This is a genomic window from Providencia vermicola (assembly GCF_010748935.1).
Taxonomy (GTDB): Bacteria; Pseudomonadota; Gammaproteobacteria; order Enterobacterales; family Enterobacteriaceae; genus Providencia; species Providencia zhejiangensis.
This window is the reverse complement of record NZ_CP048796.1, coordinates 4,098,199-4,155,869: the sequence shown is the minus strand read 5'-3', so window position 1 is coordinate 4,155,869 and position 57,671 is coordinate 4,098,199. Positions and strand designations below refer to the sequence as shown.

50 protein-coding genes, 6 tRNA genes, 4 rRNA genes, 1 pseudogene and 1 riboswitch (1 of these 62 running past the window's edge) are annotated in these 57,671 nt (G+C 42.4%); of the genes and pseudogenes, 41 read left to right on the top strand and 20 right to left on the bottom strand.

The annotated features are described in order from the left end of the window. Nucleotides 1-3 precede the first annotated feature (3 nt). The 8 genes from G3341_RS18945 to G3341_RS18910 form a co-directional block, all read right to left on the bottom strand. Nucleotides 4-924, bottom strand: coding sequence for a 1,4-dihydroxy-2-naphthoate polyprenyltransferase (locus tag G3341_RS18945; RefSeq protein ID WP_154622268.1), 921 nt, complete (start codon nucleotides 922-924; stop codon nucleotides 4-6). Between the two features lie 229 nt (nucleotides 925-1,153). Continuing rightward, nucleotides 1,154-2,488, bottom strand: a complete 1,335-nt coding sequence (gene hslU, locus G3341_RS18940) for an HslU--HslV peptidase ATPase subunit (protein ID WP_154622267.1) — start codon at nucleotides 2,486-2,488, stop codon at nucleotides 1,154-1,156. Between the two features lie 11 nt (nucleotides 2,489-2,499). Beyond that, complete coding sequence (hslV, locus tag G3341_RS18935; protein ID WP_154622266.1) at nucleotides 2,500-3,030, bottom strand: ATP-dependent protease subunit HslV; 531 nt, start codon at nucleotides 3,028-3,030, stop codon at nucleotides 2,500-2,502. Between the two features lie 154 nt (nucleotides 3,031-3,184). Beyond that, nucleotides 3,185-4,003 carry a cell division protein FtsN gene (gene ftsN, locus G3341_RS18930; RefSeq protein ID WP_163863346.1) on the bottom strand — a complete coding sequence of 273 codons (819 nt, stop codon included), beginning with the start codon at nucleotides 4,001-4,003 and terminating at the stop codon, nucleotides 3,185-3,187. Nucleotides 4,004-4,201: 198 nt separating this feature from the next. Then, complete coding sequence (cytR, locus tag G3341_RS18925) at nucleotides 4,202-5,197, bottom strand: DNA-binding transcriptional regulator CytR (RefSeq protein ID WP_432279740.1); 996 nt, start codon at nucleotides 5,195-5,197, stop codon at nucleotides 4,202-4,204. A 652-nt stretch (nucleotides 5,198-5,849) separates the two neighbouring features. Next, entirely contained in the window at nucleotides 5,850-6,512 is a 663-nt protein-coding gene (locus tag G3341_RS18920) for a pentapeptide repeat-containing protein (protein ID WP_154635541.1), read from the bottom strand. Between the two features lie 12 nt (nucleotides 6,513-6,524). Then, on the bottom strand, nucleotides 6,525-6,848 hold the full coding sequence (locus G3341_RS18915; protein WP_154623349.1) for a hypothetical protein: 324 nt from the start codon (nucleotides 6,846-6,848) through the stop codon (nucleotides 6,525-6,527). Next, the gene (locus G3341_RS18910; protein ID WP_244316454.1) at nucleotides 6,799-7,362 is read right to left on the bottom strand and encodes an RHS repeat-associated core domain-containing protein; all 564 of its coding nucleotides are present in this window, start codon (nucleotides 7,360-7,362) and stop codon (nucleotides 6,799-6,801) included. Before G3341_RS18910 ends, G3341_RS18915 begins: the two co-directional genes overlap by 50 nt. Nucleotides 7,363-7,514: 152 nt before the next feature. Between G3341_RS18910 and G3341_RS18905 the strand changes: the two are divergent. After that, nucleotides 7,515-7,805 (top strand): annotated as a pseudogene (locus tag G3341_RS18905) (transposase); the annotation flags it as partial. A 52-nt stretch (nucleotides 7,806-7,857) separates the two neighbouring features. Here the strand turns inward: G3341_RS18905 and G3341_RS18900 are convergent. After that, entirely contained in the window at nucleotides 7,858-8,448 is a 591-nt protein-coding gene (locus G3341_RS18900) for a hypothetical protein (RefSeq protein ID WP_154635542.1), read from the bottom strand. An 86-nt stretch (nucleotides 8,449-8,534) separates the two neighbouring features. Further along, complete coding sequence (gene priA / locus G3341_RS18895; RefSeq protein ID WP_154622564.1) at nucleotides 8,535-10,733, bottom strand: primosomal protein N'; 2,199 nt, start codon at nucleotides 10,731-10,733, stop codon at nucleotides 8,535-8,537. A 217-nt stretch (nucleotides 10,734-10,950) separates the two neighbouring features. On the opposite strand from priA, the gene rpmE reads away from it, so the two are divergent. Then, nucleotides 10,951-11,166: a 50S ribosomal protein L31 gene (rpmE, locus tag G3341_RS18890; protein WP_154622565.1), complete on the top strand. Its 216-nt coding sequence runs from the start codon at nucleotides 10,951-10,953 to the stop codon at nucleotides 11,164-11,166. 131 nt (nucleotides 11,167-11,297) lie between these two features. Here the strand turns inward: rpmE and G3341_RS18885 are convergent, their stop codons facing one another. From G3341_RS18885 to metJ, 3 genes are all read right to left on the bottom strand, one after another. Further along, complete coding sequence (locus G3341_RS18885) at nucleotides 11,298-11,600, bottom strand: hypothetical protein (RefSeq protein WP_163863342.1); 303 nt, start codon at nucleotides 11,598-11,600, stop codon at nucleotides 11,298-11,300. Between the two features lie 224 nt (nucleotides 11,601-11,824). Then, a complete protein-coding gene (locus tag G3341_RS18880; RefSeq protein ID WP_163863340.1) occupies nucleotides 11,825-12,568 on the bottom strand; it encodes a hypothetical protein in 744 nt (247 codons plus the stop codon). Between the two features lie 182 nt (nucleotides 12,569-12,750). Further along, nucleotides 12,751-13,068 (bottom strand): met regulon transcriptional regulator MetJ, encoded by a 318-nt coding sequence (metJ, locus tag G3341_RS18875; protein WP_004924597.1) that lies wholly within the window; start codon nucleotides 13,066-13,068, stop codon nucleotides 12,751-12,753. A 310-nt stretch (nucleotides 13,069-13,378) separates the two neighbouring features. On the opposite strand from metJ, the gene metB reads away from it, so the two are divergent. From metB to G3341_RS18850, 5 genes are all read left to right on the top strand, one after another. Then, nucleotides 13,379-14,539, top strand: a complete 1,161-nt coding sequence (gene metB, locus G3341_RS18870; protein WP_163863338.1) for a cystathionine gamma-synthase — start codon at nucleotides 13,379-13,381, stop codon at nucleotides 14,537-14,539. Nucleotides 14,540-14,550: 11 nt separating this feature from the next. After that, complete coding sequence (locus G3341_RS18865; RefSeq protein WP_163863336.1) at nucleotides 14,551-16,992, top strand: bifunctional aspartate kinase/homoserine dehydrogenase II; 2,442 nt, start codon at nucleotides 14,551-14,553, stop codon at nucleotides 16,990-16,992. Nucleotides 16,993-17,397: 405 nt separating this feature from the next. Beyond that, nucleotides 17,398-20,037, top strand: a complete 2,640-nt coding sequence (ppc, locus tag G3341_RS18860; protein ID WP_154622559.1) for a phosphoenolpyruvate carboxylase — start codon at nucleotides 17,398-17,400, stop codon at nucleotides 20,035-20,037. 335 nt (nucleotides 20,038-20,372) lie between these two features. Further along, nucleotides 20,373-20,966, top strand: a complete 594-nt coding sequence (locus tag G3341_RS18855; RefSeq protein WP_163863334.1) for a LemA family protein — start codon at nucleotides 20,373-20,375, stop codon at nucleotides 20,964-20,966. Then, the gene (locus G3341_RS18850) at nucleotides 20,963-22,078 is read left to right on the top strand and encodes a TPM domain-containing protein (protein WP_163863332.1); all 1,116 of its coding nucleotides are present in this window, start codon (nucleotides 20,963-20,965) and stop codon (nucleotides 22,076-22,078) included. The genes G3341_RS18855 and G3341_RS18850 overlap by 4 nt, the downstream gene beginning before the upstream one ends. Before the next feature lie 52 nt (nucleotides 22,079-22,130). Here the strand turns inward: G3341_RS18850 and metF are convergent, their stop codons facing one another. After that, complete coding sequence (metF, locus tag G3341_RS18845) at nucleotides 22,131-23,015, bottom strand: methylenetetrahydrofolate reductase (RefSeq protein ID WP_154622556.1); 885 nt, start codon at nucleotides 23,013-23,015, stop codon at nucleotides 22,131-22,133. Nucleotides 23,016-23,243: 228 nt separating this feature from the next. Beyond that, nucleotides 23,244-24,398, bottom strand: coding sequence for an acetylornithine deacetylase (argE, locus tag G3341_RS18840; protein ID WP_163863330.1), 1,155 nt, complete (start codon nucleotides 24,396-24,398; stop codon nucleotides 23,244-23,246). Between the two features lie 102 nt (nucleotides 24,399-24,500). Here argE and argC point away from each other — a divergent pair, with 102 nt between their 5' ends. From argC to argH, 4 genes are all read left to right on the top strand, one after another. Further along, nucleotides 24,501-25,505, top strand: coding sequence for an N-acetyl-gamma-glutamyl-phosphate reductase (argC, locus tag G3341_RS18835; protein WP_163863328.1), 1,005 nt, complete (start codon nucleotides 24,501-24,503; stop codon nucleotides 25,503-25,505). Between the two features lie 37 nt (nucleotides 25,506-25,542). After that, nucleotides 25,543-26,319 carry an acetylglutamate kinase gene (gene argB, locus G3341_RS18830; protein ID WP_154622553.1) on the top strand — a complete coding sequence of 259 codons (777 nt, stop codon included), beginning with the start codon at nucleotides 25,543-25,545 and terminating at the stop codon, nucleotides 26,317-26,319. A 77-nt stretch (nucleotides 26,320-26,396) separates the two neighbouring features. Next, nucleotides 26,397-27,617, top strand: coding sequence for an argininosuccinate synthase (locus tag G3341_RS18825; protein WP_154622552.1), 1,221 nt, complete (start codon nucleotides 26,397-26,399; stop codon nucleotides 27,615-27,617). Between the two features lie 77 nt (nucleotides 27,618-27,694). Continuing rightward, complete coding sequence (gene argH / locus G3341_RS18820; protein ID WP_154622551.1) at nucleotides 27,695-29,071, top strand: argininosuccinate lyase; 1,377 nt, start codon at nucleotides 27,695-27,697, stop codon at nucleotides 29,069-29,071. A 74-nt stretch (nucleotides 29,072-29,145) separates the two neighbouring features. On the opposite strand, the gene G3341_RS18815 is transcribed toward argH, so the two are convergent. Together G3341_RS18815 and G3341_RS18810 are read right to left on the bottom strand one after the other, a co-directional pair. Further along, on the bottom strand, nucleotides 29,146-29,502 hold the full coding sequence (locus G3341_RS18815; protein ID WP_154622550.1) for a hypothetical protein: 357 nt from the start codon (nucleotides 29,500-29,502) through the stop codon (nucleotides 29,146-29,148). A gap of 60 nt (nucleotides 29,503-29,562) precedes the next feature. Further along, on the bottom strand, nucleotides 29,563-29,895 hold the full coding sequence (locus G3341_RS18810; protein ID WP_154622549.1) for a pilus assembly protein: 333 nt from the start codon (nucleotides 29,893-29,895) through the stop codon (nucleotides 29,563-29,565). A gap of 1,509 nt (nucleotides 29,896-31,404) precedes the next feature. Between G3341_RS18810 and oxyR the strand changes: the two genes are divergently transcribed. Next, entirely contained in the window at nucleotides 31,405-32,313 is a 909-nt protein-coding gene (gene oxyR, locus G3341_RS18805) for a DNA-binding transcriptional regulator OxyR (RefSeq protein ID WP_154624410.1), read from the top strand. 72 nt (nucleotides 32,314-32,385) lie between these two features. On the opposite strand, the gene sthA is transcribed toward oxyR, so the two are convergent. Next, nucleotides 32,386-33,783: a Si-specific NAD(P)(+) transhydrogenase gene (gene sthA, locus G3341_RS18800; protein ID WP_154624411.1), complete on the bottom strand. Its 1,398-nt coding sequence runs from the start codon at nucleotides 33,781-33,783 to the stop codon at nucleotides 32,386-32,388. A gap of 423 nt (nucleotides 33,784-34,206) precedes the next feature. Between sthA and fabR the strand changes: the two genes are divergently transcribed. Next, nucleotides 34,207-34,863, top strand: a complete 657-nt coding sequence (gene fabR, locus G3341_RS18795) for an HTH-type transcriptional repressor FabR (RefSeq protein ID WP_163863326.1) — start codon at nucleotides 34,207-34,209, stop codon at nucleotides 34,861-34,863. A 14-nt stretch (nucleotides 34,864-34,877) separates the two neighbouring features. Then, the gene (locus G3341_RS18790; protein WP_154624413.1) at nucleotides 34,878-35,267 is read left to right on the top strand and encodes a YijD family membrane protein; all 390 of its coding nucleotides are present in this window, start codon (nucleotides 34,878-34,880) and stop codon (nucleotides 35,265-35,267) included. 90 nt (nucleotides 35,268-35,357) lie between these two features. Here the strand turns inward: G3341_RS18790 and trmA are convergent, their stop codons facing one another. Then, nucleotides 35,358-36,443 carry a tRNA (uridine(54)-C5)-methyltransferase TrmA gene (gene trmA, locus G3341_RS18785; protein WP_230085892.1) on the bottom strand — a complete coding sequence of 362 codons (1,086 nt, stop codon included), beginning with the start codon at nucleotides 36,441-36,443 and terminating at the stop codon, nucleotides 35,358-35,360. A 182-nt stretch (nucleotides 36,444-36,625) separates the two neighbouring features. Beyond that, nucleotides 36,626-36,821, top strand: a riboswitch (cobalamin riboswitch). A 72-nt stretch (nucleotides 36,822-36,893) separates the two neighbouring features. On the opposite strand from trmA, the gene btuB reads away from it, so the two are divergent. The 11 genes from btuB (at nucleotide 36,894) to G3341_RS18730 (ending at nucleotide 48,804) form a co-directional block, all read left to right on the top strand. Beyond that, nucleotides 36,894-38,780, top strand: a complete 1,887-nt coding sequence (gene btuB / locus G3341_RS18780) for a TonB-dependent vitamin B12 receptor BtuB (protein ID WP_163863323.1) — start codon at nucleotides 36,894-36,896, stop codon at nucleotides 38,778-38,780. After that, complete coding sequence (gene murI, locus G3341_RS18775; protein ID WP_163863321.1) at nucleotides 38,725-39,591, top strand: glutamate racemase; 867 nt, start codon at nucleotides 38,725-38,727, stop codon at nucleotides 39,589-39,591. The genes btuB and murI overlap by 56 nt, the downstream gene beginning before the upstream one ends. Before the next feature lie 418 nt (nucleotides 39,592-40,009). Continuing rightward, a 16S ribosomal RNA gene (locus G3341_RS18770) occupies nucleotides 40,010-41,549 on the top strand. 133 nt (nucleotides 41,550-41,682) lie between these two features. Next, nucleotides 41,683-41,758 (top strand) — tRNA-Glu (locus G3341_RS18765). A gap of 333 nt (nucleotides 41,759-42,091) precedes the next feature. Next, nucleotides 42,092-44,997, top strand: a 23S ribosomal RNA gene (locus G3341_RS18760). 119 nt (nucleotides 44,998-45,116) lie between these two features. After that, nucleotides 45,117-45,232 (top strand): 5S ribosomal RNA (gene rrf / locus G3341_RS18755). Nucleotides 45,233-45,277: 45 nt separating this feature from the next. Beyond that, nucleotides 45,278-45,353, top strand: a tRNA-Thr gene (locus G3341_RS18750). A gap of 28 nt (nucleotides 45,354-45,381) precedes the next feature. Next, nucleotides 45,382-45,497 (top strand): 5S ribosomal RNA (rrf, locus tag G3341_RS18745). Together the 16S, 23S and 5S rRNA genes with 2 tRNA genes alongside form the textbook arrangement of a ribosomal RNA operon. Nucleotides 45,498-45,705: 208 nt before the next feature. Then, nucleotides 45,706-46,740 (top strand): UDP-N-acetylmuramate dehydrogenase, encoded by a 1,035-nt coding sequence (gene murB, locus G3341_RS18740; protein WP_154624963.1) that lies wholly within the window; start codon nucleotides 45,706-45,708, stop codon nucleotides 46,738-46,740. Then, nucleotides 46,737-47,714: a bifunctional biotin--[acetyl-CoA-carboxylase] ligase/biotin operon repressor BirA gene (gene birA, locus G3341_RS18735; protein ID WP_163863319.1), complete on the top strand. Its 978-nt coding sequence runs from the start codon at nucleotides 46,737-46,739 to the stop codon at nucleotides 47,712-47,714. Before murB ends, birA begins: the two co-directional genes overlap by 4 nt. Nucleotides 47,715-47,907: 193 nt before the next feature. Continuing rightward, nucleotides 47,908-48,804 carry a hypothetical protein gene (locus G3341_RS18730; protein WP_163863317.1) on the top strand — a complete coding sequence of 299 codons (897 nt, stop codon included), beginning with the start codon at nucleotides 47,908-47,910 and terminating at the stop codon, nucleotides 48,802-48,804. Nucleotides 48,805-48,885: 81 nt separating this feature from the next. Here the strand turns inward: G3341_RS18730 and coaA are convergent, their stop codons facing one another. After that, on the bottom strand, nucleotides 48,886-49,836 hold the full coding sequence (gene coaA / locus G3341_RS18725) for a type I pantothenate kinase (RefSeq protein WP_154624779.1): 951 nt from the start codon (nucleotides 49,834-49,836) through the stop codon (nucleotides 48,886-48,888). A 438-nt stretch (nucleotides 49,837-50,274) separates the two neighbouring features. On the opposite strand from coaA, the gene G3341_RS18720 reads away from it, so the two are divergent. The 16 genes from G3341_RS18720 to rpsC all read left to right on the top strand — a co-directional run. Further along, a tRNA-Thr gene (locus tag G3341_RS18720) sits at nucleotides 50,275-50,350 on the top strand. A 16-nt stretch (nucleotides 50,351-50,366) separates the two neighbouring features. Continuing rightward, nucleotides 50,367-50,451, top strand: a tRNA-Tyr gene (locus G3341_RS18715). 74 nt (nucleotides 50,452-50,525) lie between these two features. Next, nucleotides 50,526-50,600 (top strand) — tRNA-Gly (locus tag G3341_RS18710). Nucleotides 50,601-50,606: 6 nt separating this feature from the next. After that, nucleotides 50,607-50,682, top strand: a tRNA-Thr gene (locus G3341_RS18705). A 121-nt stretch (nucleotides 50,683-50,803) separates the two neighbouring features. Then, complete coding sequence (gene tuf / locus G3341_RS18700) at nucleotides 50,804-51,988, top strand: elongation factor Tu (protein WP_154624778.1); 1,185 nt, start codon at nucleotides 50,804-50,806, stop codon at nucleotides 51,986-51,988. A gap of 278 nt (nucleotides 51,989-52,266) precedes the next feature. Beyond that, nucleotides 52,267-53,010, top strand: a complete 744-nt coding sequence (locus tag G3341_RS18695) for an SDR family NAD(P)-dependent oxidoreductase (RefSeq protein ID WP_163863315.1) — start codon at nucleotides 52,267-52,269, stop codon at nucleotides 53,008-53,010. Nucleotides 53,011-53,100: 90 nt separating this feature from the next. Next, the gene (gene bfd / locus G3341_RS18690) at nucleotides 53,101-53,301 is read left to right on the top strand and encodes a bacterioferritin-associated ferredoxin (protein WP_154624959.1); all 201 of its coding nucleotides are present in this window, start codon (nucleotides 53,101-53,103) and stop codon (nucleotides 53,299-53,301) included. A 127-nt stretch (nucleotides 53,302-53,428) separates the two neighbouring features. After that, nucleotides 53,429-53,902 carry a bacterioferritin gene (gene bfr / locus G3341_RS18685; protein ID WP_154624958.1) on the top strand — a complete coding sequence of 158 codons (474 nt, stop codon included), beginning with the start codon at nucleotides 53,429-53,431 and terminating at the stop codon, nucleotides 53,900-53,902. A 352-nt stretch (nucleotides 53,903-54,254) separates the two neighbouring features. Then, entirely contained in the window at nucleotides 54,255-54,566 is a 312-nt protein-coding gene (rpsJ, locus tag G3341_RS18680; RefSeq protein ID WP_001181005.1) for a 30S ribosomal protein S10, read from the top strand. Between the two features lie 32 nt (nucleotides 54,567-54,598). Continuing rightward, the gene (gene rplC, locus G3341_RS18675) at nucleotides 54,599-55,228 is read left to right on the top strand and encodes a 50S ribosomal protein L3 (RefSeq protein WP_154624957.1); all 630 of its coding nucleotides are present in this window, start codon (nucleotides 54,599-54,601) and stop codon (nucleotides 55,226-55,228) included. A 16-nt stretch (nucleotides 55,229-55,244) separates the two neighbouring features. Continuing rightward, the gene (gene rplD, locus G3341_RS18670; RefSeq protein ID WP_004926458.1) at nucleotides 55,245-55,850 is read left to right on the top strand and encodes a 50S ribosomal protein L4; all 606 of its coding nucleotides are present in this window, start codon (nucleotides 55,245-55,247) and stop codon (nucleotides 55,848-55,850) included. Continuing rightward, on the top strand, nucleotides 55,847-56,149 hold the full coding sequence (gene rplW / locus G3341_RS18665) for a 50S ribosomal protein L23 (protein WP_004926456.1): 303 nt from the start codon (nucleotides 55,847-55,849) through the stop codon (nucleotides 56,147-56,149). Before rplD ends, rplW begins: the two co-directional genes overlap by 4 nt. Before the next feature lie 19 nt (nucleotides 56,150-56,168). Next, nucleotides 56,169-56,993 carry a 50S ribosomal protein L2 gene (gene rplB / locus G3341_RS18660; RefSeq protein WP_070928794.1) on the top strand — a complete coding sequence of 275 codons (825 nt, stop codon included), beginning with the start codon at nucleotides 56,169-56,171 and terminating at the stop codon, nucleotides 56,991-56,993. Nucleotides 56,994-57,007: 14 nt separating this feature from the next. Continuing rightward, entirely contained in the window at nucleotides 57,008-57,286 is a 279-nt protein-coding gene (gene rpsS / locus G3341_RS18655) for a 30S ribosomal protein S19 (RefSeq protein ID WP_004265426.1), read from the top strand. 15 nt (nucleotides 57,287-57,301) lie between these two features. After that, the gene (gene rplV / locus G3341_RS18650; protein WP_004265430.1) at nucleotides 57,302-57,634 is read left to right on the top strand and encodes a 50S ribosomal protein L22; all 333 of its coding nucleotides are present in this window, start codon (nucleotides 57,302-57,304) and stop codon (nucleotides 57,632-57,634) included. Between the two features lie 17 nt (nucleotides 57,635-57,651). Beyond that, on the top strand, nucleotides 57,652-57,671 hold the beginning of the coding sequence (gene rpsC, locus G3341_RS18645; RefSeq protein ID WP_004926451.1) for a 30S ribosomal protein S3. 682 nt of this gene lie beyond the right edge of the window; 20 of the gene's 702 nt are visible here — the first part of the coding sequence; the start codon lies at nucleotides 57,652-57,654; its stop codon lies beyond the right edge, outside the window.

Genomic DNA, 57,671 nt, shown 5'->3' with positions numbered 1-57,671 from the left:
CAATTATTTACTCAATACTACACCGATAGAAAAGAGAACGTTAGTGAATAGTGCTGCTTTCACCATGTTTTCTAGCATCGGACGCATGCCTTCGGGTGTCGGATCACTGAGTACACGGCGAATATGATTCATCAACATAGGCACCGCCAGTAAAAATAACCAGCCGGCCCAACCGTGCAGATACAGTAAATTAAAGAAAGCTAGGCATAAAATCGCGATAATAATGATAGCTGCGTGATAGATCCTCGCACCTTGAGGGCCTAAACGTACCGCGAGGGTATTTTTGCCCGCTTTAATATCATTTTCGATATCGCGCATATTGTTAATATTGAGCACTGCAACTGAAAGTAATCCACATGCCGTTGCAGGTAAGAACGTGATCATATTAAAGCTGTTGGATTGCAAATAATATGTGCCAATAACACTGAGCCAGCCGAAGAAAATAAGAACAGAAATATCCCCTAAGCCTAGGTAACCATAAGGTTTTTTACCAACGGTATAGGTGATTGCCGCAACAATTGCAACTAACCCTAACACTAAGAAGCCGATAGCGTCTTCTGGTTTTTCACAAGCGACTATAATTAACAGCAGCCCTGAAATACAGGCAGCGATAATATTAATTTTGAGCGCTTTTTTCATATCTGCTTGGGTGATGACCCCTTTTTGCATGCCACGCAGAGGGCCTATACGTTCGGCAGTGTCAGAGCCTTTCACGGCATCGCCGTAATCATTAGCAAGGTTAGACAATATTTGCAGTAAACCTGCTGTAATGAGTGCTAAAAGGGCAACTGGCCACTTAAACGTGCCCATTAAATAGGTTAACGCAGAGCCAGTGATAATCGCAATCACCCCTAGAGGCAGGGTTTTAGGGCGTAAACTTTCTAGCCAGGCCTGCTTACGGCTAATAGAAGTAGATGAGCTCATTCAATAATTTCACAGGTTTGTTATGTTCAATATCATTAATAAGCCCTCACATGACATACCTTATGACTCTCGTTTCATGAGAGCGTCCTCATGGACAGCATAGGTCATGGTTTTGTGAGAAGCTGAATATTTGCTGCTTAATCTCATATTATAAAGTACAACGATGAATCACCGTTGTACTTTATTAGATGCATATTAAGGATACATGAAAACCTGATAATTAATAAGCTTATAAAATAAATCTACTCAGATCTTCATCAGCCACTAATTCATCTAGGTGTTGTCTGACGTATGCCGCGTCAATGTGAATGGTTTGACCGTTACGTTCACTCGCATCATAGGAGATATCCTCCATTAGACGCTCTAAAACAGTATGTAAGCGACGAGCACCAATATTTTCAGTCGACTCATTCACTTGCCATGCGGCTTCTGCAATGCGGCGAATACCATCTTCTGTGAACTCAATTGTGACACCTTCTGTTGCCATTAAGGCTTTGTATTGTTCAGTCAGCGAGGCATTTGGCTCCGTCAGAATACGTACAAAGTCTTCTGTCGTCAGTGCTTGTAGTTCAACTCGAATTGGCAAACGACCCTGTAATTCAGGGATCAGGTCAGAAGGGCTAGAGACTTGGAATGCCCCAGAAGCGATAAACAGAATATGATCTGTTTTGACCATGCCATGCTTAGTTGAAACAGTACACCCTTCGATCAATGGCAGTAAGTCACGCTGGACACCTTCACGGGAAACATCAGGGCCGGAGCTTTGTCCACCTCGTTTACAGATTTTATCGAACTCATCGATAAATACGATGCCGTGTTGCTCAACCGCTTCGATAGCCTGCTCTTTCAACTCTTCAGGGTTGACTAACTTGGCTGCTTCTTCTTCAACCAAAAGTTTAAAAGCTTCTTTTATCGTCATCTTACGTGCTTTTTGTTTTTGGCCCGCAAGGTTTTGAAACATAGATTGCAGCTGATTAGTCATCTCTTCCATACCTGGAGGAGCCATGATTTCAACGCCCATTGGCGCGGCAGCAACTTCAATTTCAATTTCTTTATCGTCTAACTGGCCTTCACGTAGTTTTTTACGGAAAGATTGACGCGCTGGTGAGTGCCCATCAACAGGCTCTGATTGGCCCCAGTTATTTTTTGCTGGTGGAATCAAGACATCGAGAATACGCTCTTCGGCTAATTCTTCTGCACGATACCGATTTTTTTCGATAGATTGCTGACGTACCATTTTGACAGCAGAGTCTGCGAGGTCACGGATGATAGAGTCTACTTCTTTACCAACATAGCCAACTTCAGTGAATTTTGTTGCTTCAACTTTGATGAAGGGGGCATTAGCAAGCTTTGCCAGACGGCGTGCAATTTCCGTTTTACCAACACCAGTTGGTCCAATCATTAAAATATTTTTTGGCGTGACTTCATGGCGCAACGTTTCATTCAGTTGCATACGACGCCAACGGTTACGCAGGGCGATTGCGACAGAACGTTTTGCCTTATTTTGACCAATAATATGGTTATCAAGTTCGCTAACTATTTCGCGTGGAGTCATTTCGGACATACAGGCAATCCTTATGATTTTGAAGAAATTTCTTCAAAGTTGACATTGTGGTTGGTATAGATACAGATATCACCGGCGATAGACAGTGCTTTTTCAGCAATTTCACGAGCACTTAAGTCGGTATTTTCAAGTAATGCGCGTGCAGCGGCTTGTGCATATGAGCCACCTGAACCTATAGCAATTAAATCATTCTCTGGCTGAACGACATCACCATTCCCTGTAATAATGAGGGAGGTATGTTCATCAGCAACAGCAAGTAGCGCTTCGAGTTTGCGTAGCATGCGGTCAGTACGCCAATCTTTTGCTAGCTCAACAGCAGCTTTAGTTAAATGGCCTTGATGTAGCTCAAGCTTGCGCTCAAACAACTCAAAAAGAGTGAATGCGTCAGCAGTGCCACCGGCAAATCCGGCAATAACTTTGTCGTTATATAAGCGACGAACTTTGCGGACATTGCCTTTCATGACGGTATTACCCATCGTCGCCTGCCCATCTCCACCAATTACGACCTGGCCATTACGGCGAACACTTACGATTGTTGTCATGAGTTAGCCCCTGGTTTTATGACGAAAAAATGCGGCGTATTAATTTTCCCAATTACCGACCTTCTTAAATCGGTAACTGGAAATAAACAAAATGCTGTAATAGCCGCTCTTGATAGTACGTTACAACAGTACATGGGGGAGGGGATTATATTTTTCAACCCCCAGAGGCACGAAGAATACAACCAGAAACACCGACGCTACTTGCTCGATCGCGCATTTTTTCTGCTGTTGCCTTAGAATAAGGGCCAAGCACAATACGATGCCAACCACCACCAACAGTGATTCTGCTCTCGATTCCTGAGAATGCGAGAGTGGCTCGGACAGATTCAGCCTGCTCGGCAGTACGGAAAGAGCCACATTGTACGAGCATATTTTGTAAATTATTGGCTGGCTTACTTTCAGATTGTGCAGGTGACGACTGCGCTGGTTGTGTAGAACGCGTCTCTGTTTTTGTCTCAGGCGGCGTTGTAGGCTTGTGCCGCACGGGTGGACTCACCGGCTGAGTTGGCTCATTGATGATCACTTGTGAGCGCGGTACAGGCTGCCCGTTATAAGGAACCTCCTGTAAATTGGTTACAGGACCACGTCTATCTGAATCAATTTGCTCCAAGAGCTGACGCTGTTCAGGTGTCAGATCGGATGGACGCATAATATTGCCATTCTGGCTGTTTGGTTGCTGAATATTTGGCGTATCAACACCACGTCGTTCCAGCTCTTTAATATAGCGCCAGCGCTCCTCGGGTTTTGGCGGCAGAGTATTGGTCGGCGCTGACGGTGGATTAGCCCCCACATTCTGCGGCGACTCTTTTTTATTTTGAGTGATATAGAAAAGGCCACCAACAAATAAAACCACAATGCCGACGGCAACGACCAATGTCGTTATCGGCAGTCCTTGTGCTTTCTTTGATTTACCTTTACTGGTTTTTCGGCGGGCTGGTGACCGCCCACGAGCTACATAATCTTTTTGTGCCACGCTGTTAATTCACTAGTTTATTGAGTGTCTGTGATTATTCAGTTTTATACTTGCATATCTCAAGCTGTAGTTGATTCGTTAGGCTGATTGACAATAATGGCCTATTGTTGCAGGCATTTCACTATTGTTCGGATCACCACTTAAGCTGCACCTTGAATAAGTTAGAACATACATGTTACTTAACCTGAACGACTTTGCCTAGCTTTTAGGCGCTTTTGCACTCTCTCTGATGATTAAATCAGAATCTAGGAGGCGAGAACCCGGAGTGACACTATTACCCTGTAGTTGTTCAAGCAGCAATAACATAGCATGTCGACCAATTTCATCTCGGGGATGGTTAATGGTTGTTAATGCCGGCAGTGTATACTTGGCTTGTTCTAAATTATCAAACCCGACGATAGATAAATCGTCAGGTAGCGTTAAACCTAATTTTTTAGCCTGCCACATGGCGCCGATTGCCATAATATCGCTATGACAAAAAATAGCGGTAGGAGGTTCCGGTAGCGATAGCAGAGTTTTGACTGCTTCAGCGCCACTTTCATGGGTAAAATCGCCTCGAACAATATAATATTCCCGCAATTTTTCGCCGGTACGTAGCATCGCTTTTTTATAACCTTCTAAACGATATTGGCTGTGAGGCATATGCTCAGGCCCTGCAATACATGCAATGCGCTTATGACCTAATTTTTGTAAATAATGGGTGGCATTAAAGGCTGATGTTAGGTTATCGATATGAACAGTCGGTAATTTTAATTCAGGCGAGAATTCGTTAGCCATAACGATTGGCGGTAAATTTTTTTGTTCTTCTGCGGATACATCAAACGGTAAGTTCGACCCTAACAGTACCATCCCATCGATTTGCTTTGTGATGATTAGATTAATAAAAGCGCTTTCTTGCTTTTGCTGATGTTTGCAGTCACCAATCAGTACAAAATAGCCTTCTTGTGCGGCAACTTTTTCAAGTCCACAAATAACATCACTAAAAAAAGGGTCGCTAATATCAGGCACTATCGCCAAGATCGTTTTCGATTCGTTACGTTTGTAGCTTCTCGCTAGGCTGTGTGGATAATAGCCCACGTCCATCACTGCTTGCTCGACTTTTTGACGAGTTTGTAATGAGACCTTTTCAGGCGTCATTAATGTTCTAGAGACAGTCGCCGTTGATACGCCCGCTGCTTTAGCAACATCTTTCATGGTTGCAGTAGCATTTTGTTGTTTTTGTTCCACAACGCCTTCCTTACGTTTAGTTAATCGATTGCTTTTTTGAATGGCGCAAAGACGTCATCGCTTCAAGTAACGAGTTATTCTAATTGGTTTAACAATAATATCTGTTACCTAGTTTACATAAAAACTGTGACTCACGTCATTTTTTAGAGCTGGTTCGCAAATATTGAAAATAGTTAGCATAAAGTTTCTGAATAAAAAGGAGGGATAATATCTGGTGAGTCAGTTTGTATGATTGCAGGTGATCGCAGGAAAAAAGTGCGGCTATTTGCATATCAAAAGAGGCTGGGAACGGTCGAGCCATGTCGAGTGTGATTCAACGGTCATTGCAATAACATAAGCAGCACTTCAAACGGGTAGGCTTTGCTTACTGTTAAACTCACAGGTAGGGCGGGCTTGATGTTGTAAATTCCCCCGAACACTCTATTGGCCTTGCTAAACGATATTACCTTTATTCTTGGTAAGAACCTCTGACACGCCATTCAACCCATCGTGAGTATTTTAGAAAATCTATAAAATCAATGAATTTTACTTACTGGAAATAAGTGTTTTTACGCAAGTAAACACAATAATCTACATGTCGAATACATAATCAGAATTTATCTATGATGTTTAGAATATTTTATAAAAATTTTAAATTATCAGACACAGAGCAGCTCATGATCTGAAGCTCAGAAGGTTTAGTCTTAACAAATGTACTACCTGAGATATTTGAGGAAGACATAATTGCATTATCAAATATACAGTCTTCAAAATAGCAGTTGTAAAAATTACATTTTTTTAAACTCGCATTAGTGAAATCACATTTGATAAATTTTTTACCATTGGCTAAAACATCTTTCATGTCGGAGTTAATAAACTGACAGGAAAAAAAATCAGCATTTAATTTTGATGACTCAAATTTTGCTCCACTGAAATTACATTTTGTAAATTTTTCAGCCAAGTTAGCAGGCATCTGTGAACCAATAAAGTTGCAATCTTCAAGTATTGAACTAATAAATCCAGTTACTCCTCTTGATGGTCCGTAATTATCTTTATTACCACTTATTACCCGTGAATAAGAAAAATCAATATTTGAGATATAGTGGTAATGAATAGGCTCTCTAAAAACAAATCCTCTAAAATCTAGTTTATTATTATCGGTGGACCCAAAAGGAGCCATATTCCAACGAGCATTAATAATATTTTTGTCTCGCCAATCTTCCTTTTTAAACATGGCGTTTATCTTAAAGTTCAGCTCATCAGTCCATCTCTCTACCATTTCTTTTTTTAATTTATTATTCATATAAAATAACCTCTATTGATAAAGAATATTAATCAACCAATCCGTAACATCGTCAATATTATATTTACTCATTTTAGATGCTTGCCCCGAAGTAGTTATATCAAATACAGCTACTTTTCCGTTTGGTAGTTCGAAATGATAATCTGGGCGTAAGCTCCCCCACCATGAACCTGTTTTATTTCTGATAATACCTTCAAGATATCTATTGTTAACGGTTAATTTGTCCGTTATTTGCTGAATAGCATTCCCGCTAGCAACATTTTTTAACCACTGGGGTATATGTTGATTATTTGCCCAATTTTGATATATCTTTCCCCATGCAGTAACCGCGGTCAAGATATTTACTTGCTCTCTGCACTGCGTAATCAAGTTCTCTCGCTGCTCGATCAACTTTTTGATTTCCGCCTAACCCTTTTCCATCTGAAGTTTTTCCAGAACACGCCCAACCCCACGGGTCCACCCATGTCAGTGGATTCGGTGCATACTGGTACAGATTGAACCCACCCGCTAACCCGATGGGGTCTTGCTGGGTAAAGCGGCCTAAATCTGGGGCGTAGTACCGGAAGGTATTATAGTGCAGGCCGGTTTCTTTGTCGAAATATTGCCCTTGAAAACACAGGTTTTGTTCACTGTTAAACTCACCGGTAGGGCGGGCCTGACGCTGTAAATACCCCCAAACACCATACTGACCTTGCCAAACGAGATGACAGTCACTGTTGGTGAGCGCCTCCGGCAATCCGTTTAAGCCACTGTGCGTGTAATAGATGGCGCACCGTGGATTGACGGGGGTATCCGTGCACTCAATACGGGCTAAAGAGGTATAACTGTGGTCATTGTACGCATGGTACACCGTGGTGTGCGGTTTGGTGCCTAAATGCTGGGTTAATTACCCTAAAAGGTCATACTGATCGCTGTTATAGTACCCGTACCCTGAAGTAGAAATATAGCGTTGAAGCTCCTTTTGGGCTGGATTTGTTCAATAATTGCCTGTTATCAATTGTTATTAGCAAAAGTTGGTATGCGCATTGGGAAAACGTAAATACATTTTTTGTTTACCCTGATGATATCCGCAAAACTATTTATACCACGAATGCCATCGAGTCACTAAATAGCGTTATTCGTCATGCGATTAAGAAACATAAGGTATTCCCCAGCGATGATTGAGTGCGTAAAGTGATTTACTTAGCGATTGAATCAGCTTCTAAAAAATGGAGCATACCAATTCAAAACTGGAAACAGGCAATGAACCGTTTTATTATTACGTTTGGTGACCGCCTAGACGGTTACCTTTAATGAAAGGCAAATACACAGAATTATTTACAGGGTCTAATACCTCGGCAGTTTCTTATTTAAGAGATAATAGTTCAAAATCAAGAAAAGTATGATCAAATTTTACCGATAATAATTTTTCTTTAAAACTTTCAGATATCACGATATTAAACGCACTATTCCATTCATACAAACGAAAGGCATCTAAGTTTTTAGGTATCTTACTTTTATAAATAACAGGTTCAATAAAAAAACGCCCACGCTTTGACTCCCATGTTTCTGGAATATATCCCACAGGCCAGTGATCAACTTTAGAATGTTCCCAATCAACACAATCAATGTAATTAAATACATGCATCAATATATATTTTAAATGACTATCTCTATTAATAATTGGTATTGGCTGGACGCCGTTAACGTCAAAATCATCTGTACAAAAAATACTGTCATTAAATGCTAAGAATCTAGAGCCTGTTGAGGTAACTGGGGGAATCTTACCCTGACTTAATATATCGAAATATAAAACACCATTAAATCTCCCTTGGATAGCTGATAGTTTTACATCATTTAATTCATTTCCTTTATCATCTAAAAAAAATGGGCTTGGGTTCATATAACCTTTCCACTTTTTACTTGCAGGATTTATACCCAACTTATAATAATTCATTATTTATTAACCTTCGTCAATATATCATTAAGCCAAGAGCCTGGAGTGATAGCGTCAACTCTCAGTTTTTCTATATTTACTATCACCTAACAGTCAGTGGGATCCACGTCAATATTCCATTTCACTTTGCGGCTTTCTGGTTGGCTCTGCAATTCAGGCAAAATTTGTGCGACAAATTGCTGCAAATAACCTCGTGATGGGTGTTGTAATAATAATTGCCAGCGAAAGCGACCACCTCGCTTAGCTTGGATCGATGGGGTAGGGCCTAAAATCCATAAACGGGGATCACTTTGCGGGTGTTCAGTAATATATTGGCGAACGTTTTGTAAAAATTGCCGAGCATCCTGATTATTGTGATCTTCTGAACGCAATAAAATATGGCTAGAAAACGGTGGTAGCATAGCGATGCGCCGCTCTTCCATCGCTTCTTGAGTAAATGCCTCATAGCCATTTTCTAATAGCGTCAGTAATAGTGGGTGCTCGGGGTGATGTGTTTGCAAAAATACTTCACCTTGTTTACCCGCGCGGCCTGCTCGTCCAGAAACTTGAACATAGAGTTGAGCAAATCGCTCGGCGGCTCTAAAGTCACTTGAAAACAGGGCGCCATCCACATCCAATAAAGCGACCAGCGTGACATCGGGAAAATGATGGCCTTTTGCCAACATTTGTGTGCCAATCAAAATTCGTGCTCCACCAGCATGTACTTCATTTAAATGCTGTTCAAGTTCCCCTTTACGGCTGGTGGTATCACGGTCAATACGCGTGACAGGTATGTCAGGGAATAATTCATTGATGCCTTCTTCCAATTGCTCTGTTCCCATACCAACAGGCACAAGGTGCGTTGAGCCGCAGTGTGGGCATTGGCGAGGCACGGGACGTTGGCTATCACAATGATGGCAGCGTAGCTGACGGAAATTTTGGTGTAAGGTGTAATAGTGATCGCAGCGTTGGCATTCCGCTATCCAGCCACATTCATGGCAGAGCAATGCGGGTGAGTAGCCTCGGCGATTTAAAAACAAAATAACCTGATTATTTTGCGCTAAATGCTGCTGAATATGCTTAATCAATAAATGGGATAAACCAAATTTAAGCGGTTGACCTTTTAAATCAATCAGATGTTGTGTCGCTGGACGCGCATTACCTGCTCGTAATGTTAAATTGAGTTGGCGATACTTTTTTTGCTGAACATTGGATAACGTTTCTAAAGAAGGCGTTGCTGTTCCCATGATAATCGGGATATTTTCTTTTTTAGCGCGGAAGACGGCGAGATCGCGCGCATGGTAACGCCAGCCATCCTGCTGTTTGTAAGAGTTGTCGTGCTCTTCATCAATAATAATGATGCCTAAACGAGCGAAAGGGGTAAACAGAGCGGAACGAGTTCCTATCACAATAGCGTTACTGCCTTGCTTCGCACGTAGCCACACGGCAAGGCGCTCACTATCATTTAATCCTGAATGGAGTACGTCCACGGGAGCATTAAATCGCTCTCGAAAACGGCTAATTGTTTGTGGGGTTAAGCCAATTTCAGGAACTAAAACCAGTGCTTGTTTACCTTGAGCGAGAATGTTTTCGAGTACACTGAGATAAACCTCCGTTTTACCTGAACCAGTAATGCCGGCAAGAAGCCAAGGTGAAAAATGGTCATCTTCGGCACGAATAGCCCCAACAGCGGTAGCCTGTTCACTGTTTAAGCGTAGGCGTTCACCACTGACAGCAAATTGTGATTGCCATTTTTCAGTGATAGGTTGAACTGGATATAGCTCAATATATTCTTTCTTTTTCAGTGATTGTAATGCGCTTTCACTTAATTCTAATTCAGCGACTTGGTGACGATATACGGAGCGGCGGCGTAACAATGCTAACGCTTGTTGCTGTTTTGGTGAACGTTTTAATTCATTAAGGTCAAGTGCGCTGCCTTGTGGTGTTATCTGCCATTGCCAAATAGGTGAAAACTCCGCTGCCTTACCCTGTCGTAATAGAATGGGCAGTGCATGAAACAACACTTCGCCAATGGGGTAGTGATAATATTGTGCAGACCATAGTAATAGCTGCCATAAGTCATCAGGGAATAGCGTTTCTTTATCGAGAACAAGCTCAATGGTTTTTAACTGATCTTCAGATAGTTCACTTGTATGGCTGTGATTGACCACCACGCCGAGCGCTTGGCGCTTTCCAAAAGGCACCATGACACGGCCACCTATGGGGGGAATGGGCATGTTGTCGGCTAAGCGATAGTCAAATGCACGATTTAAAGGAACAGGTAAAGCCACCTGAACGACGATCATAACTGGAGTTCCGTCTAGTTTTTATGCAATAATAGTTTAATTATTTTGTTAGAGTACCATAAAAACTACGTGGTTTTCATTGCGCGATAAACAGATTTTCTGTATGATCCGCCGCCTTTGGTATCTAATTTTGCCAATAAATCATTTTAATCAACACGACGTGTGGTGTCCGGCGTTAGGGCTGGAATGGCGACACGGCCTTAATAGAGGTTTTCCCATGAAAAAAGGTATTCACCCTAAATACGAAGAAGTTACTGCAACCTGCTCTTGCGGTAATGTTATGAAAATTAATTCAACAGCAGGTCACTCGCTGAACCTGGACGTTTGTGGTAGCTGCCACCCATTCTACACTGGTAAACAGCGTGACGTTGCTACTGGTGGTCGTGTTGATCGCTTTAACCAACGTTTCAGCATCCCAGGTTCTAAGAAGTAATCAAACCTGTGAAATGCGAAGAAAGGGAAACTTAGTTTCCCTTTTTTTATGCGCGTAATATGGCTGAAAATCATTTAACGCCTTCCAGTCATTGGGTTCTTACTTGTGATAGGAGATCGACATTGACACTGTCATATTGTCGTCCGTTTGTTGCCAACCGACACGGGGCATATTGTTGAGTTCTGAGTGACGTTAATATTGAGTCCAGCAACTGTGTAAGGGTTAACAGTACGCTCATCATCTTTATCATAGGCATACGCATCAATATAAGGGATGTAACCCGTAAACGCATCACGGTCACTGTTGAGTTTAATCTCTGTAGCCACTTCTTCATCCACTGAGAACATCTCATGAATATCATGTTTGATATCCATTCCTAATTGCAGAACGGTGAGTTTGTTATCGATACGGCCATTCTGCTGTAAATTCAGCATGTTTGGTTTTGGTATAGCGGTTACGGCGGCTATTTTTATAGGATAAAGTGACTTCAGGCATTCGCTGAGTTTGAGGCGTTACGGGAATACCATAACCAATACTGAGTTTTTTCTGCGTTTAAGAACGGGTCGTTAATGTCAATATGGGGATTATTAATCGGTTGATGGTACGCAAAATTAGCGTATGGGGTGATACGCTAATTGCGTGATGTCGCGACTAATACTTACTTACGGCAGGGAGCCGGTGCGTATTGTGTATTAGCTGGGAACGGATTAGCTTCACATGCAGGTAAGGTTTCCTGTACTTCAAAAAAAGCGAGGCCAATCACGCCAATATTTCGAGCATCACCTTGTACGTTTTGATTCACGTAGGATGATTCAGGCGCTGCAAAACGAAATGCGGCAACGTGCTGACTATTCTTGCGAAAGCCTTCGATTGTCAGTTTCTTTCCTGGTCGAATTAAATAGCCTCTATTTCGGTAAGCGCCTGCTTGTCCATTGAGGACATCAAGGCCATCAACAGTAGTGACCACCTCATAGGTTCTATTTTTATCATTGTTAGTGATTTGTAGCGTATAACGCATCCCCTCCGTTGCTGGCAGTTTATATCCCTTTTGGGAATGGCGGTACATTGGCATGGCGCGTTTATTTTCATCGAGTATTTGGATCTCGAGAGGAGATGCGGCGATATAAGTTTGTGTTGCAATATGCTTTGGTACCGCTTCACCTTGATAATAAATAGTGGCGGCATCATAAGGTGCCTCTGTGAGGCGGCTGGCTGTCACACCCTGTACGGCAGAGTGAATATCTTCCCCCCACTGTGTGCCTAACGTTTTTGCGGTTGACGTCGGTTGGGGTTCCTGTGTTGCCGTAGAATTGATTGCTTGGCGTGGGTAAGAAGAGCATCCCGCTGTGAACAGCAAAACACTACTGAGTAGAGCAAATGAAGCCTGAGCGTATAAACCCATGGAGATTAACCTTTGTGCCTTTATAGTTGATAGAGGAAAAACTCACTACAAGTATAAATAAACACAAAAAAGAGGGACTGGGGGGAGTCTGAAATATAAATAAATAGGAATAATCGCCCCTTATCCTACCGATTAAAAACCTTAATCTGCAATCAAGGTAAGTAGGATAAGGGGAAAGAGAATTAATATTCCCAAGTTTCTGGGTCAATACCAAGTTCGCGCATGATCTCTTTTGCTGCTTCAGGGATTTCATCACTACGCTCTTTACGCAAATCTTCATCATTTGGCAGAGGCTGTCCCGTGAAGGCGTGTAAGAAAGCTTCACACAGCAACTCACTGTTGGTTGCATGACGCAAGTTATTGATCTGTCTGCGAGTACGCTCATCAGTTAAAATTTTCAGTACCTTTAATGGGATCGATACTGTGATTTTTTTTACTTGCTCACTTTTTTTGCCATGTTCAGCATACGGACTGATATATTCACCGTTCCATTCAGCCATGAGTTACCTTGGTTAGTTTCATTGATAATAAAAAATAATATGCCCGTAATCTTTCCAAGAACAAGATATTTGTGTTCTTGAATGTAAAACCAGCATAGTCAGTTAGAATCTGCATAAAATATAATAATTTCTTTTGAAAATTATTATGTTAATTCATTTTGTACAAATTACAAACAATTTACGCATAATCTTTAGGGATGATTATTTCATTAGTTAGTATAAACGTAAAGAAGTTTGGACGTCTAGATATATTGACGTCCATACATCTAATGGGTATTATTTGACTTACCGTCAATCAGGAGAAGCGTTTATGTCCCTTAAACCGTCGACTATCGCCATTCATAATGGATTAAATGAAGATACGCAGTTTGGTTGCGTTGTTCCCCCTATTTACCTGTCGAGCACTTATAACTTCACAGGATTCAATGAGCCGAGAGTTCATGATTATTCACGTCGAGGAAATCCAGGACGTGATATTGTGCAAAGAACCATCGCACAGCTTGAAGGCGGTAGTGGTGCGGTAATGACTAACAGTGGAATGTCCGCATTACATCTTTTATGTACGGTGTTTTTACAGCCTGGTGACTTACTGGTCGCCCCTCATGATTGTTATGGTGGAAGTTATCGTCTCTTCAATAGCCAGCATCAACGAGGCGCTTATCAAGTACAGTTTGTTAATCAAAACAATCAAGATGAGCTACTTGCTTCACTGAAGAAAAAACCTAAATTGGTCCTGATCGAAACACCAAGTAACCCGCTACTGACTATTTATGATATTGAGCATATTGCGCGTTTAGCGCATGAAGTGGGGGCTTTCGTTGTTGTCGATAACACGTTTTTAAGCCCTGTTTTACAACAACCTATCGCGTTAGGGGCAGATTTTGTGGTGCATTCCTGTACAAAATATCTTAATGGGCATTCAGATATTATTGCGGGTGCAGTGATTGCCAAAGAGGAAAAATGGGCTTTAGAATTAGCGTGGTGGGCGAATAATATTGGTGTCACGGGTGGCGCATTTGATAGTTATCTGTTGTTAAGAGGGATACGAACGTTGTCTCCACGCATTAAGCAGCAACAAAGTAATGCGCTGGAAATCGTCAATTATCTTACAGCTCAACCATGGGTGAAAAAGTTATACTACCCAGCGTTACAAGACCATGCTGGTCATGAAATCGCGGTGAAACAGCAAAAAGGCTTTGGTGCGATGCTGAGCTTCGAGTTTAATGGCGATGAACAACAGTTGTGCCGTTTTTTGAGTGCATTAACATTGTTTACATTGGCGGAGTCATTAGGCGGTGTTGAAACATTGATCTCGCATACCGCAACGATGACCCATGCAGGGATGTCGGCAGAAGCACGTGCCGCCGCCGGTATTACCGATAGTCTACTCAGAATTTCTGTTGGGATCGAAGATAGTGAAGATTTGATCGCAGACTTAGAGAATGCATTTAGAGTTGCAGCGCAACGTTAGTGGAGTATTTGATGAGCGTACTGACAGCAGTTGAGGCGGGTCCATATCACCGCCAGTTACATAAATTTGGGGGGAGTAGTTTAGCCGATGTAAAATGTTACCAGCGAGTTGCTAACATTATGGCGAATTATAGTCAGCCTGGTGACTTAATGGTCGTTTCCGCCGCTGGCAGTACAACTAACCAGTTAATTAGCTGGTTGAAACTGAGTCAAAGTGATCGTATTTCTGCTCATCAAGTTCAGCAATACTTGCGTCGTTATCAGCAAGAGTTGATCAATGGGTTATTGTCTGAAGAAAAAGCGGCTCAACTAAATCATCAATTTGTTGAAGACCTAGAGCGTTTAAGTACGTTATTAGATAAACCTATTAATGATGCCTCTTATGCTGAGGTTGTCGGGCATGGTGAAATTTGGTCAGCGCGGCTCATGTCAGCCGTATTACAGGAAGCTGGCATGCAAAGCGAATGGCTGGATGCTCGTGCTTTTTTACGGGCAGAAAGAGCCGCTCAACCTCAGGTTGAAGAGTCGCAATCACGCCAATTATTGCAACAAATTTTAGTGCAGTATCCTAAGCATCGTCTCGTTGTAACCGGTTTTATTTCGCGTAACCAAGCGGGAGAAACCGTGCTATTAGGCCGTAATGGTAGCGATTACTCCGCCACGCAAGTCGGTGCACTAGCTAACACCGAAAAAGTGACAATTTGGAGTGATGTTGCGGGGGTTTATAGTGCGGATCCACGCAAAATTAAAGATGCTTGTTTATTACCATTATTACGGCTTGATGAAGCCAGTGAATTAGCTCGTCTTGCCGCCCCAGTCTTACACACACGGACACTACAGCCCGTTTCTGTCAGTAATATTGATTTGCAGTTGAGGTGTAGCTACCAGCCAGAGCAAGGGTCAACAAAAATTGAACGTGTTTTGGCCTCTGGCACAGGCGCTAAGATTGTAACCAGTCATGATGACGTCTGTTTGATTGAGTTGCGCATTGCACAAGGGCGTGATTTTAATCAGATATATAAAGATATTGATCTATTATTAAAGCGAACTCAATTACGCCCGTTGGCGCATGGCATTCACCCCGATAGAAACCTATTACAATTTTGCTATACCGCTGAAATTGTTGAAAGTGCGTTGGATGTGTTAGAAGAAGCGGCATTGCCGGGCACATTATCTCTTCGGGAAGGCTTTTCGCTGGTGGCACTCGTTGGTGCTGGTGTCTGTAAGAACCCACTGCATAGTCATCGTTTCTATGAAGAGTTAAAAGAACAACCAGTTGAATTTGTTTGGCATTCAGAAGAAGGTATCAGTTTAGTCGCGGTCTTGCGTTCAAATCAGACTGACCATGTTATTCAAGGCATGCATCAAAGCCTCTTTCGTGCTGAAAAACGTATAGGGTTGGTATTGTTTGGTAAAGGTAATATTGGTGCGCGTTGGTTGGAGCTGTTTGCCACAGAACAACCCAATATTTCAGCACGCAGTGATTTTGATTTTGTGTTGGCCGGCGTTGTCGATAGTCGCCGTAGCTTACTGAATTATCAAGGAATTGATCCTAGCCGTGCGTTAGCGTTTTTCGACGATGAAGCGGTTGAGCATGAAGATGATAATCTCTTTTTATGGATGCGCGCACATCCATACGATGATTTAGTGGTGCTTGATGTGACCGCCAGCCAAGCGTTAGCAGATAGTTATGTGGATTTCGCTAGCTATGGCTTCCATGTGATCAGCGCAAATAAAATTGCCGGCGCTGCACCAACACAACAGTATCGTCAGATCCGTGATGCATTCAGTAAGACTGGCCGTCATTGGTTATACAATGCGACGGTGGGAGCCGGTCTACCAATCAACCATACCGTACGCGATCTTAAAGAGAGCGGCGATGCAATTTTAGCGATTAGTGGTATTTTTTCAGGTACGTTGTCATGGCTGTTTTTACAGTTTGATGGTTCAGTGCCTTTTAGCGAGCTAGTCGAACAAGCATGGCAGCAAGGGCTGACGGAACCGGATCCTCGCATTGACCTTTCAGGTGAGGATGTTATGCGTAAATTGATTATTTTAGCACGCGAGGCGGGCTATGAAATTGAACCGAGTGATGTGCGTGTTGAATCCTTGGTGCCAGCGCAGGCAGAAGAGGGGTCTTTAGACGAGTTCTTTGAAAATAGTGCGGTCATTAATGAACAAATGCAGCAGCGTTTAGAAGCCGCTAAAGAAATGGGAATGGTATTGCGCTATGTTGCACGATTTGATGCGGTGAAAGGTCGCGCTCGTGTTGGTGTTGAAGCCGTTAAGCCTGAACATCCACTCTCTTCTCTGCTACCAGGGGATAATGTGTTCGCGATAGAAAGTCGCTGGTATCGTGATAATCCATTAGTTATACGTGGCCCTGGTGCCGGCCGTGATGTGACTGCTGGAGCTATTCAATCAGACCTTAATCGGCTTTCACAATTGCTTTAATCAGTTTGATAGTTAGGCATCGCGATGGTGCCTACTATCACTATCCGTGATTTCCCTTATTTTTCTTCTCCTATTTTTCACCTTTTTGTTCTGATGATTTAATTCTTAAGCAATATTCATGTCTTGAAAGTGCTGAATCGACGATATATTGCGCTGAAACAATACTTAAATAAGAAAAACTAATAAGAATAAGGCTGTAATTAAATTTCAGAAAAATCCCCCAAAGTGCTTTTTTTCTGATATCTATATAGAGACAAGGGTAAAATTTGGCGGCTGTATCACAAAACAACAACTCTATCGCAGCCGATTGAAATTTAGTTACAGGAAATTAGGTCGCAGTCTGTTAACCGTCAACCAACCTGAGGCGGTGTTGCATTCTGCCAGAAGCACAAGGTCAGGAGTCTCATGAATCAGCAATATTCCGCAATGCGCAGTAATGTCAGTATGCTGGGTAAACTACTTGGCGACACAATCAAAGAAGCGTTAGGTGAGGATATCCTCGATAAAGTTGAATCTATCCGTAAGTTATCAAAGTCATCACGCGCGGGTAATGAAGTACAACGCCAAAAACTATTGATGACGCTACAAAACCTCTCTAATGACGAGCTATTGCCAGTTGCAAGGGCGTTTAACCAATTTCTGAATCTGACGAATGTTGCTGAACAGTATCACAGCATCTCTCCACATGGTGAAGCAGCGAGTAATCCTGTTGCACTTAAAAAACTTTTTAGTCGCTTAAAAGAGAAACATTTTACCGATGCTGATCTCTGTCAGGCAGTCAATCAGCTGTCGATCGAACTGGTATTAACGGCGCATCCGACTGAGATCGCACGCCGTACCTTGATCCATAAATTGGTTGAGGTTAATAACTGTTTATCGCAACTCGATCATGATGATCTGGCTGATTATGAACGCAATAATATTATGCGTCGTTTACGCCAGTTGGTCGCTCAATCATGGCATACAGATGAAATCCGTAAAATACGCCCAACGCCGATTGATGAAGCAAAATGGGGATTTGCCGTAGTTGAAAATTCATTGTGGGAAGCAGTTCCGGCTTTCTTACGTGAATTTAACGAACAACTTGAAGATTCAATTGGTGCTGAACTTCCTGTCGAAGCAAACCCAATTCGTTTTACTTCTTGGATGGGGGGAGATCGCGACGGTAACCCGAATGTCACCGCTGAAGTGACTCGTCATGTCTTATTGCTTAGTCGCTGGAAAGCTGCCGATTTATTTTTGAAAGATATTCAAGTGCTCGTTTCTGAATTGTCCATGACAGAAGCGACGCCAGAGCTACGGGCGTTAGCGGGAGGGGATGATATTGATGAGCCATACCGTCAAATTGCAAAAAATTTACGAGGCCAGCTTTTCTCCACATTAGAATATTTAGAGCGCCGCGTAAAAGGCGAGCAGGTATTACCTCCTGCTGATTTACTGACGGATAATGCGCAATTGTGGGAGCCTTTATACGCTTGTTATCAGTCACTGATGGCGTGTGGGATGAGCATTATTGCTAATGGACAATTACTGGATACCTTACGCCGTATCCGTAGTTTCGGCCTGCAACTGGTGCGTATTGATGTTCGCCAAGAAAGTACGCGTCATACAGAAGCACTTTCTGAACTGACTCAATACCTTGGTTTAGGTGATTATGCCGCGTGGTCTGAAGACGAAAAACAAGCGTTTCTTTTGTCTGAACTACAATCACGTCGCCCACTGATCCCACGTAACTGGCAACCTAGCCCAGAAACAGAAGAAGTCTTCGAAACGTGCCGCGTTATTGCCGAATCGAAAAATGATTCTATTGCCGCCTATGTTATTTCTATGGCGAAAGTACCTTCTGACGTTTTAGCCGTTAAATTACTGCTAAAAGAAGCTGGCGCATCTATTCGCCTGCCTGTCGCACCGCTTTTTGAAACACTTGAAGACTTAAATAATGCTGAAAGCGTGATGAAAAAATTATTGAGTATCGAGTGGTACCGTGAGCTGATTGATGATCGTCAAATGGTCATGATTGGTTATTCAGATTCGGCAAAAGATGCGGGAGTCATGGCTGCTTCATGGGCGCAATATCGAGCACAAGATGCGTTAATTAAGCTATGTGATAAAGAAGGGGTAACCTTGACGCTATTTCACGGCCGAGGTGGTACTATCGGTCGTGGCGGTGCACCTGCACACTCAGCTCTCTTATCTCAACCACCGGGTAGTTTGAAAGGCGGCTTACGTGTTACCGAACAAGGTGAAATGATCCGCTTTAAATTTGGTTTGCCGCAAGTGGCGATCAGTAGTCTTGCTCTGTATGCGAGTGCCATTTTAGAAGCCAACTTGTTGCCACCTCCTGAGCCGAAACAAGAGTGGAAATCCGTGATGGATACGCTCTCTGATGTTTCGTGCGCCATGTATCGTGATTATGTACGTGAACAACCTGACTTTGTGCCATATTTCCGTGCTGCAACGCCTGAACTCGAATTAGGCAAATTGCCATTGGGCTCACGTCCAGCAAAACGCCGTCCAACTGGGGGTGTCGAAACATTACGTGCCATTCCATGGATTTTTGCATGGACCCAAAACCGCCTTATGTTGCCTGCATGGCTAGGTGCTGGTGCTGCCTTGAAATACGTGATTGAGGAAGACGGTAAACAAGCCATATTAGATGAGATGTGGCAACAATGGCCGTTCTTTAACACCCGCATCGCCATGTTGGAGATGGTTTACGCCAAGGCTGACTTGTGGCTGGCGGAATATTACGACCATCGCTTGGTCGAAGAACGTTTATGGCCGCTGGGGCTAAAATTACGTGAGCAGCTTTCTGAAGATATTAAGAGTGTGCTCGCGGTATCGAAGGATGAAGCTTTAATGGCGGACTTACCTTGGATTGCTGAGTCGATCGCATTACGTAACGTGTATACAGATCCACTCAACGTATTACAAGCGGAGCTATTACACCGTTCTCGCCAACAAGAACAACCCGACCCACGTGTTGAACAAGCGCTGATGGTGACGATTGCGGGTGTCGCTGCGGGGATGCGCAATACTGGCTAGGTAATATACCGGTCAGATCAGTTCGCTGATTTGGCCGATATCACATCCTTTATTAAAACAGTAAGAAGGTTGCCAAATTGATAATGGCGCCTTCTTTTTTTATTGATTTTTTCTGTATTGCCTTTGACGCAGTGGTATCACTTATCTTATTGAGAATAACCACAGGAACTTTGTTGATATTTATGTTAAGTTGCTAAAATAGACATGAGTTATGGACTGAATTGCATGACTTCATTCATGTATCAAACGACTAATGGAATGATGGATGTCGGTCAGATTTAATTTATTCCGGTTGTATTCAACAACGGATATCCGAAGGATAGAGTGTCATAACAATGCGTAAACTGATTATTTCTATTTTAGCGCTTATTATTATTATTTCGGTCATTGTCATTACCAACTACAACAGTATTCAACAAAATGATGAAGCTGTTGATGCTGCCGCATCCGAAGTTATTAACCAATATCAACGTCGTGCTGACCTTATTCCGAATTTAATTAATGTGGTAAAAGGTTATTCTGGTTATGAAGAAAAAATACTGATAGACGTTGTGCAATTAAGGGCGAAAGTTGGGGCAATTAACATTGATGCCAGTGCGTTATCAGACCCTGCTATTTTAGCGGAGTATCAAAAAGCACAAGCACAATTAGGGCAATCATTATCCCATTTATTAGCCATATCGGAAAGTTATCCAGACCTTAAAGCAAGCCCATTATATCAAGACTTAATGACACAACTGGAAGGTGCTGAAAATCGTATTGCAGTTGCAAGAGGTCGTTATATTGAAGCAGTCCGCCAATACAATACACAAATTCGCAAGTTCCCTAATAACTTGATTGCAAGTTATTTTGGTGACTCTGCAAAAGCAAATTTTAACGTAGAAAACGAACAGGCGATAAAAACAGTACCGACGGTGGATTTTAATTGAAATATCGGCATGTCATCTGGCTATTATTATTCTGTGTATTGAGCAGCGGAACTTGGGCGACACAACACATTCCACTTCCTGCATTGGGAAGTGATAGGGTACTCGACCATGCAGGTCTATTAAGTGAGTCACAGTATCAAACGTTAAATAACCAGCTATTAAACTTTGAAAAGCAGCGTGGTGATGGAACGCAATTTGTTGTTTATATTGTTCCAACGACAGCACCTGAAACAATAGAGCAATTTTCATTACGCGCGTTTAATCGTTGGGGACTCGGAAAAAAAGGCAAAAATAATGGTATATTGCTTGTTGTATCGCTAGACGACCGCAATGTCCGTTTTGAAGTTGGGTATGGTTATGAAGGCGTGATGACCGATGCCCTCTCTGGGCGTATCATTCGCCAAAGTATTATTCCTAATTTTAAACATGAACATTATTACACAGGGATCCAAAATAGCGTATCCCGTGTGATAAATGTGATCAATGAAGCCGTAGGCTATCAAATGGGCGGCTCTTATGGTGGATTTGTGCTACCAAAGAGTATCGAGAACTATAAACTCTTCTATTTCATATCATTTATTACCGCTTATTTTACGGCGCTCTTCTATGGTACTAAACAACGTCGACTATATATTGAAAAGAAAATCTATCGTATCGCGTATGCGGATAAATCCAAACGGGCACGAGCAAATCAACAGCTACAGTTAGCTAAGCTAAAAAAGTATCATCAATATAAATACTACTTTCCTTCACTATTTAGTACGTTGTTGATAACGACTCTCTATTATTTAGCACTCATGTTATTAACGACCTTGTTAGAAGGAAGATTTGACCTAATTTTACTTCTCTTGATGGCCCTATTTTGTGTTGTAGGGAGCATGTTTGCGACATCAATACTTTTGGTCGTGATACATACCATTTTGCCTGCTTACCGACAGCAACAACAGGAATGGAATGATATTTGCCGACCTTATTATTCCTCTTCTTTTAGCTCATCGGATTTTTCGAGTTCATCGAGCTCGTCAAGCTCCTCGAGTTCATCGAGTGATCATGACAGTGGCGGAGGCGGTGGTGGGTTGAGTGGCGGCGGTGGTGCCTCAGGGCATTGGTAATAGCATAAGAGAGATGAAGGTCGCAAAGTGCGGCCTTCATACTCTATAGCGGCTATGGTCTTACTCCAAGCGTGTGGCAAATCGCATACGTCAGTTCAGAGCGGTTTAAGGTGTAAAAATGGAAATCTTTCACGCCTTCACGGCTTAAAATCTTCACCATATCCATGGCAATTGAGGCGCCAACTAAATTACGGCTTTCAGGATCGTTATCTAACCCTTCAAACATTTTATTCATCCATGATGGGATACGCACATTGGTCAGCTTGGCAAAACGTTCCAATTGACGGAAGTTTGAGACAGGGAGAATTCCCGGTACAATTTCAACATCAATCCCTGTTGCGACGCAGCGGTCACGAAAACGTAAATAGCTCTCTACATCAAAGAAAAATTGCGTAATAGCCCGATTCGCTCCCGCATCAATTTTCTTTTTTAAGCTAATCAAATCAGCTTGGGCGCTTTTAGCTTCAGGGTGCACTTCTGGGTAAGCGGCGACTGAAATATCAAAATCTGCTTCTGTTTTAAGAAGCTCAACTAAATCAGCCGCATACATATCTGGTTTACGGCTATTATCCGGCAAGTCACCACGTAATGCCACGATTTGGCGAATACCGTTATTCCAGTAATCACGCGCGATTTCTTTGAGTTCCTCACGGGATGCATCAATACAAGTCAAATGAGGCGCTGCAATTAAGCCGGTTTTGTCTTTAATATCTTTAATAATGCTATGGGTTCTATCACGCTCACCTGAATTTGCACCATAAGTTACAGAGACAAATTTGGGTTTAAGGTTTTTCAGTCTATCAATGGATTTCCACAGGGTTTGTTCCATCTCTTCAGTGCGTGGCGGAAAAAACTCAAAGGAGACATTAATTTGCCCATCTAGCTCAGCGAGACTTTGATTTAGCGCTTCGCGCTGATTTGCGTGAAAGAAACTCATACCCTGTCCTCATGACTTTGTAATGACGAAACGAAAATTGTATCGATAATTGATTATATCCATTTGTGCGTCTATACGTTTAGACGTCTAAATAGAGATTACCGGATATGCTGATACTGAGTCAACACTTAAATGAAATAGAGGTGTGAGGGTTTTTCAGGGGGAATAGGAAAAAAATTCATGTAAGAAAATGCGCAATAACCAAAGATTATTGCGCAGAACGCATTTTTATTCAGTTAAACAGAAGTGCTCAATTAACTGGCTAATGAGTTGTCGAGTGGGTTCGATGAATTTCATATCAATAAATTCATCGGGTTGATGCGCTTGTTCAATAGAGCCGGGGCCCAGTACCAACGTTGGACACAATTCTTGAATAAATGGCGCTTCAGTACAGTAATTTACGGTATCCGCTTTTTGACCAAGGAGCTGTTCAATCACTGCAACCATTTTATGATCGGTTGGGCACTCATAACCGGGGATCGGTGGGTGGAGAGATTCAATGGCTAACCGTCCCGGCCATTGTTTTTTCACCGGCTCTAAGGATTCATTTAATAATTCATCGAGATCTTGTAAAGTCAGCCCAGGTAATGGGCGAATATCCATGTGCAATTCACAGCAACCACAAATTCGGTTAGCTGCATCTCCACCATGAATATGACCAAAATTCATGGTTGGATAAGGGATGACAAAAGCTGGATTGTGATAGCGCTCTTTCAGCGTATTACGCAGTGTCATGAGATGTGAAATAGATTCATGCATCAATTCAATTGCGTTAATGCCTCGGGCAGGGTCACTCGAATGGCCTGATTGGCCAGTAATACGGATCGCATTGGAAAGATGGCCTTTATGTGCTCGTATCGGTTGTAGTGAGGTTGGCTCACCAATAATCGCAAAATCAGGACGTAGCTGTGTACTGGCCGCAAAATAACGCGCCCCAGCCATTGATGTTTCTTCATCTGCCGTTGCAAGGATATGCAGTGGGCGAGTCAGTTTATTGATATCAATATCACGCAACGCATCAACGATAAAAGCAAAAAAGCCTTTCATATCCGCAGTGCCGAGGCCATATAACTTGCCGTCTTGTTCTGTCAGGGTAAATGGATCTTTGCTCCATCGACCTTCATCAAACGGCACGGTATCCGTGTGGCCACATAGCATCAAGCCACCACTTCCTTCACCAATCGTCGCGAGTAGGTTGTATTTGTCGCGGGTATCTGGCACTGGTTGTATATTCACCGTAAACCCGAGTGTTTCTAGCCACCCACCAAGCAGTTCGACCAGAGCTTTATTACTCTGATCGAGTTGCGAATCAGTGGCACTGATAGAGGGAGTGGCAATTAATTGACGATAAATCTCAATAAATGCAGGTAATTTAATATTCACTGTTGACAGCCTTTATCCATAATAGTATCAATATTCATGCACTTTATTTGAATAAAAATACACATTAAACTGTTTGGGTCACGAGCACAAGGTAGAAAGCATATGTTGAACACACTCATTATCGGAGCCAGTGGTTATACTGGAGCAGAATTAGCGGCTTATCTGCAACGTCATCCTGAAATAAATCTTCAGGGATTGATGGTGTCAGCTCAAAGTGCTGATGCAGGTAAATGCTTTTCTGATCTACATCCCCAGTATAAGGGTATTATCGATATTCCTGTCTTACCATTAACGGATGTTGCGGCTGCGGCACAAGGTATTGATGTCGTTTTTCTTGCCACTGCTCATGAAGTTAGCCATGACATCGCCCCTCAGTTTTTAGAGGCAGGCTGTGTCGTCTTTGATTTATCGGGTGCTTATCGTGTTCAAGATGCCGCTTTCTACCCAAAATATTACGGATTCGAACATACAAACAGTCAATGGTTAAATCAAGCGGTTTACGGCCTTGCTGAGTGGCAAGCCGACAAAATTCGTCAAGCACAACTCATCGCTGTGCCGGGATGCTATCCAACGGTTTCTCAATTAGCGTTGAAACCGTTGATTGAAGCGAAACTACTTGATGACCAAATGTGGCCAGTGATTAACGCGACGAGTGGGGTCTCGGGCGCGGGTCGTAAAGCTTCTATGACAAATAGTTTTTGTGAAGTGAGTTTACAGCCATACGGTATTTTCACGCATCGTCATCAACCTGAAATCGCAACGCATTTGGGACGTGAAGTCATTTTTACACCGCACTTGGGGAATTTTTCTCGCGGTATTTTGGCTACGATTACTTGTAAGGTAAACGCTGGTGTGACGACCGAACAGATTCAACAAGTCTTCAAAGATGCCTATCACAACAAACCGCTAGTGCGTTTGTATGAAAAAGGTGTTCCAGCACTGAAAGCTGTCGTTGGCACACCATTTTGCGATATTGGCTTTGTATTAAAAGGCGAGCACCTAATCTTAGTCGGAACGGAAGACAACTTATTAAAAGGTGCAGCGGCACAAGCGGTACAGTGCATGAATATTCGTTTCGGTTTTAATGAAACGCAATCATTACTTTAGTGATATCACGGTCAACGAACTTATTAAGGATTAACCCATGCAACCATTAGTGATCAAATTGGGTGGTGTATTACTGGATAGCGAAGAAGCGCTTGAAAGATTATTTACTGCATTACAAACCTATCGTCAGTCTCATCAACGACCTTTAGTGATTGTACATGGTGGTGGTTGTCTGGTTGATGAACTTATGCAAAAGCTCCAATTACCGGTGGTGAAGAAACAAGGACTCCGTGTCACACCTGCTGATCAGATTGATATTATCACTGGTGCATTAGCAGGCACTGCCAACAAAACACTATTGGCGTGGGCGACTAAATACCAGTTACAAGCGGTTGGACTATCATTAGGTGATGGACAAAGTGCAACAGTCAGCCAGTTAAATGATGAGCTTGGTCATGTTGGGGATGCGAAACCCGGTGATCCTAAATTGTTACAGTTACTATTGGGGGCAGGTTATTTACCTATCATAAGCTCGATCGGTGTGACTGAACAGGGTTTATTGATGAATGTGAATGCTGACCAAGCAGCAACGGCTATCGCACAAGCTTTGAATGCCGACTTAGTCCTATTATCAGATGTTAGCGGCATCCTCGATGGGAAAGGGCAAAAAATTGATGAAATGACCACAGCAAAAGCGCAGAAGCTCATTGAACAAGGCATTATCACAGATGGCATGATCGTCAAAGTGAACGCGGCATTAGACGCAGCAAAAACGTTGCAACGCCCAGTAGACATTGCAAGTTGGCGTCATGCAGAGCAACTCCCCGCACTATTTAATGGCACAGCCATCGGTACGCGGATTTTAGCATCATAAAATGGGTGCGTTCGGGGGGCTTTGCCAACCAATAACACATGAACTCTTTAATTAAGCGAAATCGGGATAGGTAAGTTATGAAAAAGGGCATCAAAAAAATCGTATTGGCATATTCAGGCGGTTTAGATACATCAGCCATTATTCCATGGTTGAAAGAAAACTATGATGACTGCGAAGTGGTTGCCTTTGTGGCAGATGTAGGTCAAGACAGAGAAGATCTGGTGGGTGTGGAGCAAAAAGCACTGCAATCAGGTGCATCTGAATGTTATGTGGTGGATCTGCGCGAAGAATTTATCAAAGAATATATCTACCCAGTATTAAAAACGGGTGCGTTATATGAAGGAAGCTACCTATTAGGCACGTCGATGGCACGTCCTATTATTGCTAAAGCACAAGTTGAAATCGCATTAAAAGTTGGGGCCGATGCCGTTGCGCATGGCGCAACCGGTAAAGGAAATGACCAAGTGCGTTTTGAAAGCACATACACCGCGCTGGCACCTCAGTTAAAAGTTGTTGCGCCGTGGCGTGAGTGGAATTTACGTTCCCGTGAAGCGCTACTGGACTACCTGAAAGAACGTAATATTCCAACAACGGCAAGTTTAGAGAAAATTTATAGCCGCGATGAAAACGCATGGCATATTTCGACTGAGGGTGGCGTATTAGAAAGTACTTGGAATGCAGCCAACCAAGACTGCTGGGTGTGGACTGTGGATCCAAAAGATGCCCCAGATGAAGCGGAACTCGTCACTGTTGGCGTTAAACAAGGGGAAGTGGTTTCTGTTAATGGCCAAGCTTTATCTCCACTCGGTTGCCTTGAAGCATTAAACGTCTTAGGTGCGAAACACGGTGTGGGTCGTATTGATATCGTTGAAAACCGTTTAGTAGGCATGAAGTCTCGTGGTTGTTATGAAACCCCCGGAGGCACCATTATGATGGCAGCTCTACGTGGTATTGAGCAACTTGTTTTGGATCGCGATAGCTTCAAATGGCGTGAGCAGCTAGGCCTAGAAATGTCTTATGTGGTCTATGATGGGCGTTGGTTCGCTCCTTTACGTCAATCACTGCAAGCGGCAGCAGAATCTTTAGCGCAGGATGTCACCGGTGAAGTTGTTTTGAAACTGTATAAAGGGCAAGTGACGGCTATTCAGAAAAAAGCTGATAACAGCCTGTATTCAGAAGAGTTTGCAACTTTTGGTGAAGATGAAGTCTATGATCACAGCCATGCTGGTGGCTTTATCCGTTTATATTCTCTTTCTTCACGTATTCGTGCACTCAAAGAGCAGAACAAAGCGAAATAGTTTTATTGAAATACTCCGCCGACAGCCATTGGCTGTCGGGGATAACATTTATTTTATCAATCAGATAGGGAACAGTTATGGCACTTTGGGGTGGACGTTTTAGTCAAGAAGCCGATCAACGGTTTAAACAATTTAATGATTCATTGCGTTTTGATTACCGCTTGGCGCAACAAGACATTATTGGTTCGGTTGCCTGGTCAAAAGCGTTAGTCACAGTCGGGGTGTTATCAGAAGCAGAACAACAATCCCTTGAACAGGCATTGAAGGCGCTATTGAAAGAAGTACAAGATAACCCCGAAAGCATTTTGCAAAGTGATGCAGAAGATATTCATAGCTGGGTTGAAGGAAAACTGATTGATAAAGTAGGTGATTTAGGTAAAAAACTGCATACGGGTCGTAGCCGTAACGACCAAGTCGCGACGGATTTGAAATTATGGTGTAAAGACCAAATAGCACAACTATTAGAAGCGGTGATTGAGCTACAAAAAGCCTTAGTTATCACTGCTGAAAATAATCAAAATGCAGTGATGCCTGGTTACACCCACTTACAACGTGCACAACCCGTTACTTTCGCACACTGGTGTTTAGCATACAGTGAAATGCTGGCTCGGGATGAAAGCCGCCTCAAAGATACATTAAAACGTTTAGATGTTAGCCCATTAGGCTGTGGTGCATTGGCAGGTACGGCTTACGATATTGACCGTGAACAACTGGCTTCTTGGCTGGGGTTTGCATCTGCAACACGTAATAGTCTTGATACGGTGTCAGATAGGGATCATGTTTTAGAACTGTTATCTGATGCAAGCATTGGTATGGTTCACTTATCCCGTTTTGCGGAAGATTTAATTTTCTTCAATAGCGGTGAAGCTGGTTTTGTTGAACTTTCTGACAAAGTTACCTCCGGTTCATCATTAATGCCTCAAAAGAAAAACCCAGACGCACTTGAGTTAATTCGTGGTAAGTGTGGTCGTGTGCAAGGGGCATTAACTGGGATGATGATGACACTTAAAGGATTGCCATTAGCTTATAATAAAGATATGCAAGAAGATAAAGAGGGCCTGTTTGATGCTCTTGATACGTGGCTAGACTGTATGCATATGGCTGCATTGGTGTTAGATGGTATTCAAATCCGTCGTCATCGTTGTGAAGACGCAGCAAAACAAGGCTATGCCAATGCGACAGAACTCGCAGACTACCTTGTTGCTAAAGGCGTTCCATTCCGTGAAGCACATCATATTGTGGGCGAAGCCGTTGTGGCGGCAATTAGCCAAGGAAAAGCGTTGGAAGAAATGACATTAAGTGATTTACAAAAATTCAGTGATACTATCCAACTCGATGTATATCAAATCTTATCGTTACAATCATGCTTAGATAAGCGTTTAGCCAAAGGTGGGGTTGCAAAGAGCCAAGTGAGTCAGGCAATCATCGAAGCTAAATTACGTTTAGGGCTGTAAGAGATGGTTGGGTGTTGAGTAGAAACATAAAAAAAGCGGGGTAGTTATTCTACCCCGAGGTCAGTCGTTGCTACTTAAATATACTTAATTGTTAAAAGGCCTAATTGACTTTGCTTATCAACCCAATGATAGGTATAAACGCCTCTACCATTATTCATGGTTCCCCAGTCTTTAGACTGCGCTATTTTTTTGATATCCAATTTTTCTTCTACCATATCCGCCTTGTCATTTAAGCAATTAAATATTAATTGTTGTTGGTTGCTTACACTGTTCATACAAGGTGGATGGACAATAGAGCCAGTAAAATGAATAACCCCACTGTGCGTTCTTTGTTTTACTTCCGTATCTGCAACGCTAAATACAGGAGTCATTAAGAGTACTGTTAATAGAGCGAAAAGATTTTTGTTTAAAGTTGAAGATAATGTTTTCATGATTTTTTTCCTTGCTGATCTGTAGTTTATAATTAACTGTTTGTTTTTATTTGTTTTTTGTTAAAGGTACTGCACTGAAATCATGGCAAGATTTCTTTCTTTATTCGTCCATTTGAATTGATATATGCCGCGATTATCAGTTGTTTGCTTCCATTCAGATGTTTTGCTTTGTCGTGAGTAATGAATATTTGATTTTTTAGTTTTATTTTCTTTGCTATTAAAACAATTCAATTGAACGTTGTTGTTATTAAAATCATAGCTGCAAGGCGGTTGTACAATAGCTGCTTTAAATGTAATGGTGGTATTGTTTGTCTTTGCTTGTGCATTCTCTGTTAATAGTACTGTAGCGAGTAATACAAGTGACATTGATGATATGACGACTTTTTTCATCATGGCTTTCATCCTCTAGATATATTTAAGTGTGGTTTGCGTATATTAATTACCACCAATTTTTGATGAGCGAATTATATAGATATCAACTCGATTTAGGTGTTAATTTTAAAAAGCAAATGTGAGTAAATATATTTAAAATGAGTTGGCTTTATTTATGCACAGCATTGCCTTATGTATAATGTGTCAGAATTAAACTCTGTAAAATATCATCAATTGTTGGTATTTGGTGTTATATGCCACTGCCTGTCTTTATTTTGTTGGTTTTATCTTTCGCAGTGTGAAAAAAGTCATTATCTAACTTGATGTAAAATATAAAGTAAATCATGGGAATTTTTATTGATTTTTTAATTAAAATTAATAAATCAATAAACAAAATCGACATAATGTATCTAAATGTTTCACTGGGTAAGTGAATTATTAATTATCTTTTTTAATCCTTATTGTGTTTTACCTTAATATATTTGTAAGTCTTTAAAATGTTTTTATTTTACTTAATTATCTGTTGTTAATATTGATGGCTGATTTTATGTAATAATAAATTTATATCTTTAACACTCAATCGGCGTATTACAGGGCCAATAAGAGTACATTAGTTGTTTATACCTATCGGTGTGCTTTGCTTATTAACTCTCTAATGATAGTTAGGTAATGCCATTCTTAATTTTTTGGTGGCTATTGTGCTTCTCATCGTGAAAGCCATAATTCTCTTCATATCTATATGAGTGATTCTTTTTAGTTATCAAGATCGTTGTTATGAATGCTGACAGGACTTGCCACCAATGAAACGCGGTGGTTCCAACGATAAGTACAGTGTTTAACAAGTCGCTAAGCGTTTTGCTAATTGAGTACAGGAATGTGAATGGATTAATACGGTTTACGATAGGATTTAAGCTTTTCATAGCGTTTCTCCTTTGGCTGTACCTGTAATAGGTTTTAAGCATTCCAGAAAATCGCTATTCCATTAACGTCTATTTCCTTTTTGTTGTTCCTTCTTATTTACCTAAATATAGCCTCCATTTTGGAATGCAATTTATTTTTTCACTAATAATATGTTGCTAATTATTAGTGAAAAACTTCAAAGTTAATCACGGCATCGATAATTTTTGGGGTATAAATATTATTTATATTTCTTAGTTAAGTGATTAATTTTTTATGGTGGGTTTTGAGTTTTCTTTAGCAGGGGGGCACAGAGCTAAAAAATATATTTATAAATAATATGTTAATAAACGTGAACTAATATTACTATTTATTTCATTAATAATGGTATTTAATTTCATCAAAACGATGAAAATTAATGATATTTGAAATGTTCTATTGGGTTATTTTATGAGAGATTCAATGTAATATTTAGTTATATTTGGTTTCATTTAGACATGTTTATGCTGAGTACACAGGATACCTAAAGCAGTAAAGATGAAGAAATACTGAGCATCTCAATGGTAATTGATAGTTAAAAGCATTAGATTTCTGCTATACTGATTGGCAATCTATATTAAGAAGGGCTGCAAAATGAACATTCGCGATCTGGAATATCTAGTAGCATTAGCTGAACACAAACACTTTCGTCGAGCCGCGGACTCTTGTCACGTGAGTCAACCAACACTGAGTGGCCAAATACGTAAGTTAGAAGAAGAACTCGGTGTTATGTTACTGGAACGAACCAGTCGTAAAGTGTTATTTACTCAACAGGGGTTGCTGCTTGTTGAACAAGCGAGAACGATTTTACGCGAAATTAAAGTATTACAAGAAATGGCGGCTCTACAAGGTGAAAGTATGTCGGGACCTTTACATATAGGGTTAATTCCGACAATTGCTCCTTATCTTCTACCTCTGATTATTCCCGAATTGCATAAACTGTTTCCTAAACTTGAGATCTATTTACACGAAGCGCAAACGCAACAATTACTCGCGCAGCTCGATAGTGGGAAATTAGATTGTGCAATTTTGGCTCAAGTAAAAGAAACAGATCCGTTTATTGTGGTTCCTTTATTTGAAGAACCGATGAAGTTAGCTATTTATGAAGGTCATTCATGGCGTGATCGCGACACTATTGATATGAGTGAATTAGCAGGTGAAAAGCTATTGATGCTTGAAGACGGCCATTGCTTACGTGATCAAGCCATGGGCTTTTGTTTCCAAGCTGGCGCAAAAGAAGATACACATTTTCGTGCTACCAGTTTAGAAACTTTGCGGAATATGGTCGCGGCGGGAAGTGGAATTACATTATTACCTGATTTGGCGGTACCGAGTGAAACATGTCGTGATGGGGTGTGCTACTTAAATTGTATTCATCCAGAACCAAAGCGTACTGTGGTATTAGTTTATCGTCCAGGATCACCATTACGTGGACGCTATGAGCAACTTGCTGAAGCTATTTATAATTTAATGAGTAGTTATTACAGCCAAAAGGCGCGTTAAAGTGACATAGAATCTATTTTACTTGCGAGTAGTGATTGCCGTGTGATTTTCGGCAATCACTAACGTCACTGCTTAAAATAAACGGTTTAACCCATTTAATGCTGCGACACGAAATGCTTCTGCCATCGTAGGGTAGTTGAATGTAGTATTCACAAAATACTCGATCGTATTTCCTTCCCCTTTTTGCTCCATGATAGCTTGACCGATATGAATAATTTCAGCGGCTCTTTCACCGAAACAGTGGATACCCAAGATCTGCAATGTTTCACGATGAAATAGAATTTTCAAGCTGCCAACATTCATACCCGCAATTTGCGCGCGAGCCAAATGCTTAAATTGAGCGCGTCCGACTTCGTATGGAATTTTCATCGCTGTTAATTGCTGTTCTGTTTTACCAACAGAACTAATTTCAGGGATGGTATAAATACCAGTAGGAATATCTTCAACTAGATGGGCATTTCCTAGATCTTCGGCAATAGCTCGAGCGGCAATACGACCTTGGTCATAAGCAGCGGATGCCAAGCTTGGGTAACCAATAACATCGCCAACAGCATAAATACGTTCATTAGATGTACGATATGCGCTATCGACTTTAACGAGTCCTCGGCCATCAGCTTCAATACCAACATTAGCTAAGCCAAGCTTGTCTGTATTACCTGTCCGCCCGTTAGCGTAAAGTAAACAGTCAGCTTTGACTTTTTTGCCTGACTTAAGATGAACAATAACCCCATCATCGACGCCTTCAATTTTTTCATATTCTTCGTTATGACGAATAACGATACCGCTATTCCAGAAGTGATAAGAAAGGGCATCTGACATTTCTTGGTCTAAGAATGCCAGTAAATGATCGCGAGTATTAATTAAATCAACTTTAACACCTAATCCGCGGAAGATAGATGCATATTCACAACCAATCACGCCAGCACCATAAATAATCACATGACGCGGCTCATGGGTGAGATTTAGGATGGTATCACTGTTGTAAATACGGGAGTGATTAAAATCAACATCGGATGGACAATAAGGGCGAGAGCCTGTCGCTATCACAATATTATCTGCGCTGAGAACATCGCAGCTTCCATCCGCATAGCGCACACTAACATGGCGCTCATCAATAAAGGTTGCTTCGCCAGAAAACATTGTGCAGCCATTACGCTCATAAAAACCTTGACGCATACGTGTTTGTTGGCTAATGACACTTTCAGCATGCTTAAGGATTTCAGAGAAAGAGGAGCGTAAAGAGCGAGAATTATCACTGTAGAGAGGATTTTGGTTGAATTCGATAATTCGACTAACGGCATGACGGAGTGCTTTGGAGGGAATGGTTCCCCAGTGGGTACAGCCACCGCCGACACTATTATAACGTTCTATAACGGCGACGTTTTTTCCTTGCTTCACCAGTCCCATGGCGGCGCCTTCTCCACCTGGCCCGGAACCAATGACGATTGCATCAAAATGAATGTGTTGCATGAGGTAAGACCTGCTATAAAAACAAAATGACAACATGATGTTAGCATATCCGCTGATTATTTACCCGTTTTAGTCATGACCTTTCAATCTATAACTTAATTTATACCGCTTATTTTATTGGCTGACGGGGAATCGACAGCTTAAATTAACAGGCGTGGCTGGCTTTGATTCAGAAAAATATTTCTTTATGCCTTATTTAAATGGGGTAATGAATTTTGAGCAATTAAGCCATGAAAAGCCAAAAGTTATTGAAAAATGATTTGGTCAAATTCTGAAAAGCAGTAATCTGTATACTTAATCGCTTTTTCCCTCAAACAACCTAATAATTTTAGGGTATGCTAGAACGATAGCCGCGCTGTCATTTTAATATTTTGGTATATTGAAAGTTAATGGCTGTTTAATGACATAGAAATCAGGATCACCGTGAGCAATAATATTGGCGTTAGAGCAAAACAGAAAGAAAAAACTCGTCGTTCGCTCATTGAAGCCGCATTTAGCCAATTAAGTGCAGAACGTAGTTTTACCAGTCTCAGCTTACGTGAAGTCGCACGTGAGGCAGGCATTGCACCCACTTCATTTTATCGTCATTTCAAAGATGTTGACGAACTGGGTCTGACCATGGTTGACGAAAGTGGTTTGATGTTGCGTCAACTGATGCGGCAAGCTCGGCAGCGTATCGCAAAAGGCGGTAGTGTGATCCGGACGTCAATCTCAACTTTTATGGAGTTTATTGGTAATAACCCTAATGCCTTTAGGTTATTATTGCGTGAACGCTCCGGTACTTCAGCTGAATTCCGCGCTGCGGTGGCACGGGAAATCCAACATTTTATTGCTGAATTGGCGGATTACCTAGAACAAGAAAGCCATATGCCGCGCCATTTCACTGAACTACAAGCAGAATCCATGGTTACCATCGTTTTTAGTGCGGGTGCTGAGGCGCTCGATATTGATGAAGAGAAAAGGCAACATCTGGAAGAACGGCTTGTACTTCAACTACGAATGATTGCTAAAGGCGCATATTACTGGTACCGACGCGAACAAGAAAAACAGAATCAAACTGACCCCGATCTCACTAAATAACATAAGGAGAATCAATGACGGAACACAATCGCTATGAGAAAAGCACATTACTACTCGCCTTAGTCATTGGCTTATCGACTCACGGAACTTTCTCTGCTCTGTTTAACTCCTTAGTAGAGTTTTCCATTTTTCCAATTATTACTTTAGTATTAGCAGTTTATTGCTTACATCAGCGTTATTTACATCATGCGATGCCTATAGGATTGCCTAAATTTGTCGTGGGTAACTTCTTTTTAGGTTTGTTTGCTTATGCGGCAATTTTACGCGTACAACACCCAGAAGTTGGCTCTAACTTTATTCCTGCAACGATCATTGTTGCTTTAGCATTGTGGTTGTATACCAGCTGGAAAGCACGTAAAAGAGAGCAGCAAGAACTGACAGCCGAAAATGAAGCTGAAATTTAATTTCAATTAAAATTAGCTTGTAAAAATGAGCTTGATAGAAAACGCCGTAATGTTAAGCATTGCGGCGTTTGTGTTTCACAATCAAAAAAACTAACGGCGAGTCAGCAAAACACCACTTTCCATATGATGGGTGTAAGGAAACTGATCAAACAGCGCGAGTTTTTTCACTTCATGAGTTTCATTTAAAACCGCTAAATTGTCACACAAGGTTTCTGGGTTGCAAGAAATATAGAGGATATGGTCATACTCTTGCACTAATTGAACGGTTTTATCATCTAGGCCACTGCGTGGAGGGTCAACGAAAATAGTATTACATTGGTAATCACGTAAATTAATACCTTCAAGGCGTTTAAACTCACGTATGCCACGCATAGCCTGTGTAAAGTCTTCTGCTGACATACGGATAATCTGCACATTATTGATGTTGTTTGCAGCGATATTATATTGTGCAGCAGATACCGACGGTTTAGCAATTTCAGTTGCTAAGACGCGCTCAAAGTTTTGTGCTAATGCCAATGAAAAATTGCCATTTCCACAATACAGTTCAAGTAGGTCGCCTGTAGCCCCTTTAGTTGCAGCGATTGCCCACTCCAACATATTAATATTCACGTGAGCATTAGGCTGGGTAAAGCTATTTTCAACTTGCCGATAAATCATATTCCGACCATTAACGGGTAGCACTTCATCAACATAATCATTATCGAGCATGATTTTAGTTTTTGATGCACGACCGATGAGTTGAAGGTCAAAACCTTTACTCACTAATTTTGCTTTTAATTGTTTAGCTTCTTCGGTCCACTCGTCATTCAGTTTTTTATGATAGAGCAAAGAGATAATTAACTTATTACTCAGCGTTGAAAGATAGTCGATTTGAAATAATTTATGACGCAGAAGCGTACTTTCTTTTATTAAAGGCAAAAGTGCTTGCATTGCCTGGTTAATTAGCTCACTTGCAACGGGAAATTGATCAACCCGAATACGTTCTTTGGTTTCTTTATCAAACATGATATGAAATAAATCATCACCGTCGTGCCACACTCTAAATTCTGCACGCATCCGATAATGGGATTCTGGTGACGCAAATACTTCAGGCTCAATTGTCGTATAAGGGGCCATCATCATTTTTAGTCGTTCTACTTTTTCTGCAAGTTGCAATGCATAGTGCTCGGTGTTCATTAATATGGCCCCATTCATAGAAAACAGTAAAAATTGCATCAGGGACGAAATTGTAGGGCAAGTCGTGCAGATGTCCAGTTTTGATTCTATTTATAAAGTCTTTGGGCTGAATAAGATGCCAATCGTGAGTGTCATATGAGGGATCATGAAAATAGATCCATAGACACCTATACTCGTTCCCTTTAGGATAATACGGCTATGGTCTCAATGCATGAAGAGGGAACTCGGTGTGATTCCGAGACTGACGCGCAGCGGTAATGAAGTATAATAGGAGATACAACACTGTTTTAAATTGATGGGAAGTTGCCTCCATAATTATCGTACCCTTAACGGGTATCACTTCTAAGTCCGAAGACCTGCCATAGCTTTATCGCTTTGTTGATTATTAGCGCGGATCTGATATTCAACCTCGCGGAATTTTAATTTTATTGATATTCCGAGTTTATCAAAATGAATAAGAATAAGTTGTTGCCGTTATCGGCTGCTGCTATGGCAGTGTTGTGTGGTATTTCTTCTTTGGCAAATGCAAATAATCAATCAGATGAAATGGTGGTATCAGCGAACCGCTTTGAACAGCCTATCTCATCGATATTAGCGCCAGTAACCGTTGTCACGCGTGAAGATATTGATCATTGGCAGTCGAATACTGTGATTGATGTATTACGGCGGCTACCGGGTGTGGATATTGCCCAATATGGTGGTATAGGACAGCAGAGCTCCCTCTTTATTAGAGGTTCAGAGTCTCGCCATGTATTGGTATTAGTTGATGGTGTTCGTTTAAACCAAGCGGGTATTTCTGGCTCATCAGATATGAGCCAAATTCCTATCTCTTTAGTTCAGCGAATCGAATATATTCGTGGAGCAAGATCGGCTGTTTATGGCTCGGATGCAATTGGTGGTGTTGTTAATATTATTACTCGCCGAGATAATGTAGGAACCACATTAAATGCGGGTATTGGTTCTTATGGTTATCAGAATTATAACGGCTCAACTCAACAGAAAATCGGTGAAAATACAACAGTAACCGCTGCCGCAGCTTATACCTATACAAAAGGATTTGATCTAGCACCTAAGGACGTTAGTCCACGTGACTACGATAAAGATGGTTTTCTTAATAAATCACTATGGCTAGGTGTGGAGCACCAGTTATCATCTGAAATATCAGCTTATGCGAGAGCATATGGATATGATAATAGAACTCGTTATGATGCCTCTGAATACTCAGGTGTGCGGGTAGATACCCGTAAACTTTATAGCCGTACATATGAAACTGGCGTTAAATATCATCAAAACCAATACTCAACCTCACTATCCGGAAGCTATAGTTACGTTAAAGATTACAATTTTGATCCAAGGCAAGGGCAGTATGCTAGCTCTTCTAATCTAGATGAATCAAAGCAGTATAATATTCAGTGGGGTAACAATTATCGTTTAGATAAAGGTAATATTAGTGCGGGTATAGATTATCAGCGTCAAAGCATAGAACCTAATGGCTATGCTTTAATAACTAAAAAAGAAACCATGAATAACACGGGGCTCTATTTGACGGGGCAATACTCGTTTGTTGATTCTGTTATAGCTGAAGCCGCCGTTCGCACGGATCATCATTCAGAATTTAATTGGCATACATCATGGCAATCAGGGCTGAGCTGGGAATTTTATGATGGGTATAAACTGGTTGGATCATACGCAACAGCATATAAAGCACCTAATCTAAGTCAACTGTACGCATATTCTTCATCAAGTTGGGGAACAACAAAAGGTAATCCGAACTTAAAACCAGAAGAAAGTAAGCAGTGGGAAATTGGTGTTGAAGGAACAACGGGACCGCTATTCTGGCAAATTAATGCTTATCATAATGATATTGATAACCTGATTGAATATAAATATGGCAATTTTATCAATACATATGAAAATATTGGAAAAGCAGAAATTAAAGGTATCGAGTGGGTTGGTGAATTTAGCACTGGCTTTTTACATCATCAATTAACATACCAATATGTCGATCCCAGAAATAAAAAGACGAACAAAGTATTGGAGCGCCGAGCTAAGCAACAAGTGAAATACCAATTAGATTGGAATATTGCTGAGGTAGATATGGGGCTAACTTATCACTATATAGGTTCGCGTTATGATAATGACTTTTCCCAATCACCATCAAAACGTCTAAAACAAGGGGGAGTTAGCCTTTGGGATCTCACAGCGGCATATCCAATCACTTCACAGCTCACAATTCGTGGTAAAATAGCTAATATGTTCGATAAAGACTATGAGACCGCGTATGGTTATCGCACCGCTGGAAGAGAATATTTCCTTACAGGAAGCTACAACTTCTAATCACAACCTATCTATTCGCCCGACCATCCTTGTGTTTGATTCAGGGGTGGGCGGGTTATCTGTTTATCGTGAAGTCAAAAAATTACTGCCTAACGCACATTATATATATGCATTCGATAATGAAGCTTTTCCTTATGGCGAAAAGAGCGAAGAGTTTATTGTCGATAGGGTTTATCAAATCGTGAATGCAATTGCCAAAAAGCATCCTTTGACTATTACTATCATCGCATGTAACACCGCAAGTACGATTAGTTTGCCTAATCTTAGAGCGCATTTTAATTTTCCTGTGGTTGGTGTCGTACCCGCGATTAAACCCGCCACTAAATTAACCCGAAATGGCATAGTTGGGTTGTTAGCGACGAAGGGCACCGTCAATCGCGAGTATACGAAAGAGTTGATTGCGCGATTTGCGACAGACTGTAGAGTCATTTCACTTGGTTCAGCGGACCTTGTGCAATTGGCAGAAAGAAAGCTACATGGAGAACAGATACCTTTAACAGAAGTCGCCAATGCGGTGAAACCATGGTTAAGAATGCCAGAAGCGCCAGATACCGTTGTTCTAGGCTGTACTCATTTCCCTCTATTAATAGAAGAACTTGAGCAAGTGCTTCCAAATGGAACTCGATTCATTGATTCAGGCGCTGCAATTGCTAGGCGTACGGTATGGCTGATTAACAATCAAGCAGAAGATATCATTGCGAGTCATGATGCAGATTTTGCGTATTGTCTATTAATGAATCATAGCGCGATAGAATTGCAATCAGTGTTGGCCACTGAAGGGTTTAATTCGTTGGAAAAACTGGCTATCTAAGTTAAATTTGATGGCAATCTGAGCAAACGAAAAAAAAATTGAAAAAAGGGGTTGCCAGAATTTTCTGACTCCCTATAATGCGCCTCCACTGACCGACGATGAGCCAACACAGAATGTGATGGCAAGCCCAAAAGGCTAACGACGGCAGACGAGAGAATCTGAAAAGATAAGCGAAAAAAAAAAGCTTGACTCTCGATGAGGAAAGCGTAACATACGCCACCTCGCGACAATGACCTAAACGGTTAATATCGAAAGATAAAGTCGCAACGCTCTTTAACAATTTATCAGACAATCTGTGTGGGCACTCACAGGACACTATCAAAAAAATATTTGATTTTAAGTCTTGAAGAGTGACTAACACGTTAATTCATATATGAAAGAATGTAGTCAGTTTAATTCTTTGAGCATCAAACACTTTTAATTGAAGAGTTTGATCATGGCTCAGATTGAACGCTGGCGGCAGGCCTAACACATGCAAGTCGAGCGGTAACAGGGGAAGCTTGCTTCTCGCTGACGAGCGGCGGACGGGTGAGTAATGTATGGGGATCTGCCCGATAGAGGGGGATAACTACTGGAAACGGTGGCTAATACCGCATAATCTCTAAGGAGCAAAGCAGGGGACCTTCGGGCCTTGCGCTATCGGATGAACCCATATGGGATTAGCTAGTAGGTGGGGTAATGGCTCACCTAGGCGACGATCCCTAGCTGGTCTGAGAGGATGATCAGCCACACTGGGACTGAGACACGGCCCAGACTCCTACGGGAGGCAGCAGTGGGGAATATTGCACAATGGGCGCAAGCCTGATGCAGCCATGCCGCGTGTATGAAGAAGGCCCTAGGGTTGTAAAGTACTTTCAGTCGGGAGGAAGGCGTTGATGCTAATATCATCAACGATTGACGTTACCGACAGAAGAAGCACCGGCTAACTCCGTGCCAGCAGCCGCGGTAATACGGAGGGTGCAAGCGTTAATCGGAATTACTGGGCGTAAAGCGCACGCAGGCGGTTGATTAAGTTAGATGTGAAATCCCCGGGCTTAACCTGGGAATGGCATCTAAGACTGGTCAGCTAGAGTCTTGTAGAGGGGGGTAGAATTCCATGTGTAGCGGTGAAATGCGTAGAGATGTGGAGGAATACCGGTGGCGAAGGCGGCCCCCTGGACAAAGACTGACGCTCAGGTGCGAAAGCGTGGGGAGCAAACAGGATTAGATACCCTGGTAGTCCACGCTGTAAACGATGTCGATTTGGAGGTTGTGCCCTTGAGGCGTGGCTTCCGGAGCTAACGCGTTAAATCGACCGCCTGGGGAGTACGGCCGCAAGGTTAAAACTCAAATGAATTGACGGGGGCCCGCACAAGCGGTGGAGCATGTGGTTTAATTCGATGCAACGCGAAGAACCTTACCTACTCTTGACATCCAGAGAACTTAGCAGAGATGCTTTGGTGCCTTCGGGAACTCTGAGACAGGTGCTGCATGGCTGTCGTCAGCTCGTGTTGTGAAATGTTGGGTTAAGTCCCGCAACGAGCGCAACCCTTATCCTTTGTTGCCAGCGATTCGGTCGGGAACTCAAAGGAGACTGCCGGTGATAAACCGGAGGAAGGTGGGGATGACGTCAAGTCATCATGGCCCTTACGAGTAGGGCTACACACGTGCTACAATGGCGTATACAAAGAGAAGCGACCTCGCGAGAGCAAGCGGAACTCATAAAGTACGTCGTAGTCCGGATTGGAGTCTGCAACTCGACTCCATGAAGTCGGAATCGCTAGTAATCGTAGATCAGAATGCTACGGTGAATACGTTCCCGGGCCTTGTACACACCGCCCGTCACACCATGGGAGTGGGTTGCAAAAGAAGTAGGTAGCTTAACCTTCGGGAGGGCGCTTACCACTTTGTGATCCATGACTGGGGTGAAGTCGTAACAAGGTAACCGTAGGGGAACCTGCGGTTGGATCACCTCCTTACCATTGAAGTGTTTTGTGAAGTGTTCACACAGATTGTCTGATGAAAAGTAGAGCAATAGGCTATACGTGGGAGACTTACCACAGGGTAAGACTTGCATGAAATAGGCCACAACATGGTTGTGCAATATTTCGTGTCCCCTTCGTCTAGAGGCCTAGGACACCGCCCTTTCACGGCGGTAACAGGGGTTCGAATCCCCTAGGGGACGCCAATTGCGCCGATATCGAGTGAAAGACGATGTCCTCAATAATGATTAAACTAATTCACTGAGTTAGTTTAACAATTATGCTCTTTAACAATCTGGAACAAGCTGAAAATTGAAACAACGCACATTGTTTATCGCTTAAACAATGTGAGAGTCTCTCAAAAATCTCAACTTGAATGCTGTTTTCCGAAGCATCGAGTCGACGAGCGAAATGAGTTCGAGGCGGCCAGCGCGCAGCAAGCGCAGCGTACTTAAAGTACGTGAGCATTGCGAGCACTGCCCAACAAAGAAATCATGAAGCGCAGTCACTCGTTGTCAGAAGACACCTTCGGGTTGTGAGGTTAAGCGACTAAGCGTACACGGTGGATGCCTAGGCAATCAGAGGCGATGAAGGACGTGCTAATCTGCGAAAAGCGTCGGTAAGGTGATATGAACCGCTATAGCCGACGATGTCCGAATGGGGAAACCCAGTGCAATTCGTTGCACTATCGTTTGATGAATCCATAGTCAAACGAGGCGAACCGAGGGAACTGAAACATCTCAGTACCTCGAGGAAAAGAAATCAACCGAGATTCCCCTAGTAGCGGCGAGCGAACGGGGAGCAGCCCAGAGTCTTAATCAGCATCAGCATCAGGAGAACGGTCTGGAAAGTCCGGCAGTAAAGGGTGATAGCCCCGTATCCGAAGGTGTTGGTGTTGTGAACTCGACGAGTAGGGCGGGACACGTGTTATCCTGTCTGAATATGGGGGGACCATCCTCCAAGGCTAAATACTCCTGATTGACCGATAGTGAACCAGTACCGTGAGGGAAAGGCGAAAAGAACCCCGGCGAGGGGAGTGAAATAGAACCTGAAACCGTGTACGTACAAGCAGTGGGAGCACCTTTTAGGTGTGACTGCGTACCTTTTGTATAATGGGTCAGCGACTTATATTCTGTAGCAAGGTTAACCGTATAGGGGAGCCGTAGGGAAACCGAGTCTTAACTGGGCGATTAAGTTGCAGGGTATAGACCCGAAACCCGGTGATCTAGCCATGGGCAGGTTGAAGGTTGGGTAACACTAACTGGAGGACCGAACCGACTAATGTTGAAAAATTAGCGGATGACTTGTGGCTGGGGGTGAAAGGCCAATCAAACCGGGAGATAGCTGGTTCTCCCCGAAAGCTATTTAGGTAGCGCCTCGTGAACTCATCTTCGGGGGTAGAGCACTGTTTCGGCTAGGGGGTCATCCCGACTTACCAACCCGATGCAAACTACGAATACCGAAGAATGTTATCACGGGAGACACACGGCGGGTGCTAACGTTCGTCGTGAAGAGGGAAACAACCCAGACCGCCAGCTAAGGTCCCAAAGTCATGGTTAAGTGGGAAACGAAGTGGGAAGGCTCAGACAGCCAGGATGTTGGCTTAGAAGCAGCCATCATTTAAAGAAAGCGTAATAGCTCACTGGTCGAGTCGGCCTGCGCGGAAGATGTAACGGGGCTAAACCATGCACCGAAGCTGCGGCAGCGACATGTAAATGTTGTTGGGTAGGGGAGCGTTCTGTAAGCCTGTGAAGGTGTGCTGCGAGGCATGCTGGAGGTATCAGAAGTGCGAATGCTGACATAAGTAACGATAATGCGGGTGAAAAACCCGCACGCCGGAAGACCAAGGGTTCCTGTCCAACGTTAATCGGGGCAGGGTGAGTCGACCCCTAAGGCGAGGCAGAAATGCGTAGTCGATGGGAAACAGGTTAATATTCCTGTACTGGTGATAATTGCGATGGGGGGACGGAGAAGGCTAGGCTGGCCGGGCGACGGTTGTCCCGGTTTAAGGATGTAGGCAGGTGAATTAGGCAAATCCGGTTCACTACATGCTGAGGTCTGATGACGAGTCACTACGGTGGCGAAGTAGCTCATGCCCCGCTTCCAGGAAAAGCCTCTAAGCTCTAGATTATCATTAATCGTACCCCAAACCGACACAGGTGGTCAGGTAGAGAATACTCAGGCGCTTGAGAGAACTCGGGTGAAGGAACTAGGCAAAATGGTGCCGTAACTTCGGGAGAAGGCACGCTGGCGCTAGGTGAAGTCCCTCGCGGATGGAGCTGAAGCCAGTCGCAGATACCAGCTGGCTGCAACTGTTTATTAAAAACACAGCACTGTGCAAACACGAAAGTGGACGTATACGGTGTGACGCCTGCCCGGTGCTGGAAGGTTAATTGATGGGGTTATCCGTAAGGAGAAGCTCTTGATCGAAGCCCCAGTAAACGGCGGCCGTAACTATAACGGTCCTAAGGTAGCGAAATTCCTTGTCGGGTAAGTTCCGACCTGCACGAATGGCGTAATGATGGCCAGGCTGTCTCCACCCGAGACTCAGTGAAATTGAACTCGCTGTGAAGATGCAGTGTACCCGCGGCAAGACGGAAAGACCCCGTGAACCTTTACTATAGCTTGACACTGAACATTGAGCCTTGATGTGTAGGATAGGTGGGAGGCTTTGAAGTGTGGACGCCAGTCTGCATGGAGCCAACCTTGAAATACCACCCTTTAATGTTTGATGTTCTAACGTGGCCCCATCATCTGGGGTGCGGACAGTGTCTGGTGGGTAGTTTGACTGGGGCGGTCTCCTCCCAAAGAGTAACGGAGGAGCACGAAGGTTGGCTAAGCATGGTCGGACATCATGCGGTTAGTGCAAAGGCATAAGCCAGCTTGACTGCGAGAGTGACGGCTCGAGCAGGTACGAAAGTAGGTCTTAGTGATCCGGTGGTTCTGAATGGAAGGGCCATCGCTCAACGGATAAAAGGTACTCCGGGGATAACAGGCTGATACCGCCCAAGAGTTCATATCGACGGCGGTGTTTGGCACCTCGATGTCGGCTCATCACATCCTGGGGCTGAAGTAGGTCCCAAGGGTATGGCTGTTCGCCATTTAAAGTGGTACGCGAGCTGGGTTTAGAACGTCGTGAGACAGTTCGGTCCCTATCTGCCGTGGGCGTTGGAAGATTGAAAGGGGCTGCTCCTAGTACGAGAGGACCGGAGTGGACGCACCACTGGTGTTCGGGTTGTCATGCCAATGGCACTGCCCGGTAGCTAAGTGCGGAAGAGATAACCGCTGAAAGCATCTAAGCGGGAAACTTGCCTTGAGATGAGTCTTCCCTGACTCTTTAAGGGTCCTAAAGGAACGTTTAAGACTAAGACGTTGATAGGCTGGGTGTGTAAGCGTAGCGATACGTTGAGCTAACCAGTACTAATGAACCGTGAGGCTTAACCTGACAACACCGAAGGTGTTTTAGAGAGAACGTTGTGAAGCGCACGCAGAGTGCGAGAAATTAGCTTGTTCAAGATTGCTGTTCTGGTTGGTGTAAGCCGACGGGAACGAAAACCGAATTTGTCTGGCGGCAATAGCGCGGTGGTCCCACCTGACCCCATGCCGAACTCAGCAGTGAAACGCCGTAGCGCCGATGGTAGTGTGGGGTCTCCCCATGTGAGAGTAGGGAACTGCCAGACATCAATTTTAAAGGTTGTGTCAGTACTGACTGACCGCACCATATTGCTGATATGGCTCAGTTGGTAGAGCACACCCTTGGTAAGGGTGAGGTCCCCAGTTCGAATCTGGGTATCAGCACCATGAATTATCGGCATTTAAAAAGAATTTACCTAGCGGCAATAGCGCGGTGGTCCCACCTGACCCCATGCCGAACTCAGTAGTGAAACGCCGTAGCGCCGATGGTAGTGTGGGGTCTCCCCATGTGAGAGTAGGGAACTGCTAGGTTTTAAACATAAAAAAGCCACCTTAATCGGTGGCTTTTTGCTATTTAGCGTTTGCAAAAGCTCCCACAGCCTTTGATATATTGTTTCGATTTTTACTGTTTTAAAGTAATACTCTTAATATCATCAATGTCGCTTCATTATTTAATGATTCTCGTTGGTCGGCCTGATAGACTTGTCTTATCTTTATTTATTGTTTATCGAAGGCTGCAATGAACCCATCCCTTGAATTAAAACCATTTAATAGTTTTGGTATTGATGCAACAGCAAAGTCCATTTGTATTGCTGAATCAGCGGAAGCTATTTATCAGCAATGGCTTGAAGCAAAAAAACAGCAGTTACCTGTTTTGATTCTTGGTGGCGGTAGTAATGTTTTATTTATCGATAATTTTGATGGCGTAGTTATTTTAAATCGCATTAAAGGGATCAATGTAACTGAAACAGCTGATGATTGGCAGGTATATTCAGCAGCAGGTGAAAACTGGCATCAATTTATTGAATATTTAATGAATAACGGTATTAATGGAGCTGAAAACTTAGCATTAATACCTGGCTGTGTAGGATCTGCGCCAATACAAAATATAGGCGCTTATGGCGTTGAGCTAAAAGATATATGTGAGTATGTGGATATGTTGCATCTGATAACAGGTGAAACGGTGAGGATCCAAGCTGAAGAATGTCGTTTTGGTTATCGTGATAGTATCTTTAAGCATGAATATCAGGATGATTACATTATTATTGGTGTTGGGTTTAAACTTTCTAAGCAATGGACTCCAAAACTCACTTATGGCGATTTGGCGCTGTTAGATCCTGAAACAGTCACACCACAGCAAGTTTTTGACTCTGTATGTAATACACGAAAAATGAAATTACCCGACCCTGCTATTACAGGAAATGCGGGTAGCTTTTTTAAAAACCCAATTATCTCGGCAGATAAAGCACAGCAAATAAAGCAGCTTTACCCCACATGTCCACAATATCTTCAGGAAGATGGTTCAGTCAAAGTTGCCGCAGGATGGCTGATAGATCAGTGTGGTCTGAAAGGTTATGAATTGGGCGGAGCGGCAGTTCATACACGGCAAGCTTTAGTGATAATTAATAAAAATCAAGCGACAGGGAATGATGTCGTTAATCTCGCTAGACATATTAGCCAAACGGTACATTCACATTTTGGTATTATGCTTGAGCCTGAAGTGAGATTTATTGGCAAAAATGGTGAAATTAACCCAATGGATTGTATTTTATGAAAGAAACTAGCATACCATTACAATTGATTGAGCTTTTATCGGATGCCCAAATTCACTCTGGACAACAACTGGGTGATAAAATTGGTATGACAAGAGCGGGTATCAATAAGCACATTAAAACGCTACGTTCATGGGGTATTCAGGTACAAACAATTACCGGAAAAGGCTATAAATTACCTTATTCAGTTAATTTGTTGAATGGTGAAGTAATTAGAAAGCAGGTTCAGGGGAGTCATGTGATCGTCGAACCTGTCATTGATTCAACAAATCAGTATATGCTGGATAGAATTCCTAGCTTACAGTCTGGTGATACATGTCTAGCGGAATATCAAAGTGCTGGAAGAGGCCGTAGAGGGCGACAGTGGGTTTCTCCATTTGGCTGTAATCTATATTTATCCATGTATTGGAAACTTGACCAAGGGCCGGCGGCGGCGGTAGGTCTTAGTTTAGTTGTGGGTATCGTCATTGCGAAAACGTTAAACAAAATTAGCAAAGGCAAAGTTAAGGTTAAATGGCCTAATGACCTTTACCTTAATGATAAAAAATTAGCAGGAATACTTGTTGAATTAACAGGTAAAACAGGTGATGCGGCACATATTATTATTGGTATTGGCATTAATATTGGTATGGAGAAAAAAAATATTGATAAAGAAAAATCCATCAACCAAGAATGGGCATCATTGGTAGACGAAGTTGAAAATATTGAAAGAAACGAATTATCAGCAAGTATTATTAATGCATTAAAAGAAGCATTAATCTTATTTGAAAAAGAAGGTTTAGCCCCATTTTTAGAGAGCTGGTTTGAGCTTGATAATTTCTTAGGAAGAAAGGTTAAGTTATTGATTGGAGATAAAATTATCACTGGGATTGAAAAGGGAATTGATCAGCAAGGTGCTCTTTTATTGCAACATGATAATGGTGATATTATTCCATATATTGGCGGTGAAATTTCATTAAGAGCGAATGAAATATAACGAAGTGTTTAATATATATCGACTGATTTTAAGTGTATTTTTTGGTAGTGCAATAAAGATATTTAAATCAGTTGATATCGAGTGAAACAGAAAAATTATTATTAAGGGCGACAATATTTTATTGTTAGAAATAAATAATTAATAATCTACACTTATTATAAATTATTTAAATCATACAGTTAATGCGAACATGATGAGAAGAATACAACAAACAGCTTTATTTTTAGTGTTAGTACATAATGCAAATTTAACTTATGCTGATGACTTAACTTCCGGATACTCTAAACTTTTAACCTTATCATCAAGCAATGATATCAGCGCATCTACGCTGCATTCTGAAGGGGTTGATTACAACAAATATATTTTGCCATATGTATTTGAAAATTTGTATCAGTATGAAGATTATGCATTCTCTCTCGGACTAAAAGGAAGTTATCTTAAAGTTCGCTTAGACCCGATTAGTATCAATGACGATAACGATATTTATTATGGGCGCTGGGATATATTCAATGTAATGGTTACCCCAAAAGTGGATTACAAATTAAATCAATATGTAACCCTAGAAGGGGCGGTTGATTTAGGTTATTCAAAAATGGTGAATAATTCTAAGGTTCGAGGAAGTCAAGAAGTAAAAGAGGGCCTCACCGATAATGGGCTACTTGATTGGGATGTTAATACCTTACATTTTGCGCCTGAAATCGGTGCGAAATTTAAAAAAGCCTTTGATAATAATGATGAGCTCACATTCCATAGCCGCATTTCATATATGGTGTTAACCGGTATTGATAATAATAAAAGCGGCGTTAAAGTTGATGATAATGCAGGAACATGGTCAACCGGAGCAAGTTATTTAGTTTCGGATGCCTTGAATATTATGGAAAAGGATTTTGACCTATTGCTGTCCAATCGAATTGGCGGTTTTTATGGTAAAGGTTATCGTGACTTATCTTTTGGATTTATTAACAGTACTGAAGTTGCAGTTGAAACACCGCTGAAAATTTATGGTTATGATATGAAAATGAAAATCGGTGTAGGCTATCTGTCGAGCGATAACGCCCACGGTACTACATTGGTATTTGGCCTCCAGTAATGATACGAACAGCGTATTTTAAATGCCGTTGGAAATTATCAGTGAATAAATAACAGCCGGTTTTTAGCCGGCTTGCTGTTATTATTTTCTTAACCGAACACTCTGAATGGAATGGTTTTCACCCTTAGTCATGATGAGGCTAGCACGTTCTTTTGTCGGCAAAATATTTTCTTTGAGATTGAGTCCATTAATTTCATCCCAAATAGCGCCAGCGATATTAACGGCTTCTTCTTCACTCAATTTAGAGTAATTGTGAAAATAAGAATCAGGATCTGAGAATGCGCCTTGGCGAAATTTTAAGAATCTCCCCACATACCACTGTTTTAATAGTTCAGGGTTCGCATCGACATAGATAGAGAAGTCAACAAAATCGGATACAAACACATGGTGAGGGTCATGTGGGTAGTCCATATCGCTTTGTAACACGTTCAAGCCTTCTAAAATCAATATATCAGGTTGATCAATGACTTGTTGTTGGTCGGGAACGATGTCATAAGTGAGGTGCGAGTATACTGGTGCAACAACATTGCGGGCGCCTGACTTTATTTGTGAGACAAAGTTAACCAACCTACGCATATCATAAGATTGAGGGAAACCTTTTTTCTTCATGATATTACGATCTTTTAAAACTTGGTTAGGATATAAAAAACCATCCGTTGTGATTAAATCAACTTTTCGATGCTCAGGCCAGCGAGTCAACAGCGCCTGTAATAAGCGAGCCGTCGTGCTTTTACCGACAGCAACACTTCCAGCAATCCCTATAATGTATGGAACCTTAGCGCCATTGGTACCAAGAAATTGTTCTAACACAGCTTGGCGACGTAAATTAGAGCTAATATAGAAATTGAGTAAACGAGACAATGGTAGATAGATCTCAATAACATCTTCCATGGAGAGTTCTTCATTAATGCCTTTCAGCTCAGAAAGCTCACTTGGTGTTAATGTTAATGGCACTGAATCACGTAATGTAGCCCAATGTTCTCGATCAAACTCTAAGTATGGTGTAGTAATTAAATTCTCTGTCTGTTTCATAAACCAACATCTGCCTATTCTATGCAGGTTGGACAGGTTGCCTAAACACCCGTATCCGTAAAATTAAGTTGCATCATAGCGAGTGAAAGATAGTAGGCGTAGAACTTTTTATGTTTTATGTGAATTTTTTTTGACGGAGGCTGTAAAAATATCATTAACTGCTGAAAAAAACAGCGATAGACATGGTCTCTAAACAGACAAAAAACGTCATTTTTAATTTTAAAAAATGAGTTCACCATTTTTTTATGGTGCCAAGACACTTTACTGATTAAATAATCCTAGATTATAGTAGCAATTCGCTGTAGATGTTTTAAGCTGAATGTAGCGAAAAAAGCATCAAAATCACAAAAAACGAATAAAATGTGAGCAAGCGAACAAAAAATTAAATTTTTTTGTTGCAAGTCGCGCTCACTCTTCCTAGAATGCGCAGCACTTGATGCCGGCATAGCTCAGTTGGTAGAGCAACTGACTTGTAATCAGTAGGTCCCGAGTTCGACTCTTGGTGCCGGCACCAATTAACAATTTGGATAGGTGGGATACCCAAGCGGCCAAAGGGAGCAGACTGTAAATCTGCCGTCATCGACTTCGAAGGTTCGAATCCTTCTCCCACCACCATCTCCAAGAAGCTTCCCAAGAGGAAACTTTAAGGAACAGTTTAGCAGCTGATAACTCAGGTAGCCGAGTTCATTGCGGGCATCGTATAATGGCTATTACCTCAGCCTTCCAAGCTGATGATGCGGGTTCGATTCCCGCTGCCCGCTCCAAGATGTGCTGATATGGCTCAGTTGGTAGAGCACACCCTTGGTAAGGGTGAGGTCGGCAGTTCGAATCTGCCTATCAGCACCACTTCCCTTATGTTCTCAAATATCTCCCTGATTTGTCTCCTGTAAAAAGCAAGCAAATAGAATCTTAACTGCTTGGTTGATGTGGTGTAGCCACCGATTCCGTGTCTTAGAGGGACAATCTAATGTCTAAAGAAAAATTTGAACGTTCAAAACCGCACGTTAACGTTGGTACAATCGGCCACGTTGACCACGGTAAAACTACCCTGACAGCAGCAATCACTACTGTTCTGGCAAAAACTTACGGCGGTAGCGCTCGTGCATTCGATCAAATCGATAACGCACCAGAAGAAAAAGCGCGTGGTATCACCATCTCTACTTCTCACGTAGAGTACGATACACCAACTCGCCACTACGCACACGTAGACTGCCCAGGACACGCCGACTATGTTAAAAACATGATCACCGGTGCTGCGCAGATGGATGGTGCAATCCTGGTTGTTGCTGCAACTGATGGCCCAATGCCACAAACTCGTGAGCACATCCTGTTAGGTCGTCAGGTTGGTGTTCCTTACATCATCGTTTTCCTGAACAAATGTGACATGGTAGACGATGAAGAGCTGTTAGAGCTGGTTGAAATGGAAGTTCGTGAGCTTCTGTCTCAGTACGATTTCCCAGGCGATGACACACCAGTTATCCGTGGTTCAGCTCTGAAAGCGCTGGAAGGCAACCCAGAGTGGGAAGCGAAAATTGTTGAATTAGCAGAAGCACTGGACAGCTACATTCCAGAGCCAGAGCGTGCAATTGACAAGCCATTCCTGCTGCCAATCGAAGACGTATTCTCAATCTCTGGTCGTGGTACTGTAGTAACAGGCCGTGTTGAGCGTGGTATCATCAAAGTGGGTGAAGAAGTTGAAATCGTTGGTATCAAAGAGACCGCGAAAACCACTTGTACTGGTGTTGAAATGTTCCGTAAGCTTCTAGACGAAGGTCGTGCAGGTGAGAACGTTGGTGTTCTTCTGCGTGGTACTAAGCGTGAAGAAATCGAACGTGGTCAAGTTCTGGCGAAACCAGGTTCAATCAAGCCACACACTACTTTCGAATCAGAAGTTTATATCCTGAGCAAAGATGAAGGTGGTCGTCACACTCCATTCTTCAAAGGCTACCGTCCACAGTTCTACTTCCGTACAACTGACGTAACCGGTACTATCGAACTGCCAGAAGGCGTAGAGATGGTAATGCCAGGTGACAACATCAACATGAAAGTTACCCTGATCCACCCAATCGCGATGGATGACGGTTTGCGTTTCGCAATCCGTGAAGGTGGCCGTACTGTAGGTGCGGGTGTTGTTGCAAAAATCATTGCATAATAACAACCCACTTTAGTAAAAAGGGCATCATTAAGATGCCCTTTTGCATTTCAGCGCTCTATTCCCTATTTTAACTCTCTCACTTTCATTTCACTTCGAACAATTACAAATAAAACTGTTCCTCTAGATATTATAATAATGAGTGATATTTTAATTTATCCATTACATATCAACGCGTTAAATCGATCACAGAACAAACATTAATCTGAGTGCTTTCTAAAAAGATAAGACACAGCGCCTATTATTTAATAGTTGATGTCAAAATAAGGAAGCTAACTATGATTTCGTTTGAAAATAAGGTCGGTATCATTACTGGCGGTAATAGTGGAATTGGTTTAGCGGCGGCAAAAAAGTTTTTAGCGCTAGGGGCATCAGTTGTGATAACGGGGACTAACGTAGTTCGTGGTCAGAATGCTGAAAAGAAATTACAGGAAAAAGGGTACCCGATAAAATTTATACAAATGGATGCTGCTAGCGAAAAAGATAACCAACAATTGGTACAGTTTGTAGCGAAAGAATATGGCACGATTGATTTTTTATTCGCAAATGCAGGGGTTCTGACTGATAGTGCTGCGGATAAATTAGCGTATGAGCAATGGAAGCGTCTCATTGATGTTAATTTGAATGGTGTTTTTTTGATCAATCAGGCAGTGATTCAATATTGGTTAAAAAATCAGCAAAAAGGAGCTATTGTTAACTGTAGTTCGATTTGCTCTTTTGTTGGTCAGCATGAATTTTCTGGATATTGTGCCTCAAAAGGGGGAGTAAAGTTGTTAACGCAAACATTAGCCATAGATTATGCGATCCACAATATTCGTGTGAATGCCGTTTGTCCTGGTTATATTGATACTCCTTTGTTAGATGGACGTCATTTAGATAAGCAGAAATTAGCAGAGCTTCATCCGATGAAAAGAATAGGTACGCCAGAAGAAGTTGCTAATGTTGTTGCATTTTTAGCGAGTGATGCAGCCTCTTTTGTCACAGGTGCTTCATATCTGGTTGATGGAGGCTTCACCGCTTAGCGAGGGAAATGTAAATTAACAATAATGATAATTGAAATGGTAATCATTATTATTTAAACTACCTGTATGTAATTTATACAGGTAGTTGTTATGTACGTATGTCTTTGTGAAGCTATTACCGACAAACAAATTAGGAATGCCGTACGTCAGCATCATGTGGCATCCTTAAAAGGTTTACGCCAAATTCTTCCCATTGGTCGTGAGTGTGGCAAATGTATTAGGCAAACACGTGAAATTATGAATGAAGAGCTAATACATATCGGCCAGCTACACATTGCTGAAGTCGCTTAATCGAAATAAGAATCATTTAACTCATTCATTAATAAGTAACTTTCATTTTAAATCTTGCAGATAAAATTACTCATTCATCGAATTTCAGTACTACACTTTAAAGACTGGAAGCGATGGAGGATTAAAAATGAAAGGCGATAAAAAAATGATAGCCCATTTAAACAAACTGTTGGGCAATGAATTAGTAGCAATTAATCAATATTTTCTTCATGCCCGTATGTTCAAAAATTGGGGATTAACCCGCCTCAACGAAGTGGAATACCATGAATCAATTGATGAAATGAAGCATGCAGATAAATATATTGAGCGTATATTATTTCTTGAAGGAATACCTAACCTACAAGATCTGGGTAAACTGAACATTGGTGAAGATGTTGAAGAAATGTTGGCCTCAGATCTCAAACTCGAATTAGATGGTGCTAAAAATCTGAAAGAAGCGATCAGTTATGCTGATTCCATCCATGACTATGTTAGTCGTGACTTAATGATTGAAATCTTAGCAGATGAAGAGAACCATATTGATTGGATTGAGACTCAGCTCGATTTAATTAAACGTATGGGGATTCAAAACTATACGCAAGCTCAAATCATCGAAGAGTAATCAAACTTCACATTATGCATTTTCCAAAAATGCCTCATTTGCTTACTGTGCGATGGGGCATTTTTTATTATCGGCAAAGAGGGAAGGGGGATAAAAATCAGAAAAATTCGCACATATTTTCCACGATTACTTGCGTTTAAGATTCAGTTGCGTATAATGCGCGGGCTTACTGATTAGTAATCTCTAATTTTTTAGGTTTTAAAGGTCAGTATTGAGTCAACGATTTGTTGCTCATTTAGACAATACTCCCGATTTGGGGGTTACATCAAAGAACGATTACACTCCCCCATCAATCGAAATGGGTGCGAGGAGTAATTATTTACGTTTATAAAATAGTTGGAGCTCTGGTCTCATGCAGAACCAAAGAATCCGTATCCGCCTGAAAGCCTTTGATCATCGTTTAATTGATCAATCAACTGCGGAAATCGTAGAGACTGCTAAGCGCACTGGTGCGCAAGTTCGTGGTCCTATCCCGCTGCCGACACGTAAAGAGCGTTTTACCGTTCTGATTTCTCCGCACGTTAACAAAGATGCGCGTGATCAGTACGAAATTCGCACTCACAAACGTCTGGTTGACATCGTTGAGCCAACCGAGAAGACCGTTGATGCTCTGATGCGTCTGGACCTGGCTGCCGGCGTAGACGTGCAGATCAGCCTGGGTTAATCAGGTCGTCGAACGATTGAGAGGTTGAAACAATGATTGGTTTAGTCGGTAAGAAAGTGGGTATGACTCGTATCTTCACTGAAGATGGCGTTTCTATCCCTGTAACTGTTATCGAAATCGAAAATAACCGTGTTACTCAGGTTAAAACTGCAGAAACTGACGGTTACAATGCAATTCAGGTGACTACTGGTAGCAAAAAAGCGAACCGTGTATCTAAGCCTGAAGCAGGTCATTTCGCTAAAGCTGGCGTTGAAGCTGGCCGTATTCTACGTGAATTCCGTACTGAAGAAGGTGCAGAGTTTAACGTAGGTCAAAGCATTAGCGTTGAAATTTTCGCTGACGTTAAAAAAGTCGACGTTACTGGTACATCTAAAGGTAAAGGTTTTGCCGGCACAGTTAAGCGCTGGAATTTCCGTACTCAAGATGCGACTCACGGTAACTCCTTGTCACACCGTGTTCCGGGTTCTATCGGTCAGAACCAGACTCCGGGCAAAGTGTTTAAAGGCAAGAAAATGGCAGGCCAACTGGGTAATGAGCGTGTAACCGTTCAGAGCTTAGATGTAGTACGTGTTGACGCTGAGCGCAACCTGCTGCTGGTCAAAGGTGCTGTTCCAGGAGCAACTGGTAGCAACCTGATCGTAAAACCGGCTGTCAAGGCTTAACGTCGAGGAGATAGGAATGGAATTGGTAATGAAAGACGCGCAAAGCGCGCTGACTGTTTCCGAAACTACCTTCGGGCGTGATTTCAATGAAGCGCTTGTTCACCAAGTAGTTGTTGCGTATGCAGCTGGTGCTCGTCAAGGTACTCGTGCTCAGAAAACTCGTGCTGAAGTTTCTGGTTCAGGTAAAAAACCATGGCGTCAAAAAGGCACAGGCCGCGCACGTTCTGGTTCTATCAAGAGCCCAATTTGGCGCTCTGGTGGTGTTAGCTTTGCTGCTAAACCACAGGACCACAGTCAAAAAGTTAATAAGAAGATGTACCGTGGTGCTCTGAAAAGCATCCTGTCTGAACTGGTACGTCAAGATCGTCTGATCGTTGTCGAGAAGTTTTCTGTTGAAGCACCTAAAACTAAGTTGCTAGCACAAAAACTGAAAGATATGGCTCTGGAAGATGTGCTGATCATCACTGCTGAATTAGATGAGAATCTGTTCTTAGCAGCACGTAACCTGTACAAGGTTGACGTTCGTGATGCAGCGGGTATCGACCCAGTTAGCTTAATCGCCTTCGACAAAGTGGTTATGACTGCTGATGCTGTGAAGCAAGTTGAGGAGATGCTGGCATGATCCGTGAAGAACGTCTGCTAAAAGTACTGCGCGCGCCGCACGTATCTGAAAAAGCTTCTACAGCGATGGAAAAAAGCAATACCATCGTTCTCAAAGTTGCGAAAGACGCGACTAAAGCAGAAATCAAAGCTGCTGTGCAGAAACTGTTTGAAGTCGAAGTTGAAGGTGTTAACACTTTGCTGGTTAAAGGCAAAACTAAACGCCACGGTCAGCGTTTCGGTCGTCGTAGCGACTGGAAAAAAGCTTACGTTACGCTGAAAGAAGGCCAGAATCTGGACTTCATTGGCGGCGCAGAGTAAGTCGGAGGAGTAAAGAACAATGGCAATTGTTAAATGTAAACCTACGTCTCCGGGCCGTCGCCACGTAGTTAAAGTGGTTAACCCTGAGCTGCATAAGGGTAAACCTTATGCTCCGCTGTTAGAGAAAAACAGCAAATCCGGTGGTCGCAACAACAATGGCCGTATCACCACTCGTCACATTGGTGGTGGCCATAAGCAACATTATCGTCTGGTTGACTTTAAACGCAACAAAGATGGTATCCCTGCTGTTGTTGAGCGTTTGGAATATGATCCAAACCGTTCTGCGAACATTGCACTGGTTCTATATAAAGACGGTGAACGTCGTTATATTCTTGCACCTAAAGGCCTGAAAGCTGGTGACCAGATTCAATCTGGTGTTGATTCAGCAATCAAAGCTGGTAACGCACTGCCTATGCGCAACATCCCTGTTGGTTCTACAGTTCACAACATCGAACTGAAACCAGGTAAAGGTGGTCAGTTAGCGCGTTCAGCAGGTACTTACGCTCAGATCGTTGCTCGTGACGGTGCTTATGTCACCCTACGTCTGCGTTCTGGTGAAATGCGTAAAGTTCTGGCTGATTGCCGTGCAACTTTAGGTGAAGTTGGTAACGCTGAACATATGTTACGTGTTCTGGGTAAAGCTGGTGCTAGCCGCTGGCGTGGTATTCGTCCTACTGTTCGTGGTACGGCGATGAACCCAGTTGACCACCCACATGGTGGTGGTGAAGGTCGTAACTTTGGTAAACACCCTGTAACACCATGGGGCGTTCAGACCAAAGGTAAGAAAACTCGTAGCAACAAGCGTACTGATCAATTCATCGTACGTCATCGTTCTAAAAAATAATTAGAGGATAAGCCATGCCACGTTCTCTCAAGAAAGGTCCTTTTATTGACCTGCACTTGCTGAAGAAGGTAGAGAAAGCGGTGGAAAGCGGAGACAAGAAGCCTCTCAAGACTTGGTCCCGTCGTTCAACGATCTTTCCTAATATGATCGGATTGACCATCGCTGTCCATAATGGTCGTCAGCATGTTCCAGTTTTCGTAACCGACGAAATGGTTGGTCACAAACTGGGTGAATTCGCACCGACTCGCACTTATCGCGGCCACGCGGCTGATAAGAAAGCTAAGAAACGTTAAGGATAGGAGGAAGAGATGGAAACTTTAGCTATGCATCGCCACGCTCGTTCTTCTGCCCAGAAGGTTCGCTTAGTTGCAGACCTTATTCGCGGTAAGAAAGTGTCGCAAGCTCTGGAAATTCTGACCTATACCAACAAGAAAGCTGCTGGTTTAGTGAAGAAAGTACTTGAATCTGCAATTGCTAACGCAGAGCAAAACGATGGCGCTGACATTGATGACCTGAAAGTTGCGAAAATTTTCGTAGACGAAGGTCCAACCATGAAACGCATCATGCCGCGTGCGAAAGGCCGTGCAGATCGTATTCTTAAGCGCACCAGCCACATTACTGTGGTTGTGTCCGATCGCTGAGACTCTGGAGACTAGCAATGGGTCAGAAAGTACATCC

Coding starts and splice junctions, on each gene's coding strand:
- G3341_RS18945 (WP_154622268.1), bottom strand. CDS start 924: ATGAGCTCATCTACTTCTATTAGCCGTAAGCAGGCCTGGCTAGAAAGT.
- hslU (WP_154622267.1), bottom strand. CDS start 2,488: ATGTCCGAAATGACTCCACGCGAAATAGTTAGCGAACTTGATAACCAT.
- hslV (WP_154622266.1), bottom strand. CDS start 3,030: ATGACAACAATCGTAAGTGTTCGCCGTAATGGCCAGGTCGTAATTGGT.
- cytR (WP_432279740.1), bottom strand. CDS start 5,197: ATGAAAGATGTTGCTAAAGCAGCGGGCGTATCAACGGCGACTGTCTCT.
- G3341_RS18920 (WP_154635541.1), bottom strand. CDS start 6,512: ATGAATAATAAATTAAAAAAAGAAATGGTAGAGAGATGGACTGATGAG.
- G3341_RS18900 (WP_154635542.1), bottom strand. CDS start 8,448: ATGAATTATTATAAGTTGGGTATAAATCCTGCAAGTAAAAAGTGGAAA.
- priA (WP_154622564.1), bottom strand. CDS start 10,733: ATGATCGTCGTTCAGGTGGCTTTACCTGTTCCTTTAAATCGTGCATTT.
- rpmE (WP_154622565.1), top strand. CDS start 10,951: ATGAAAAAAGGTATTCACCCTAAATACGAAGAAGTTACTGCAACCTGC.
- G3341_RS18885 (WP_163863342.1), bottom strand. CDS start 11,600: ATGCTGAATTTACAGCAGAATGGCCGTATCGATAACAAACTCACCGTT.
- G3341_RS18880 (WP_163863340.1), bottom strand. CDS start 12,568: ATGGGTTTATACGCTCAGGCTTCATTTGCTCTACTCAGTAGTGTTTTG.
- metJ (WP_004924597.1), bottom strand. CDS start 13,068: ATGGCTGAATGGAACGGTGAATATATCAGTCCGTATGCTGAACATGGC.
- metB (WP_163863338.1), top strand. CDS start 13,379: ATGTCCCTTAAACCGTCGACTATCGCCATTCATAATGGATTAAATGAA.
- G3341_RS18865 (WP_163863336.1), top strand. CDS start 14,551: ATGAGCGTACTGACAGCAGTTGAGGCGGGTCCATATCACCGCCAGTTA.
- ppc (WP_154622559.1), top strand. CDS start 17,398: ATGAATCAGCAATATTCCGCAATGCGCAGTAATGTCAGTATGCTGGGT.
- G3341_RS18855 (WP_163863334.1), top strand. CDS start 20,373: ATGCGTAAACTGATTATTTCTATTTTAGCGCTTATTATTATTATTTCG.
- metF (WP_154622556.1), bottom strand. CDS start 23,015: ATGAGTTTCTTTCACGCAAATCAGCGCGAAGCGCTAAATCAAAGTCTC.
- argC (WP_163863328.1), top strand. CDS start 24,501: ATGTTGAACACACTCATTATCGGAGCCAGTGGTTATACTGGAGCAGAA.
- argB (WP_154622553.1), top strand. CDS start 25,543: ATGCAACCATTAGTGATCAAATTGGGTGGTGTATTACTGGATAGCGAA.
- G3341_RS18825 (WP_154622552.1), top strand. CDS start 26,397: ATGAAAAAGGGCATCAAAAAAATCGTATTGGCATATTCAGGCGGTTTA.
- argH (WP_154622551.1), top strand. CDS start 27,695: ATGGCACTTTGGGGTGGACGTTTTAGTCAAGAAGCCGATCAACGGTTT.
- G3341_RS18815 (WP_154622550.1), bottom strand. CDS start 29,502: ATGAAAACATTATCTTCAACTTTAAACAAAAATCTTTTCGCTCTATTA.
- G3341_RS18810 (WP_154622549.1), bottom strand. CDS start 29,895: ATGATGAAAAAAGTCGTCATATCATCAATGTCACTTGTATTACTCGCT.
- oxyR (WP_154624410.1), top strand. CDS start 31,405: ATGAACATTCGCGATCTGGAATATCTAGTAGCATTAGCTGAACACAAA.
- sthA (WP_154624411.1), bottom strand. CDS start 33,783: ATGCAACACATTCATTTTGATGCAATCGTCATTGGTTCCGGGCCAGGT.
- G3341_RS18790 (WP_154624413.1), top strand. CDS start 34,878: ATGACGGAACACAATCGCTATGAGAAAAGCACATTACTACTCGCCTTA.
- trmA (WP_230085892.1), bottom strand. CDS start 36,443: ATGAACACCGAGCACTATGCATTGCAACTTGCAGAAAAAGTAGAACGA.
- btuB (WP_163863323.1), top strand. CDS start 36,894: ATGAATAAGAATAAGTTGTTGCCGTTATCGGCTGCTGCTATGGCAGTG.
- murI (WP_163863321.1), top strand. CDS start 38,725: ATGGTTATCGCACCGCTGGAAGAGAATATTTCCTTACAGGAAGCTACA.
- murB (WP_154624963.1), top strand. CDS start 45,706: ATGAACCCATCCCTTGAATTAAAACCATTTAATAGTTTTGGTATTGAT.
- birA (WP_163863319.1), top strand. CDS start 46,737: ATGAAAGAAACTAGCATACCATTACAATTGATTGAGCTTTTATCGGAT.
- G3341_RS18730 (WP_163863317.1), top strand. CDS start 47,908: ATGAGAAGAATACAACAAACAGCTTTATTTTTAGTGTTAGTACATAAT.
- coaA (WP_154624779.1), bottom strand. CDS start 49,836: ATGAAACAGACAGAGAATTTAATTACTACACCATACTTAGAGTTTGAT.
- tuf (WP_154624778.1), top strand. CDS start 50,804: ATGTCTAAAGAAAAATTTGAACGTTCAAAACCGCACGTTAACGTTGGT.
- G3341_RS18695 (WP_163863315.1), top strand. CDS start 52,267: ATGATTTCGTTTGAAAATAAGGTCGGTATCATTACTGGCGGTAATAGT.
- bfd (WP_154624959.1), top strand. CDS start 53,101: ATGTACGTATGTCTTTGTGAAGCTATTACCGACAAACAAATTAGGAAT.
- bfr (WP_154624958.1), top strand. CDS start 53,429: ATGAAAGGCGATAAAAAAATGATAGCCCATTTAAACAAACTGTTGGGC.
- rpsJ (WP_001181005.1), top strand. CDS start 54,255: ATGCAGAACCAAAGAATCCGTATCCGCCTGAAAGCCTTTGATCATCGT.
- rplC (WP_154624957.1), top strand. CDS start 54,599: ATGATTGGTTTAGTCGGTAAGAAAGTGGGTATGACTCGTATCTTCACT.
- rplD (WP_004926458.1), top strand. CDS start 55,245: ATGGAATTGGTAATGAAAGACGCGCAAAGCGCGCTGACTGTTTCCGAA.
- rplW (WP_004926456.1), top strand. CDS start 55,847: ATGATCCGTGAAGAACGTCTGCTAAAAGTACTGCGCGCGCCGCACGTA.
- rplB (WP_070928794.1), top strand. CDS start 56,169: ATGGCAATTGTTAAATGTAAACCTACGTCTCCGGGCCGTCGCCACGTA.
- rpsS (WP_004265426.1), top strand. CDS start 57,008: ATGCCACGTTCTCTCAAGAAAGGTCCTTTTATTGACCTGCACTTGCTG.
- rplV (WP_004265430.1), top strand. CDS start 57,302: ATGGAAACTTTAGCTATGCATCGCCACGCTCGTTCTTCTGCCCAGAAG.